This window comes from Oceanicaulis sp. UBA6590, from assembly GCF_002433705.1.
In the GTDB taxonomy this organism is placed as follows: Bacteria; Pseudomonadota; Alphaproteobacteria; order Caulobacterales; family Maricaulaceae; genus Oceanicaulis.
Genome location: NZ_DJIQ01000066.1, coordinates 1 through 46,401 on the forward strand (window position 1 = coordinate 1; position 46,401 = coordinate 46,401).

General features: G+C 62.5%; 48 protein-coding genes. 8 read left to right on the forward strand and 40 right to left on the reverse strand.

Translation table 11 applies throughout. From position 1 onward, the window contains the following. Positions 1 to 376 precede the first annotated feature (376 nt). Positions 377 to 613, reverse strand: coding sequence for a hypothetical protein (locus tag B2Z70_RS13815; RefSeq protein ID WP_009573741.1), 237 nt, complete (start codon positions 611 to 613; stop codon positions 377 to 379). 36 nt (positions 614 to 649) lie between these two features. Here B2Z70_RS13815 and B2Z70_RS13820 point away from each other — a divergent pair, with 36 nt between their 5' ends. The 6 genes from B2Z70_RS13820 to B2Z70_RS13845 all read left to right on the forward strand — a co-directional run bounded on the left by B2Z70_RS13820 (position 650) and on the right by B2Z70_RS13845 (position 6,598). Then, positions 650 to 2,395: a recombinase family protein gene (locus B2Z70_RS13820; protein WP_292984011.1), complete on the forward strand. Its 1,746-nt coding sequence runs from the start codon at positions 650 to 652 to the stop codon at positions 2,393 to 2,395. Positions 2,396 to 2,570: 175 nt separating this feature from the next. Continuing rightward, a complete protein-coding gene (locus tag B2Z70_RS13825; RefSeq protein ID WP_292984013.1) occupies positions 2,571 to 3,779 on the forward strand; it encodes a tyrosine-type recombinase/integrase in 1,209 nt (402 codons plus the stop codon). A 47-nt stretch (positions 3,780 to 3,826) separates the two neighbouring features. Further along, positions 3,827 to 4,549, forward strand: coding sequence for a hypothetical protein (locus B2Z70_RS13830; RefSeq protein WP_292984015.1), 723 nt, complete (start codon positions 3,827 to 3,829; stop codon positions 4,547 to 4,549). 92 nt (positions 4,550 to 4,641) lie between these two features. Then, positions 4,642 to 4,866: a helix-turn-helix transcriptional regulator gene (locus B2Z70_RS13835; RefSeq protein ID WP_292984017.1), complete on the forward strand. Its 225-nt coding sequence runs from the start codon at positions 4,642 to 4,644 to the stop codon at positions 4,864 to 4,866. A 176-nt stretch (positions 4,867 to 5,042) separates the two neighbouring features. Then, a complete protein-coding gene (locus B2Z70_RS13840) occupies positions 5,043 to 5,399 on the forward strand; it encodes a DUF736 domain-containing protein (RefSeq protein WP_292984019.1) in 357 nt (118 codons plus the stop codon). 62 nt (positions 5,400 to 5,461) lie between these two features. Continuing rightward, the gene (locus tag B2Z70_RS13845) at positions 5,462 to 6,598 is read left to right on the forward strand and encodes a hypothetical protein (RefSeq protein ID WP_292984021.1); all 1,137 of its coding nucleotides are present in this window, start codon (positions 5,462 to 5,464) and stop codon (positions 6,596 to 6,598) included. Here the strand turns inward: B2Z70_RS13845 and relB are convergent. Further along, positions 6,595 to 6,798 (reverse strand): type II toxin-antitoxin system RelB family anti-toxin, encoded by a 204-nt coding sequence (gene relB, locus B2Z70_RS13850; protein ID WP_292984023.1) that lies wholly within the window; start codon positions 6,796 to 6,798, stop codon positions 6,595 to 6,597. The genes B2Z70_RS13845 and relB overlap by 4 nt on opposite strands. An 85-nt stretch (positions 6,799 to 6,883) precedes the next feature. Here relB and B2Z70_RS13855 point away from each other — a divergent pair, with 85 nt between their 5' ends. Continuing rightward, a complete protein-coding gene (locus B2Z70_RS13855) occupies positions 6,884 to 7,387 on the forward strand; it encodes a hypothetical protein (RefSeq protein WP_292984025.1) in 504 nt (167 codons plus the stop codon). 138 nt (positions 7,388 to 7,525) lie between these two features. Here the strand turns inward: B2Z70_RS13855 and B2Z70_RS13860 are convergent, their stop codons facing one another. The 8 genes from B2Z70_RS13860 to B2Z70_RS13895 all read right to left on the reverse strand — a co-directional run bounded on the left by B2Z70_RS13860 (position 7,526) and on the right by B2Z70_RS13895 (position 13,431). After that, the gene (locus B2Z70_RS13860; RefSeq protein ID WP_292984027.1) at positions 7,526 to 9,016 is read right to left on the reverse strand and encodes an ATP-binding protein; all 1,491 of its coding nucleotides are present in this window, start codon (positions 9,014 to 9,016) and stop codon (positions 7,526 to 7,528) included. Positions 9,017 to 9,292: 276 nt separating this feature from the next. Then, on the reverse strand, positions 9,293 to 10,528 hold the full coding sequence (locus B2Z70_RS13865) for an SIR2 family protein (protein WP_292984029.1): 1,236 nt from the start codon (positions 10,526 to 10,528) through the stop codon (positions 9,293 to 9,295). Positions 10,529 to 10,926: 398 nt separating this feature from the next. After that, positions 10,927 to 11,292: a hypothetical protein gene (locus B2Z70_RS13870; protein WP_292984031.1), complete on the reverse strand. Its 366-nt coding sequence runs from the start codon at positions 11,290 to 11,292 to the stop codon at positions 10,927 to 10,929. Between the two features lie 65 nt (positions 11,293 to 11,357). After that, a complete protein-coding gene (locus B2Z70_RS13875; RefSeq protein ID WP_292984032.1) occupies positions 11,358 to 11,618 on the reverse strand; it encodes a hypothetical protein in 261 nt (86 codons plus the stop codon). Further along, the gene (locus B2Z70_RS13880; RefSeq protein ID WP_292984034.1) at positions 11,584 to 11,976 is read right to left on the reverse strand and encodes a hypothetical protein; all 393 of its coding nucleotides are present in this window, start codon (positions 11,974 to 11,976) and stop codon (positions 11,584 to 11,586) included. The genes B2Z70_RS13875 and B2Z70_RS13880 overlap by 35 nt, the downstream gene beginning before the upstream one ends. Beyond that, complete coding sequence (locus B2Z70_RS13885) at positions 11,973 to 12,161, reverse strand: hypothetical protein (protein ID WP_292984036.1); 189 nt, start codon at positions 12,159 to 12,161, stop codon at positions 11,973 to 11,975. The genes B2Z70_RS13880 and B2Z70_RS13885 overlap by 4 nt, the downstream gene beginning before the upstream one ends. Before the next feature lie 53 nt (positions 12,162 to 12,214). Next, positions 12,215 to 12,829: a TIGR02594 family protein gene (locus B2Z70_RS13890; protein ID WP_292984038.1), complete on the reverse strand. Its 615-nt coding sequence runs from the start codon at positions 12,827 to 12,829 to the stop codon at positions 12,215 to 12,217. Positions 12,830 to 12,831: 2 nt separating this feature from the next. Next, a complete protein-coding gene (locus tag B2Z70_RS13895; RefSeq protein WP_292984040.1) occupies positions 12,832 to 13,431 on the reverse strand; it encodes a hypothetical protein in 600 nt (199 codons plus the stop codon). Positions 13,432 to 13,543: 112 nt separating this feature from the next. On the opposite strand from B2Z70_RS13895, the gene B2Z70_RS13900 reads away from it, so the two are divergent. Then, positions 13,544 to 13,813 carry a hypothetical protein gene (locus B2Z70_RS13900; protein WP_292984042.1) on the forward strand — a complete coding sequence of 90 codons (270 nt, stop codon included), beginning with the start codon at positions 13,544 to 13,546 and terminating at the stop codon, positions 13,811 to 13,813. Here B2Z70_RS13900 and B2Z70_RS13905 read toward each other — a convergent pair. The 30 genes from B2Z70_RS13905 to B2Z70_RS14050 form a co-directional block, all read right to left on the reverse strand. After that, complete coding sequence (locus B2Z70_RS13905; RefSeq protein WP_292984044.1) at positions 13,810 to 14,100, reverse strand: hypothetical protein; 291 nt, start codon at positions 14,098 to 14,100, stop codon at positions 13,810 to 13,812. The two genes, B2Z70_RS13900 and B2Z70_RS13905, sit on opposite strands and share 4 nt — an antisense overlap. Beyond that, a complete protein-coding gene (locus B2Z70_RS13910; RefSeq protein WP_292984046.1) occupies positions 14,084 to 14,473 on the reverse strand; it encodes a hypothetical protein in 390 nt (129 codons plus the stop codon). Before B2Z70_RS13910 ends, B2Z70_RS13905 begins: the two co-directional genes overlap by 17 nt. Before the next feature lie 9 nt (positions 14,474 to 14,482). Then, positions 14,483 to 15,616, reverse strand: coding sequence for a hypothetical protein (locus tag B2Z70_RS13915; protein WP_292984048.1), 1,134 nt, complete (start codon positions 15,614 to 15,616; stop codon positions 14,483 to 14,485). Next, on the reverse strand, positions 15,613 to 17,940 hold the full coding sequence (locus B2Z70_RS13920) for a phage tail protein (RefSeq protein ID WP_292984050.1): 2,328 nt from the start codon (positions 17,938 to 17,940) through the stop codon (positions 15,613 to 15,615). Before B2Z70_RS13920 ends, B2Z70_RS13915 begins: the two co-directional genes overlap by 4 nt. Beyond that, a complete protein-coding gene (locus B2Z70_RS13925; protein WP_292984052.1) occupies positions 17,940 to 18,245 on the reverse strand; it encodes a hypothetical protein in 306 nt (101 codons plus the stop codon). Before B2Z70_RS13925 ends, B2Z70_RS13920 begins: the two co-directional genes overlap by 1 nt. A gap of 41 nt (positions 18,246 to 18,286) precedes the next feature. Then, complete coding sequence (locus B2Z70_RS13930; protein WP_292984054.1) at positions 18,287 to 22,486, reverse strand: phage tail protein; 4,200 nt, start codon at positions 22,484 to 22,486, stop codon at positions 18,287 to 18,289. Beyond that, on the reverse strand, positions 22,479 to 22,895 hold the full coding sequence (locus B2Z70_RS13935) for a DUF6950 family protein (RefSeq protein ID WP_292984056.1): 417 nt from the start codon (positions 22,893 to 22,895) through the stop codon (positions 22,479 to 22,481). Before B2Z70_RS13935 ends, B2Z70_RS13930 begins: the two co-directional genes overlap by 8 nt. Then, positions 22,880 to 23,491, reverse strand: coding sequence for a hypothetical protein (locus tag B2Z70_RS13940; protein ID WP_292984058.1), 612 nt, complete (start codon positions 23,489 to 23,491; stop codon positions 22,880 to 22,882). The genes B2Z70_RS13935 and B2Z70_RS13940 overlap by 16 nt, the downstream gene beginning before the upstream one ends. Beyond that, positions 23,478 to 24,110 (reverse strand): hypothetical protein, encoded by a 633-nt coding sequence (locus B2Z70_RS13945; RefSeq protein WP_292984060.1) that lies wholly within the window; start codon positions 24,108 to 24,110, stop codon positions 23,478 to 23,480. Before B2Z70_RS13945 ends, B2Z70_RS13940 begins: the two co-directional genes overlap by 14 nt. 8 nt (positions 24,111 to 24,118) lie before the next feature. Continuing rightward, positions 24,119 to 26,362, reverse strand: coding sequence for a coiled-coil domain-containing protein (locus tag B2Z70_RS13950; protein WP_292984062.1), 2,244 nt, complete (start codon positions 26,360 to 26,362; stop codon positions 24,119 to 24,121). Further along, positions 26,352 to 26,654 (reverse strand): hypothetical protein, encoded by a 303-nt coding sequence (locus B2Z70_RS13955; RefSeq protein WP_292984064.1) that lies wholly within the window; start codon positions 26,652 to 26,654, stop codon positions 26,352 to 26,354. Before B2Z70_RS13955 ends, B2Z70_RS13950 begins: the two co-directional genes overlap by 11 nt. A gap of 89 nt (positions 26,655 to 26,743) precedes the next feature. Next, entirely contained in the window at positions 26,744 to 27,229 is a 486-nt protein-coding gene (locus tag B2Z70_RS13960; RefSeq protein WP_292984066.1) for a hypothetical protein, read from the reverse strand. Further along, complete coding sequence (locus B2Z70_RS13965; protein ID WP_292984068.1) at positions 27,229 to 28,200, reverse strand: phage tail tube protein; 972 nt, start codon at positions 28,198 to 28,200, stop codon at positions 27,229 to 27,231. The genes B2Z70_RS13960 and B2Z70_RS13965 overlap by 1 nt, the downstream gene beginning before the upstream one ends. A gap of 231 nt (positions 28,201 to 28,431) precedes the next feature. Next, positions 28,432 to 28,857: a hypothetical protein gene (locus B2Z70_RS13970; protein ID WP_292984070.1), complete on the reverse strand. Its 426-nt coding sequence runs from the start codon at positions 28,855 to 28,857 to the stop codon at positions 28,432 to 28,434. 109 nt (positions 28,858 to 28,966) lie between these two features. After that, positions 28,967 to 29,428: a hypothetical protein gene (locus B2Z70_RS13975; RefSeq protein WP_292984072.1), complete on the reverse strand. Its 462-nt coding sequence runs from the start codon at positions 29,426 to 29,428 to the stop codon at positions 28,967 to 28,969. Positions 29,429 to 29,632: 204 nt separating this feature from the next. Further along, positions 29,633 to 30,340 (reverse strand): DUF6441 family protein, encoded by a 708-nt coding sequence (locus B2Z70_RS13980; RefSeq protein ID WP_292984074.1) that lies wholly within the window; start codon positions 30,338 to 30,340, stop codon positions 29,633 to 29,635. Between the two features lie 91 nt (positions 30,341 to 30,431). Further along, a complete protein-coding gene (locus B2Z70_RS13985; protein ID WP_292984076.1) occupies positions 30,432 to 30,902 on the reverse strand; it encodes a hypothetical protein in 471 nt (156 codons plus the stop codon). A 145-nt stretch (positions 30,903 to 31,047) separates the two neighbouring features. After that, a complete protein-coding gene (locus B2Z70_RS13990; protein ID WP_292984078.1) occupies positions 31,048 to 31,320 on the reverse strand; it encodes a hypothetical protein in 273 nt (90 codons plus the stop codon). A gap of 311 nt (positions 31,321 to 31,631) precedes the next feature. Continuing rightward, the gene (locus B2Z70_RS13995) at positions 31,632 to 32,711 is read right to left on the reverse strand and encodes a major capsid protein (RefSeq protein ID WP_292984080.1); all 1,080 of its coding nucleotides are present in this window, start codon (positions 32,709 to 32,711) and stop codon (positions 31,632 to 31,634) included. A 113-nt stretch (positions 32,712 to 32,824) separates the two neighbouring features. Beyond that, positions 32,825 to 33,511: a head decoration protein gene (locus B2Z70_RS14000; protein ID WP_292984082.1), complete on the reverse strand. Its 687-nt coding sequence runs from the start codon at positions 33,509 to 33,511 to the stop codon at positions 32,825 to 32,827. Positions 33,512 to 33,592: 81 nt separating this feature from the next. Beyond that, a complete protein-coding gene (locus B2Z70_RS14005) occupies positions 33,593 to 35,260 on the reverse strand; it encodes a S49 family peptidase (protein ID WP_292984084.1) in 1,668 nt (555 codons plus the stop codon). A 197-nt stretch (positions 35,261 to 35,457) separates the two neighbouring features. Further along, on the reverse strand, positions 35,458 to 37,164 hold the full coding sequence (locus B2Z70_RS14010) for a phage portal protein (protein WP_292984085.1): 1,707 nt from the start codon (positions 37,162 to 37,164) through the stop codon (positions 35,458 to 35,460). A gap of 2 nt (positions 37,165 to 37,166) precedes the next feature. After that, positions 37,167 to 37,397, reverse strand: coding sequence for a hypothetical protein (locus B2Z70_RS14015; RefSeq protein WP_292984086.1), 231 nt, complete (start codon positions 37,395 to 37,397; stop codon positions 37,167 to 37,169). A gap of 215 nt (positions 37,398 to 37,612) precedes the next feature. Further along, a complete protein-coding gene (locus tag B2Z70_RS14020; RefSeq protein WP_292984088.1) occupies positions 37,613 to 39,778 on the reverse strand; it encodes a terminase gpA endonuclease subunit in 2,166 nt (721 codons plus the stop codon). After that, the gene (locus tag B2Z70_RS14025) at positions 39,759 to 40,532 is read right to left on the reverse strand and encodes a hypothetical protein (protein ID WP_292984090.1); all 774 of its coding nucleotides are present in this window, start codon (positions 40,530 to 40,532) and stop codon (positions 39,759 to 39,761) included. Before B2Z70_RS14025 ends, B2Z70_RS14020 begins: the two co-directional genes overlap by 20 nt. A 12-nt stretch (positions 40,533 to 40,544) precedes the next feature. Beyond that, positions 40,545 to 42,104, reverse strand: a complete 1,560-nt coding sequence (locus tag B2Z70_RS14030; RefSeq protein ID WP_292984092.1) for a site-specific DNA-methyltransferase — start codon at positions 42,102 to 42,104, stop codon at positions 40,545 to 40,547. Positions 42,105 to 42,323: 219 nt separating this feature from the next. After that, complete coding sequence (locus B2Z70_RS14035) at positions 42,324 to 43,139, reverse strand: hypothetical protein (protein ID WP_292984094.1); 816 nt, start codon at positions 43,137 to 43,139, stop codon at positions 42,324 to 42,326. Further along, positions 43,136 to 44,284, reverse strand: a complete 1,149-nt coding sequence (locus B2Z70_RS14040) for a helix-turn-helix domain-containing protein (protein ID WP_292984096.1) — start codon at positions 44,282 to 44,284, stop codon at positions 43,136 to 43,138. The genes B2Z70_RS14035 and B2Z70_RS14040 overlap by 4 nt, the downstream gene beginning before the upstream one ends. Further along, on the reverse strand, positions 44,281 to 45,153 hold the full coding sequence (locus tag B2Z70_RS14045; RefSeq protein WP_292984098.1) for a DNA adenine methylase: 873 nt from the start codon (positions 45,151 to 45,153) through the stop codon (positions 44,281 to 44,283). The genes B2Z70_RS14040 and B2Z70_RS14045 overlap by 4 nt, the downstream gene beginning before the upstream one ends. Then, positions 45,150 to 46,401 (reverse strand): SNF2-related protein (locus tag B2Z70_RS14050; RefSeq protein WP_292984100.1); only part of this gene is annotated, 1,252 nt, incomplete at its 5' end. The genes B2Z70_RS14050 and B2Z70_RS14045, both read right to left, overlap by 4 nt.

Below are 46,401 nucleotides of genomic sequence, written 5' to 3' on the forward strand. Positions count from 1 at the left end.
ACCATGACTTCGAAACGTTTGAAGCCGCGCTGTGTCAGGCGCGCGCGGTAATTCTTGATCGCTCGTTTCTGTGCAGCGTTGCTCATCGCCGATCTCCATGCTATATCAGGATATATATACCAAGAAACATTGGCTTTTCAACTGCCGTGCCGAAGAGCAAGCAGTCACGCCAAGATGGACGCGAGCCCGGAATGTGCCACAGGGTCCGACGTCAAGGCAGCATGGGTTAGATGTACATCGCGATCAAACAGACAATAGCGATTTTGCCCGCCGTTATTCACGACGAGGCTATATCCGTTTCTACGATCCGGCACGACGTAATGCGCCAGAAAAACCGACAACACGCTGTTTTTACATACTATTTTTCCTTGAGCGATCACTTCGAGATGTCATTCTTTGTCTTGCGCACCTCAACGCGCGAGAAACGGATGGCGACCTCTTGGCACGACAGCGACAAACCAAAGCGGAGACACTGCATCTCTCCGTCGAAGCGGCGGACACCGACGCCGCGTGTCTCGCGGGCGCCGAGCCTGATGCCCGCCTCCGCGATCTGGTCCGCCTCTTGGCCCGTCAGGCCGCCCGCGACTTTGTCAACGCCGAGACGGCCCATCATGAACAGGACCGCCTCCCCAAGTAAGGAGGCCGCCGTATGAAGGTCGCGCTCTACGCTCGCTATTCGTCCGACAATCAGCGCGATGCCTCGATCGCAGATCAGTTCCGGATGTGTCGGCTCTACGCCGAGAAGCAGGGCTGGCAGATCGTCGAGGAATACTCGGACCATGCAATCTCGGGCGCCTCACTGCTCCGTCCAGGCATTCAGGCCCTAATCTCCGATGCCACACACGGCCGCTTCAATGTGATCCTCGCAGAGGCGATGGACCGACTCTCCCGGGACCAAGAAGATATCGCCGGTATCTTCAAGCGCATGTCCTATGCTGATGTGAAGCTCGTTACCCTTTCCGAAGGCGAGGTCACGCATCTGCATGTCGGCCTTAAGGGTACAATGAACGCGCTGTTCCTCAAGGATCTCGCCGACAAGACTCGCCGTGGCCTGCGCGGCCGGGTTGAGAGCGGAAAATCCGGAGGCGGTCTCTGCTACGGATATAACGTCGTACGCACCGCCGATCCGGACGAGCGCGGTCACCGGGAGATCAACACCGCCGAGGCAAGCATCATCCAGCGCATCTTCAAGGATTATCTTGAAGGCAAGTCCTCCCGCACCATTGCCATGACGCTGAATCGTGAGGGCGTCCCTGGGCCGCAAGGCAAAGAATGGGGGCCCTCCACAATCCACGGAAACCCCAAGCGTGGCACAGGTATCCTGAACAATGAGCTCTATATCGGCAAGCTGGTCTGGAATCGCCTGCGCTACATGAAGGATCCGGATACCGGCAAGCGCGTCTCGCGCCCAAACCCGGAGAGCGAATGGGTCGTTCAAGAGGTGCCGGAGCTCTCAGTCATTGACCGGTCCCTATGGGATGCCGTGAAGGCGCGGCAAGCCAGCCTTGCCTTTGACAAATCCGAGAAGAGTTCAAACCCTATGAACAACCGGCGTCGCCCAAAGCACCTGTTCGGGGGGCTGATAAAGTGCGGCTGCTGCGGAGGGGGGTACTCGATGATCTCAAAAGACCTCATGGGGTGCTCAACAGCCCGCAACAAGGGCACTTGTGACAACCGAGTGAACATCCGACGCGATGCACTGGAGGCTTCCATACTGAACGGCCTCAGGAAGCATCTGATGGGACCTGAACTGTTCAAGGAATTCTGTGCCGAGTTCACAAAGGAGGTAAACCGCCTTCGCATGGAACGCGGAGCTGATCTGGAAGTATGGAAGAGTGAGCTGGAGCGCACCGATCGGGAGCTGGACAAAATGGTAGATGCCATTTTGCAGGGATTTCCGCCAGCCAAGCTGAAGGACAAGGCCGAGAAGCTTGAGGCGCGCAAAGCCGAACTAACCGAACTCTTGGCCAATGCCGACGAGCCACCGCCCTTTCTGCACCCGAACATGGCGCAGATCTACCAGGACCGAATTAGACAGCTCTATGAGAATCTCCAGCGCGAAGAAGAGCGAGCACAAGCTGCCGAGGTGTTTCGTTCCCTTGTGGATCAGGTGACCCTTATCCCGGAGGACGGCGAACTTGCCATTGTACTGCGTGGAGATCTGGGTGCCATCCTGCGCTTTGCTGCAGGAAAGAAAAACCCCGACTTCCTTTCGGAGGCCGAGGCTTTTGACAACCTGCTATCGCAGGGATCGTTGGTTGCGGGAGGGCGCAACCAACGATCTCTGCGGAATGGGTCCTGGAATGCAAAAACCTCCGCGGCGGGAGCCTTGGAGGTTTCGCAAGTATCGTTGGTTGCGGGGGTAGGATTTGAACCTACGACCTTCAGGTTATGAGAGACAGTCCAGCCATTTCCCGCGTCGTACCGCGTTGACGCCATAGCGCCAAAAACCATCTATTTTCAACAAATTGCCTTGACCCAAACGACTCCCGTCGTCACCAATGATACCCGCTGAAACGCTGCACGCTGCTTCCTATATGCTTCCAAATTTTTTGGGCGGGAAAATCACCATGTCAAAGATCACGAAACGTTCCGTCGAGGCGTTGCCCCCAAAAGAGACCGATTACTTCGTCTGGGACGCGCTCATTCCGGGCTTTGGCGTGCGCGTCTCACCGAAGGGCCGAAAGACCTATACCGTCCAATATCGATCCGGCGGGCGCACCAAACGAGTGAGCCTGGGCGTTCATGGCGCGGTCACCGCCGAGCAGGCCCGCGACCTCGCCCGGCAAACCCTGGGACACGTGGCCAGCGGCGGCGATCCGTCCGGCGACCGGCGGCGAGAGCGGCGCGCGCCGGACATGGCCGCACTCTGTGACCGCTTCCTAGACGAGTATGTTCCGGTTCATCTGAAGCCTTCAACGCAGCGCGAGTATCACCGCTGCTGTGAGATTTTCATCAAGCCCAAGCTGGGCGCGATGAAGGTCCAGGATATCAAACGCCCTGACATCGCGGCGCTACATCATGGATTGCGGGACAAGCCTTATCAGGCCAACCGCGTTTTGGGCGTGCTCTCAAAGCTGTTCAATCTCGCCGAGGTTTGGGGGTTGCGAGAGGACGGCACCAATCCGACCCGCCATGTTCAAAAATACAAAGAGCACAAGCGCGAACGATATCTGGACCCTGACGAAATCGAGCGCCTTTTCGCCGTTCTCGATGCATGTGTGGCGAACGGAGAAGAGACGCTTCACGTCGCAGCCGCCTTCAAGCTGCTGCTTCTGACAGGGTGCCGCCTTAGCGAAATCCAGAAAGCGAAATGGTCCTGGGTGCGCGGGAATGTGCTTGTCCTGCCCGACGCCAAAACCGGGCCCCGCCGCGTGCTGCTCAGCCGTTCCACTGTGGAGCTTCTAAGCGCCCTGCCCCGCTTGCCGGACAATCCTTACATCATCATCGGACATATCGAAGGCCAGCACGTCACGGACCTTCAAAAGCCCTGGCGGCGCATCCGTAAACTCGCAGGCATAGAAGACGTGCGCATTCACGACTTGCGCCACACCTACGCCTCGATAGCCGCCGCAGCCGGTCACTCCCTGCCCATCATCGGCAAACTGCTTGGCCACACCCAGGCGCAAACCACCGCGCGCTACGCCCACCTAGCAGAAGCGGTGACGCGTAACGCGGCGGATGATGTGGACGATATGATTGGCGGTTTTGTTGGCCAACCTCAAACCTTGGCAAACCAAGAAAACGTCGTCCCGCTTTCTCCCCAAACACGCAAATAACAGCGGCTCTTTTGAGTAAGGCTGAATAGGCGAAGTAAGGACTTGAAATGGTCAATCGTGAAAACCCCCACATGGGGCCATTTAGCAGCCCCGGCCCTGTAACGATTGAACTTAACGAAGCCCAGGATGTTGCTCAGAAATGTAAGCTTTCTGATGCTGGAGCGCTTCACCAGGCGCTGCAAATGTGGGCGGACGTGTATTACTGGACGAATGAATCTCAAAATTTCGAACCAATAAAAACCTATCTAGAAGACCATCAAAAAGTGTCCGGGACCATAAAGAAGCTTATCGCATATTTATCCGATGAAAAAAGCAAAGCTGCCCAATCTATTTCAAGGCACTTCGGTCAAATTCAACTTTACAAATCCCTCAATGACCTAAGCAACACGCCCGGCACCGATGCCACCCCGATATATGACTTGGAATACTTTTTGGAGGCCCTAGGACGTGCGAATGAATTGACTATATCCGACAGTCAAAGACACCAACAATATAGGCGCGAAAACAAACGTTTTCTTCAATCCCTTCCCCACAACCCCGGCTTAAAGCTATCTATCCAGAACATGCATTGGTTCTGGGATGCTCAGGGTCATACGGAGCCGGATAAAAACTTCTCAGACTATGTGCCCGAAACGACCGGAGAGCCCGGAAATCTAGCTACGCTTTTTGTCGTGGAATGCGCCCAGTTGATCGACCAGGATTTGCCAGAAGGGACGATCATCTCACACATGAAAAAGCACTGCATCGAACATCGTAAACGCAGTTCATAGGTCGGGATTTTCTTCTCCCGGCTTGAACCGTGATCGCTCCCTTTGCGTCCCTCTAATGTCATCACACGCCTTCGATGACATGGAGAAACACAATGAAGACGCAAACAGCCGACCCCGACCGACTCCTTACTGAAGATCAAGCCGCTAAGCGGCTCTCAGTTTCCCCCCGCACCTTGCGGAACTGGCGCACCCGTGGAAACGGGCCGAAGTTCATCAAGGTGTCTGGCCGGTGCATCCGGTATCGCATCAAAGACCTGGACGAATGGACCGACCGGCGCACCCGCCGCTCGACGTCTGACCTGGGCATTTTCCGCTAACGAGTTTTTGCCCCGGCGGGGCTGACCCCACCGTCGGGGATTTTTGGAGAGCACCGCTCCCGAAAAGGGGCTGGGCCTTGGCTCAGCCCCACTCGGGAAACTGTGTTTGCTCTCCAAAAACAGAAGGGGTCTCAGCGCGAAGCGCGCCTTCAAACCAATCCTGAAAGGAAAGCGACATGGCCAACATAGGCACCCTGAAACCCGTCGGCCCGAATGACTTCTGGTCTGACCTACGCGGCGACATCCGCACCTTGAACTTCAAGGCGAGCGTCATGATCACCGCAACGCCCAACCCGTCAGCGAACCCTGACGCGCCGACACACCGCGTCCAGGTGCGCGATGCGGACGGCGATATGATGGAAGTGGGAAGCGGCTGGAAGCGAGACATCTCGCGCGGCCCGAACATGGGCGAGAGCTTTCTCTCCATCACGCTGGACGATCCCAGCTTCCCCCACCCGCTGAATTTCGCAGTCTTTCGCGATGGCGAAGTGGCGAACGCGACCTGGCGTCGCCGTCAGGAACAATCTGCATAGGACGGAAGTCTGTGAGGGGGTCTCTGTAACACCCCCTCACAGAAATACATGAGAGGGACGCCATGACCGAACCCATCTTGCTTCATCAAGGTTTCGACAATCTGGACATGGCCTATCGTGTCCAGCTTCCCGCCGATCTGCGCAACAAGCTCGCAGCGGCGAAGGCGTCCGCCATTGAAGAGCGCCGGGCGGTGCCGCTGACGTACGCTGGGCGCACCTTCCTGGTTGAAGGGCACGGCGGCAAGGGCGGCTATCTCTATTCAGTCGATACCGGCGTGATGGGCGCGGTCTGGTGGTTCAAGGAACCCAATGGGAATCGAGACCCCTGGGGCGCGCGCGTTTCATCGCGCGCCCTGCCCCTGGCCACAAAAGGGATTGAAGCGGTCAAAGCCGAACATGATCAATTCCTGATCGATTTAGGAATGCCCTTTACGGAAATAGATCGCCGTATTTCCCGATTGGATTACGCAATTGATTTCTATTTCCCAGATTTCGGAATCAATCCGGCTCATTTCGTTTGCCATTCGCGAAAATCGAAAACCGTAGATGGCCATTACGCAGCCAATTATCGCGGTGATCGCATTACCGGCATTCGAATTGGAACAATGCCGAATTCGCAAATCGCGATTTACGACAAACGCCGCGAGGCGATCGATAAGAAGAAATTCTATTGGTGGGAAATCTGGAAAGAGCGCGCGGATAAGGCGGGAATTCAATTATCGAACAAATCCCCTATTTGGCGTTTCGAGTTTCGCGCTGGAAAAGATGCAATTCAAAAAGCCTATCAGCACAAACTCTGGAGCATATTTGCTAACTATCCATCGTTATTGTTTCAACGAATTATCAAAGAAACCCGATTGTGTACGCCGCACTCCGATACCAATCGATCTCGTTGGCCCAATGCTGCGATATGGAACAAAACTGAGCTATGCCTTTCGCAAATATCAATCAACTCAGATTGTTCGATTGATCAAGATGCCATCCTTCAGGCGCTCAAGTCCGAATACCTTCAAACAATATCGGTCCAGAACGCTGGCCTGTTCGTTTCACAAATGGCTGCCTACGGTCTCCAAAAGGGAGATTTACCTTGCATGCTTTCTCAGTTGGGTTTGGACGTTGAGGATATTCTCGAAAGAGATGAAGACGGGACACTCTTGGCAAACCGTCACGCGGCGATCATTTCGCGATATGGGCGCTAAAGAATTAAATCGCAAATATCTACGCCGAGCGCCTGTGCAAGCTCGTTCAGCGTAACAATCGTCGGGTTTCGTTTTCCCGTTTCCAGCCCGCTCAGATATTGCTGGCTGAATCCTGAAATCTCTTCCACCTGCTCTTGTGTCAGGCCCTTTTCTCGCCTGATCCGGGCGAAATTCTCTCCAACGGTCTTTCGAACATCCATGCTCTAGGCATGGCTGTTATCTCCCATTCATGTTATCAACTATAGTATGTATTTGATCTTCAAATGCAGGATTGAGAGCAAACACATGTCATTCTGGGAATGGGCAAATCGCAAGTCGGAAAGCGTGATCGAAATGGCCCTGAAGCTCATGCTGGCCATTATTCTTTTAGCCGGGTTCAGCTTCGCATCCATGTTTGTCATAGGTCGCGTGAACCTTGATGGGCTACTAAGACCACAATTGACCACTGACAGCTGCGCAAACCCGGCCGTCGCGGAGAGTGTTCAGGGCTTGTTCGTAGACGCCTATAACCAGCAAGCGTGGTTCGGTCATTTTCTGCCGCAGGATGTCTCACTTGATCGACAGGTTGCGACCGAGGTCCGTGTAGATGTCGGACGGGTCAAATGTATGGGATGGATTACTATCGGTATGCAGCACCCTGAAGAGCGTCGCGTAAGCTTGCCGGTTAGCTACTCAGTTCAGCAACAATCAGGCTCTTCAGACTTGTATGTTCAATATGCTTTCCGTGCTCCCGATTTCATGGGCAAAGGCCTCGGTAGCCTTTCTCGGGAAGGTTCAGTTCGGGAGTAATCCTTATACCTTTGCAACACATCTCGGAAGTTGACATTTCGAGGCGGGAATTCAGGGGGCTGGTTCAGAGTTTGCCGACGCAGCAGAGACCCGGTTCGCGATAATTCTGGATTTATTTTAGAGCTTCTAGGTTTCGGGCTAAGGCGCACTCCATTCTTCTTTGAAGGGTGGATCGAGAGAATCCGGCTGGCGATCCTCAGCGAGCGGAATTCTTTGAAGCCGTATTGGTAGCGGCAGTGCAGACCCAAATAACATCGCCTCACCACGGGCCAATCCCGAGATTTGCGATGTAACACTCTCAGCTGCTCCCTCGGCAGCACTCGCAACAGCTCTCTTATCGGCTTCATTGGTAAGTCTGAAGACAGACCATGTACCGCACTGAGCCAAAACCGTCGGTGAAACCTCGGATGGGCGTTGAGTGCTCACTAGCAATGACAATCCGAACTTCCTGCCTTCTTTTGCTAAACGTTCATATGCAAGCGCATGCTGCCCGCTTTCTGCGTCACCCTGAAGCTGCCTGAGATAATGATGCGCTTCTTCAAGCACCAATAGGGTCGGATGCGTGTTCCTGGGCCCCCTTAAGAAAATTTGTTCAGCAAGCATTTCAAGCAAAGAGCCGAGCACAAACGGCATAAGATCTTGTGTTAGCTGACTGAGATCTATGACCGTAATCGAAGGGTCGTTCTCCTCATGGGAATAATTACCGAAAATCTTGCCGACCAGAGCGCTGGTCTCCACCGCCATATCCAGCGCGCCACCACCAGCAGGCGCTCCACCTTCTATATCGATTACATCTTGAAATCGGGTATCACTTATGTAGCCGTGAATACGATTGATAAGTGCGCTGACATTCGAATACAGAAAAGCGCTACGCCTATAGTCATTCCCTCTATTTTCTAGCGAATGGAACTCAGCGGCAAGACAACTCAACGCTCGAAAGTGTGGCCAACGGTCAGCTCTGCGAACACGGCTCTGTATGGCATCGAGGGAGGTTTTAGCTGAACTAGCATCACCAGGGCGACAGTCATCAAACAGAGTAAAATTCAACTGACCGACTGGTTTAGCGGCTTCACCGTTAGATTCCACATAGTCAAGATGATTGATTGCAAACCTTAGCGCTGGCGCCTGTGTTTTCTCACTTGGGAGAAGCAACCTGAAGAGTCCGTGTCTTCCCAAAGCGTAATATGGGAGTTTTAGTACTTCAGCCCCATGAGGAGCATTTCTTCCTGGCCGCGCACCTACCGCGATATATTTCACCTTATCTTCGAGATACCGGAACGCAGGATAATACTCTCCATTCACATCGAAAATAACGACGCGAGCTCGCGGATAATTTTCAGCTATTTGCTGAATAATATCAGCGACATAATGCGTTTTCCCTTGTCCCGTGGCCCCTAGTACCGCCATGTGCCGAGACAATAGTGCATTCAAGGACGTCGAAACTCGAAGAGACGGATTTCGCGCCTCCATCCCGAAAACGATACGGCCAGCATCACCTTCAAACTGCCCAACTACTGCTCGAAGTTCCTCGCCTGAAAGGGGAAACGCCTCTGCACCTAATGCGGGCAAGCGAGAATCCCGTGGCGTGAATTCAAGCACTTGATCATCGCGGCTGATTACACCTATCACGGTCGCTCGCAATTGGCGTAGGGGTGGGCTACCTACATTAGACCGAAAACGGTGGGTTTCTCGTGGTTCAGCAAAGCAGAGACTCTGAACACGAGCTACTATCGTATCCGCGCCTGCGGTGACCGCTACCAAGTCACCAGGCTGCTCAAAACTCGATATGCCGCCCTGGTGACCCGATACATGACTTCGAACTGAATCATTTAGGTTCACAACTACTGCTGAGCCGTTCACCTCGACGACATAGCCAATTGGTAGCCTAAGGGCTTGCATCAACGGTCAGCCCTCTGCTTTCGGCTCTGGCTCTCCACCAGTAAAGCCACGAGCGAGTTGTGATAGCAGCTTCTTAGCTTCCGACGACAATCCATCGGTCATCGCAGGGTCTGGGAGATCACGTGTCATTGGTTCGAAGTATGCAGCCTCGCCGCCACCACGGATCAATACGCGAGGCAATGCAAGAGACACTAAGCGCTTAACGAAAGGGTGGCCGATTTCCTCGCCTTCGGCCCACTCCGGATGATAAATGACTAGTTGTAGCGTCGGATTCCAGAGCCCTGAAAGCAGGAGTCGATTGATGTGTTTGTCACCGAAACCATAACCACAAACGATCAAAGTTGTATTGGGGCGGGACAAGAACTCGGTAAACCGTCTCGCAAGCTCGCCGTAAATAAACCCTACTGAATCAACGTACTTTGCGGTACGGGGCTGTATCAGCAAAGGCTCGAACTCACTAGAACTCCCATCTACGAAATTCCTGAGGCCTTCGTAGATAGAAGATGCAGCGCTTTCTATGGGCTCGTCATCGTGATCAAGCTGCCAACTAATAGAGCCGTGTAGCTTCACTAGATTAAGGTTATAGCTCCCAAATCGCGCTTCTCCCGAAGCATGTGAATTCTGTAAGCTAAGATCAAATGCGTTGGGCTGAAATCGTCTTTGGTGGAGCCCCGAAAACCCATTCACAATATGAATACCGAGCAACTCGGCTGCCCACTCAATTGATAAATCGTAGTTGGTAGTGAACACCCATGGAGCGGACTGCCCCGGCTGCCTACTGCCCTGAAGGCGCGCTAGAAGCCGATTATAGGGGGTCAGGATTGCTTCGCGGGAACCATCAGAGTAGTCCCATAATTCATTTGAAAGCATAACAGCTTCAACGATTGCCCTCCGAATTTGATTCAGGCGAGCGTCTATCTCACGATAGCGATCCGTTTCCATATCAGAACGAGAAAGGTCAGCTTTTGAGAGTTCAAGCTTCGCAATCAAAGCTTCAAGGTCAGGGGTTCCATCCTCATTAGATATGTAGCTCTCATCTACGAGCTTAGGCTTCAGCTCAGGATCAGCTTTAATAACGTTATCCCAAATGCCAGCCATACTTTTGCCACCAGCATCGATAGATGCTCCAGCACCAAAAAGCACCCCAACATTTTCCATCCTAAGCGCAAGAGCCAAATGGCTTCGAAGCTCTTGTTCAGTGATACTCTCGCCACCTCGCAGCATGTTGACGCTCAAATGCATTCCCTCCAACTCAGCATTGCGTCCTTGTATATCACCCTACGTCAGGGCGGCACATACTTCCCAGGAAAACTCGACGGATCACATTTTTGGGGAAGGGGAAAATGTATTGATGCACTCTAGAAGCTGTCGCCGATATCACGCATTAAGAGTTTCGCTGTCGTGCTTCCAATATGCTTCCAAATTTGAAATGTGCGCCTGGCCCCAAAAACGAAAAAACCGCTAAGCCATTGGCCTAGCGGTTTAATTTTGGGTGCGGGGGCTCGCACCTTGAGAATGCGGACATCAATGCCGGTGCGTTACGCCGCCTGATCCTATGCCCCCGCCTTTTTAGAAGAGGCTGACAAACATAAAGGCCGCCCCGATAAGGAGTGGCCACTCGCTCATCATGATCACGAGGATCAGCCCGCGACGCCCATCGCTTCAACTTCAGAGCGACAGTTCGCCGTCACAGCGCGCTCTAGGGCGTTCACTTCGCCCTTGGCCTGGGCAAGCTCGCCGGACACATCGCCGCCGAAAACAGACCCGAGCGGCAGCAGCACCAGGAACACGCCCGCCGCATCAGCCGTCGCGGCATTGTTCTGACGCCGGGCCAGAGCGTTCTCGCGCTGACGCGCCGCATCAAGCTCGCCCCGGGTGTCTTCACACGTCCAGCCTGCATACTCGGTCGATGAAACGGCGACAGGCGCGACAGAATTCGCGCGTCCGGCGCATGCGGTCAGAAGGGCGCAAGCCCCAATCATTGCAGCATATTTAAGTGCTTTCATCACAGTCCCCCTGTTCATTTAAAGCGCGATCTAGCTCGCACTTTTTCTCGCATCGCGCAAGTCGCTTATGACGCGTTTATGTCCGCGCAGCTCGCCTTGCGGGCGGCGGCGGCGACGGCCCAGCCTTCCTGCCCCCAGGCGCGGTGACGCGCGAGAAAGGCGGTGAGCCGCGCCTCGGCGCGGATCTCCGCCGGCGTTACCGGCTCGGGATAGGCTGCGCCCTCGGGCGGGACGGGCTCAGGCGGTTCCTCTGCGCACACCTCGGGCGGCGGCGCGATCGGGGCGACGGCTTCAACCGTCCGCCAGCCCGGGCGGGCGGGGCTCATACAGCCTGCGCACAGGGACAAGGCGGCGATCGACAGGGCAAGCGGTCTCAGTCCCGGCATAACGGGCCTCCATCTGGTCCAGAGCGGATTCATAGGCGCGCGCCTGTGCGTCGAGCCGGTCGGCGCACGCCGTGCGCTGACCCGTCACCGAGGCGGCGGCCTGTATCTGTTCAGCCTTGCGGTTCTCAGTCTCACCCTCGGCGCGACCGGCCTGCGCCTCGGCGAGCCGGGACTCGTCATAGAGCTTGGCATGCATGTTGAGGTAGGACGGGGCGAAGGGCGGCGCGCCGATAAACAGGAGCACCGCCGCGCCGCCAACAAAGCCAGCGACGCCGGCTGCGCCGAGCGCCCAGCTCATCCGAACACCCACTCTATCAGCACCTCGAGGCGCGCCCAGAGATAGGGGCGCAGGAACCAGAGCACGGCGGCGAGGAACGCCGTCAGGGCGATCGCCCAGCCGCCCCAGCCCAGAAGCGGGAGCAGACAGGCGACGAGGATCAGAACGAGCAGGCTCTCGCCAACCCGGAAAGCATGGGCAAGCATGGTCAGTCTCCTTTGGTTGTGAAGGGGGCAGGCGGACGGGCGCGATGCGCGGCCTACGCCTCGTTCTCGGTATCGTCAGCGGCGCTCTCGGTGAGCATCATGGGACGCCCCCAGCCGGGGTGCCCGCCCGCCACGGGCAGCGGCCGGCGCACGCCGTCATAGAGCAGACGCGCGCGGCGGATCCGCATGATCGAGACCGCATCGGACTGGTTGCCGCCTAGGACGTGATAATGGGTCGCGTCCTCGCCCACATAGAAGCCCACATGCCCCGCCGTGCCGTTCGGGGATCCACGCCAGAACACCAGCATGTCGCCGACCACGGGCTGGCCCGACGCCACGCCCGTGCCGAACCGGCGCCAGGCGCGGGCCGACAGGAAGCTCGGCGCGATCTCGCGATGACCGGCGCGATGGGCGCAGATCGCCGTGAACAGGCCGCACCAGGGCACGCCGTCATCGGTGTAGACGTCGCGCACCCAATCAAGATCGGGACGCGCCGCAATCAGCTCATCACGCCATTTGAGGATCTCGGGATTGCTCGCCGCCCCGCTGACCTCTTGCACGCCATAAAGCGCCAGCGCCTCGCGCAATATGGGCGGGCCGGGCACGGTCGCGAGCCAGCGATAATCAAGTGGCAGGCGCTCGGCGAGCGCGTGATCGTGGACCGGCATGATCAGCCCTCCCCGTTGGGATCAGATGGCGGGGTCCGGGGCGCAGAGGGCGGCGCCGACGCCGGCGGCCGGGATCCCTGACCCGCGCCGGCGCGGCGCTGCGCCCAGCCGATCACCAGCCCGGCGAAAGCCTCCTGGGCGCTGGCGCCCGAGAGGATCCTGAACACGCCGCGCAGGCCATCGATCACCGGCACAGCGACCAGGACCAGCAGGAAGTTGGCGAGCGGGCCGAGGGCGTGCCCCAGATCCCCCCATTGCTCGAGGAGCACATGGAGCGGGAGCGAAGCATAGACGCCGCCAGCAAGGCCGATCGCGGCGAGCCCGAGGCGCGATTTCCATTCGCGCAAGCGCGAGGCCCGGCGATCGGGCGGGAGCTTGGCGTAGGCGCGGCCGCGAAAGTGCAGATCGCCCAGCGTGCCGCAGGCGTAAGCGGTCAGCTCTAACACCCACCACAGATCAAGCGTCTGCGCGATCGCGCCGACAGATTGCGCCGTGGCGATCGCGCCGGCCGCCATGACGGCGACATAGAAAATGACCGGCTCATAAAGCGCCACGATGAAGCGCCATGCGCTCTCGGCCGCATGGATGAAACGATGGGGCATCTAGGTTTCCTTCTGGTGTGACGCAGACACAGAAAAGCCCGCCTGACCGGGCGGGCTGGACAAAGGATGTTCTCACGATGTTCACTCCCCGCCCCCAGCAAAGGAGGCGGCGATGAACTGGAAAGTCAGGGTTCAGCTCAAGGATCTAGATCAGGCCAAGCCGCTCGAGCTCAATTGCGTTCCGGGCGGGTGCGGTCGCACCTTCCGGCCGACCCCGGCCGAGGTGATCGAGCGCCTCACGATCATGGGGCGCGAGCGTCCCGATCTCATGTATCTGGACGAGCTCGAGACGCGGCTCAAATGCCGGGGATGCGGTCGCCGCATGGTGTTGCTGCAGGCCGAGGAGCAGGCGCCCGAGGCCTTCCAGGGCGGAATGCCTTAGCGGTCCCATCTATGCCGGCGGCGCCACATCCAGGCGCCAATCGTGCTGATGCCGATGAAACCGATCACCGCAAGCCCGATCGCCACAGGCTGCCAGAACCAGTTGGACCGGTGGCGCCAGATAATTCGGCCAGCCCACTGGAGATCTGCTTTGATTTTGTCGAGGAGCGTCCGGCGTGACCAATAGGCCCTGTCGTGCTCATCGCAGATGTCCCGATGGCTCACTCGCCCCAGCTTGTCCGGGGCGAGCGTGCAGCCGTCAAGATAGGCGTCAGGCGGGTTGCTCATTAGCCAACACCTCCGCCTTACGCTCAGGGGCGAGGAGCCCCCACGCGATGTAGAAGTCGAGCGCCGCGCTGACTGCTGGATCCCCAAGGTCGATGTACGCGGCCTGATCGAAGTCCGCGCGCATCGTCAGGTAGAGCCGAGCCGAAAGCCACGCATTCAGCGCTTCCGTCTCTTCCGGCGTCGGCGCTAGAGGATCGACCGGCTCGGGGATCGCCCCCTTCACCGTCTCTTGCGCCTTCTGGCGGAAGACCTCTTCAGCCTGCCGCTCAGCGAACGTGAACAGGAGCCGGAACTGGCCTTGATCAATGCCCGGCTTTTCAAGGTTAGCGATCCGGGTTTCGAGAGCGGCGATTTTGTCTTCGAGAGTGCTCATGGTCGCTCCTTATGCCGGGGCCTGAAGTTCATTAGGCGGGATTTCCAGCATCCTTGCCTCGCCAAAGCTGGCAATTCCGAACAGCTGACTGGAAGGGTCTGAACTGTCTGGACAGAACGGAATGCCGTTTTCTGTGAGGGTGAGCTCATGGCCTAGTTTCGTGAGGCTGTTGAACGAGAATGCCGGGCTAACGGTGTGCCGTTCAAGGTAGCTGGGGTTGCCACCCCTGATCGAAAGGAGGCTTAGACCGTTGTCGATCCAGACAAAAGCGCGTGCAGTAACCGCGTTAGCAGTCGAGGAAATAAAACCGGACCAAGTAGAGCCAACTACATCCCAAGCAATATCCAGACTTGCGCCCACACAGCCACCGTTGTGGCTATAGAAGAATTTAAGGCCATCAGGGGAAAACTGTATGGAACGCGGCACATTGCTTAGACCCTTGTTTCCATCCAAGGTGGCAGTGGAAAGGTCGAAAGGCGTCGAGAGGCTGTATTGCCAGACCCTATCGATCGAGTTTCCGCAGAAATAGAGTTTGGTTCCGTCCGGCTTCATCGTAAGCCCGTCCGGCGAGTTCTCGGAATGCAGGCTTGAGGTGTTCAAAGTATCTGGCCGAGGGGCGATGGTGCTTAGGTCATAAGCGGTCGCCATTAGGCCGGTTCGGATGTTGTTTGAGCTATCGATCCAAGCGAAGTTCAACCCGTCTGGGCTCATCCATGCACCTTTTGACGCCGGGGCAGTCCCGTCGCCCGGCGCGAACTCATTGCCCACGTCATATTGGACATTCACCCAGTCATAACCGCCGTAATACCCGTACAACTCCTCGCTCGCCCGACCCAAACCATCGAGGTAAGTGCTGTTGTTGAGGATATCGCGGAAGACTGGGGACGACGCCAGCGCCAGCGCATCCGCCGCATTGTCGAACGCCTCACTGATCTTCGCAGAACTGACAGAAAGGGTCGGGTCGAGCAAAGGCGCGAGTTCCGCGAAGACGCCCTGCTGCTCTGCGATCTTGTAGCCGCCCTCGATCGAGGCGGTGCTGATGGCCTGCATGATCATCGAGTATGCGGTCGCGGCTGAGGCGGTTTTTGCCGAGACGTTACCGCCGCCAGCACTTGCGTTCATCGCTGCATTGAGAAGGCTCATACCCAGATCTCCACTTCATCCGCCGTGCGCGAGACCAGTTCCAGGTACGCGGGGCCTTCGATTTGATTGTTGGGGGCGGTTAGGTCAAAGGCGTTGCCATCGCTGTCCCTGACCGTGGTTTCATCCGCCTCGCCAACCCGGAAGTCGAACGTCGCCGTAATGCCGCGACCCACGAAAACAGGCTGAGACCATCTAGCAACAGGCGCGGGAACCGTCACTGTCACCGCCGAGGCGACATAGATCGGGTTCGCCCTGATCGCCTCGGACGTGTCAAGGCTTGTGTTGGCGGTGAGGATGCTCAGGGCGCCAGACTGTTTAGCGTTGACCGCCGCCTGAGCCGTGCTGACCGGCTTGTCAGCGTCGGACGTGTTATCAACATTACCCAGCCCGATATCACCTTTGGTCAGCACGACAACGCCGGTCTGACCGTTGACGGACTGGACGGGCGCGGCGGCGTTGATTTCGAGCCAGTCCGAGCCGTCATAGATGTAGGATTTGCTCTCACTGGCGACGACCGCAACGTCGCCTTCCTGCACGGTCAGCGCGTCTCTCGCCGCCGTGTCTGCGACCGCATGGACTTCGGTCAGGCTGACCGCCGGGATTTGCGCGGTCGGGATTTTCCCGCCCACCAGATCGGCCTTGTTCGACAGGGTCGAAACCAGCCCGGCGACTGCGCTCTGCGGAATGGTCAGCGTGTATTCAATCCCGCCGCCTGTCTTCACCCGCAGGAAGGCACCCTCGTCCGCGTAATCGTTCGGCGTGTCGGTCAGCTCCCGAAAGCGCTGAGCCGCCAGTGCTGCGCTCTTGCCGCCCTTACGTTCGACCAGGAGTGAGCTTTGGCCGGCGATCAGATACAGCTCATCGCCGCCCGACAGGCGTTGGGTGGTGACCGTCACCACATCGCCCGGTTCGAGGTCGAGCGGTTCGGTGATGATGACCTGGCCCTCATTGGCGCCGTCAGTGTTCACGACCGGTGACCCCACGCCCTGACGCCCGACCGAAACGCCGTTCAGCAGGACGGTCGCGCCCAGCGTGTTATTGACGTCCACGCCTTCGGTTGACGTGTCCGCATAGACCAGGCGCGCCGTGATGACGTAACGACCCGCCTCGGCGACGGTCAGTTCGGTATTGTTCGCCCCGCCAATGCTGATGCCGCTGTCAGCCATCAGGGTGGAGTTCCACTGCACGGTCGCACCCGCCGCCATGTTGGTGACGTCATCAGTCGAGCTGAAATGAGCGAGGCTGGCGAAGGGCAGTTCAGAGCGCAGAAGACGGTCAGCCAGGTCTTGTTCGAGGTTGTCGACCGTGTTTTGTGCTTGCGTGCCCGTGTGTGTGGAGCGATCCCGCAAGGCGGCGTCCGTGGCGTTCTTTGTCGCCTGCGCCTCGATCCCACCGAGCTTGGACTTTTCAGCGTCGGTGAAGGCGTTCGTGTCCGCCTCGCCCTCATAAGCCGCCTTGATCTCATCGCCGGTCATGTCGGCGGTTGCGCCCGCTTCGATCCCGTCGAGCTTGGCCTTGTCCTCTTTGGACATATACCCATCGACCGCCGCCGTTGCGGCCTGCCAGAGTGAGGCATCAAGTTTGGTGGCGACCGTATTGGTCAGCGCGGTGATCGCGTTCGGGTCATCGCCGAGCGCCGCCGCCAGTTCGTTCAGCGTATCAAGCGCACCGGGCGCGCCGCCGACCAGGGCATCAATCGCAGCCTGGATTTGTTGGCCGACCTCGGTGGCGGTCAGGGCGTCCGTGATCCCGTACCCTGCAAGTGTGTCGGGCCGGGTCGCTTCAATGATCTTGGACCAGTCCAGGTCGGGGATGCGCGCCGTGTCGAACACGCCAGATCCGGTCTGTGATGCGCTCAGCGTCGGGATTTGTGCGATCGGTACGGTGGTGTTTGCGTCAAGCGTTGCGATCCCATTGGCGGCGCCCTTTTCAGAAGTCGAAACAAGCGCATCTAGCGCCGCTTGCAGCCCGGCAATCTGGGCAATGGTGAGCGCAAGCGCCGCTTGGTGCTGGGTGACACTCCCTTCGCTGATCCGGGCGTTGGCGAACTGCCCACTGACGACCTCCGCCGCCGTGTGCGTATGGGCCGAAGGCGTAAAGCTCGAAGGCTTGCCCGTTATGTTTGACCACGGCGCAACTACCTGAGCAGAGACCAAAGCGGAAACGTTAAAACCCGCTCCCGCTGAAATCGCTCGGTTCACAAGGGCGAGCGTATCAGAGTCACTGACGTCGAACAGGGGTAGTCCCGGCTTGAACGTGTCGCCCGTAACCGGGTCCGTCCAGGGGCCGACTTCAGGCGGGATGTAGAGAAAGACGTTCGACATCAATTTTGCTCCAAAGTCTGGGCCATAGCGTCAAGGAAGGGGCGGAATGCTTCTGGGGCATTGGGGTCCGCTGCCAGACCTTCATGAAGGCTGGTCAGAAGCGCGGGGAGATTTTGGGAAACCCGGTGCTGGTCGAGTTCTGGCGAACGCGGGCGCGGGCGAAGTTCTAGCCCCGATGCCGTCATGAAGGCTTCGGTCTCGACGGGGTTCATGCTGTCGAGGCGATGATAGTCGGGCGCATAGAGCGGGCGCGCGCCCTCGGGCAAAGGCGCATCCTTCGCCTGAACGAAGCCCCAGCCCGTCACCAAGCCGTCTTCATCGCGCGTATGCCAATACCGTGTCTTCATCATTTCACGATCTGCAGAAAGGCCAGCTCTTTGAGGAAAGTGCTGGTGGGTGAGGTGATGCGGTAGCGGAGGGCCTGCCCGGCCGCGCCGGGTTGATCGACCGTGGCGAGGCAGAGCGAGTTGCCCGGGTTGCCTGTGATGGATTTGATCGTGGTCCAGCTACCCGCGCCGATCTGTCTCTGGATGGCGTGCTCTTGGCCCGCCGTGGCGAGCGTCTGGAAATAGAGAGAGGCAATCACCAGCACGGACCCGCCGCTTGACGTGACGCTGGTCTGTGGTGTGCCGGAGGTCGCCGCCGCCGAAGCCGTTTGGCTGATCGCGTTGTCTTTGATCTGCAACGTGTCGACGGTCAGGTCTTTGATGTAGCCGCCGTCGAAGACGAAGTTCTGCCCCTCAAGCACGCCGTTTGCGAAGGTGAAGGGTTGGACATCTGCTGAGCCCGTGTAGATCTTGAAAGCGTCGAAATTGAACGCGATCTCAGACGTCGTCCCATCGTTCAACGCCTGCATGTCGGCGATCTTGCCGTTCACATCGAGACGGAAGCCGTAGGTGGCGAGCAGTCGTCCTTCGATGTCTTGGAACGCTTCGAGCCAACTGGTAGCGCCCGCCGGGATGCCGCCGAAGAACGTCAACGCGCTGAAGTTCACGCTCGCAAGCGCGCTCTGCAAACTGGTCTCTGTGAGGTAATTCGCTCCGGCGAAGGCCGTCGTGACGAGACCCTCGTCACGCGCCAACACCCATTGAGAGCCGTCGTGGACATGCCAGGCTTTGTCGCTGACGCGAACCCAAACGTCGCCCTCTTTGTAATCCCCGACGGCCGGCGTGGTCGCACTCCAGATGACCTTGCTCGTGTTCTCGGTGATCGAGCTGTAGGTGAACAGGTCAATGTTCGACAGTGCGCTTTCGAGGTCAGACTTTGCCAGGAAGGTGAGGTTCGCCCCCGAGACCGTCAAAAGAGTCTCGTTTGGCAGGCCATCGACCTTTTGCTTGACGCTTTGAAAAGCGGAGTTAGCCGTCAGGTCGATCAGGGCGACAGCGCTCTGAAGATCGGCTTTCGCAAGGTAGATCCCACGGGCAGACGCGGCGCTGAGAACATCGTTCGGAAGGCCGTCGACTGTATCCTTGACGCCTTTAAACGTGGCGTTCGCCGTCAGATCGATCAAGGCGACTGCGTTTTGAAGATCAACCGTCGCCAGGAAGCGCTCACGCGTCCAGGCTCTTGCGTCCCGGTTCTCGACAAGCTGGTTCCGCTGAAACTCGGCGGTGCCGCCAAGCAGGCGCTCTAGAGTTTCGATCCGAGCCATCAGCTCGTCGCCGGGGGCGGCGAAGGGATCGACGTCTTGTTGACCGGGGAGCGCATACGCCGCTTGAGGGCGGCGGATATAAAACGCACCACCCGCGGCTTCTTCGACCACTGGTACGCACCGGATTTGAACGGCCGCAGCGCCCGCCGGGGCTGTCGCAATGCCCTCAAGGCGACCTTCGCTGCCTCGGTCGATTTCAGCGGAGCTGATAAGGTCGCCGGCAGCGTCCAACCACAGAGCCTTGAGGATGACTTCTGAGACAGATCCGAGAACCCCAACTTCGCACGCCGCCTGTACATAGCGACTGGCCGCGATGGGTTGATTGACCGGCCAGATCAAAACTCGATCAGACTGCTCGCCCGTGCCGTCGAACGGCCAATAGGCCTGAAGCGCGTTCGGATCGCCCGCGACAATCTGCAGAACACCGCCGGGGGCTTTCCAGCCCTCAAGCCCCGTCAGAAGCGGATCGCGCAGCCAAGTCTTGAGCGACAGCCGGGCGCCCGTGTCGGCTACCGCCGCCAGTTGGCCCGCCGCGTCTTCGAACGCTTCGTTCGCGGCGCCGAGCGCGTCGTTAATGGCATCACGAGCGGCGTCGATGCGCTCTGACGGGATGGTCGCATCCGACGCGACCACCTCTCCCGGGATCTCCACGCCTTCGACCACCGCCCAGTCGGACGGCTCGCGCCATTGCGCCCAGGTTTGCAGACCCACATCCACAGTACGGCCATAGGGGATGGTATAGATGGTCTTGCCGCCCAGGCGCGGCTCGATCGCGTCGATCTGGGCAAAGGCGCTGTCCGGATCCCCGGCGGGTTTGATGGCGATCAGCACCATCTGCGCCTCGGGGCTGGTGATGGGGTCAAAGCTGACAGTCAGCGCCGGGCGTTTCACCCCGCCTTCGCTCTCCTCGAGCGCCGCCGTCGCCGTAACATTGGCTGGCGCAGCCAGAGCCGGGGCGGTTGCGGCGTCCACATCGACCGGCACAGAGTCCGACCAGTCGCCCTGATCATCGCGCGGGCCGACCGCTGCGATCTGGAGATCGAGCGCCGCACGGGGCAGATCCGGCGTGCGCAGGCGCACGGTCCAGCCGCTCACCTCGTCGCCTTCGATCACATCGCCGCTGATCGCGCTTTCCGTCCAACCACCGGAGGGCCGAACCCGCCAGCGCACACGCCAGCCCAGATCCGTGCGCGGCACATCGACCGAGCCCGCGCCGGCAATATCGTATGAGCGAACGGGCGCCGGGAAGGTGAGCACAGCCACCGCCTGACGCTGACCGCCAAAGCGGGATTCGGTGTCCAGCGCGGCGCTGACATCGCCAACATCGATCACGGGCGGGGTGGACAACTCACTTTCAGAGGGCGCGGGCGGTGCGGCGCCCTCCTCTGTATCCGGATCGAACGTGTCCGCATCCGTGTCATAGATCGCCCAGTCGAGAATGACCGCGCCGCCATCGGAGAAATCAATCTCCAGCGCCTCGACCTCGACAATCTTGCCGCGCAGGAACTCCGAATTGGGAAAGTCCATCGGGAATTTCAGCCAGCGCTCACCCATCAGGTCGAGCGCCGGCAGGGACAGGCGCAGGGTTCCGCGCGCCTCGGCATTGCGACGCAGGGCGATGCGTTTGAGCAGGCGCGTCAGCTGGCCATGGGACTGGACCTGAGTCATCGGCACGCGCTCATAACGGCGCTTGCCGGTCAGCGCGATGGACCCCTGATCGTACCAGGGCGCGCCCTCGACCTGACTGAACTTCTTATCGGGGTCGGTGTAGAATCCGACAAAGACATTCTTCAGCTGTTCATCAGGCACGCCGCGATTGATGGCGTGACCGATCACCCAGTCAGAATTGATCTCCACCGCCGAGCCGTCATACGCGCCGACCTTGATCGTCAGGGCGCCATCGCCGGTTTCGGACATCCAGCCATCGCAGGACGCCAGAAAGCGCGCAATTGTGTCTGCCGGGTCTTCGCCGACATAGTATTCAAAATCGCACTGATAGCGCGGCTCGGTCCCGCCGCCCTTTTTCGGCACGAGCTGATCACAAGCATTGGCGGCGGCGATCCAGGCGTCGAGATGGGGCGCGATCTCGGTGTCGAAATCCATGCCCAAACCCAACGCGCGATCCGGCTCTACCGGATCCGGAACCGCCGGATTGCACATATAGGTGACCATCTGCAGGACCGGATTGCGGGACCCCGGCGTCCAGCCGCGCCAGTTCTCAACCGACTGGCCGGACTGGCGGAAGTCGAAACAGTACTGGGCGCGATAGACCACCGAAGGACGCGGCAGGCCCAGCGGGTAGACTTTGGGCAGGCGTTCCTTTTTCGGGCCGAGGCACAGCAGCTCCAGCGCCGCAACGCCGTCCATGCAGTGCTGGGATGACCATTCGCCCGGAACCTTGCTGCGCGCCCGGGTGAAGGCGGACTGGTTCGCCGTCCCCAGGCGGGTGTCGATATAGATCGCCTCGAAATACTGCCCCGTGCGCGAATCCCCCTGCACAAAGCCCGCGCCCAGCGGGCCGGTTCCCAGGGTCACAAGGTCATCATGCAAATAGATCTGGTCGATCCCTGCGATGCGGCCGTCATGGAAGGCCAGCACGTCGATGGAATCCCCGCCCGAGGTGGAATAGAGCGAATACGCCCCCGCCGAACGGACCCGGCCAAAGGCGGCGGCGCGTTCGGGGGTGGGCTGGCGCTGCGCGATGCGACTGTCGGGCGTGCTGACGCGGGGCGCAAAGGCGGCGTTGAGGGCGGCGGAGGCGCCGACTGTCAGGCCGACCTTGGCGGCGAAAACCGCACTTTTCGCCAGGAAGGCCGCAGCCGCCTTGGAGGCGCCCGCCTTGAGCGCGGTGGAGGCGACAACCTTGAAGATATAAGCGGCGGCGGTTTCAGCCATAAACAACCCTCCACACCTTCAGCGCATCCACCGGCGCAATCACCAGACCGTCCCGGCCCGCCCAAAGCGCCCAACCCCCGGCGGGCGCCCGCACGGCGCAGACCCGGTTCCGGCGTCCGTTTGAATCCAGAGTGGTCACCAGCCCCACATCGCCGGGGCGGGCTTTCGAACAGGCCACCGCCCGCGCGCCGCAGCCTTCAGCGACCTCGGCCAGGACGCGCCGCATGCCGCCGCGCTGCGCCAACGCCGCGCGCCAGTCCTGTTCGGAAAGATCGTGCACCCATGGCGCGGGATGTTCGCCGGTCGCCCGCTCCACCCAGTCAGCGGTGAAGGCGGCGCAATTGGCGAAGTCCGCGCCGGCGGCGTGATCGAGCCAGCGCGCGAGATCCGCACTCACGCCTTGGGCCATTTCTTCTCAACGCCTTCAGACAGCGCCGCCACATTGTCGAAACCGCGATCGCCGGGCGCGTCGAGCGCCTGATCGGTCGGCGTCCAGAAAAACGCCTTGGCCTGACGTCGACCGGTAAAGCTCGACCCAATCGAGATCGAAACGGTCGAGGTCGGGCGCGTTGGATCGGAACCATCCTGATTAACAGAGACTCCGTGAGACACACCGCGTCGGATCCAGCGCACGGCGCCCACGGGCTGCCAGCCTTTGTCCAGCGGCCAGAGCCCGAACACCGCTTGGCGATTGCGTGCCGAGACCGCTTCGGATTCTGCCAGCGCCGCCAGACGCCCGTCTTCATCCGGCGCGCTCAGGGACAGCTCGATGCGGCTGGCCGTGCCATTGAACAGGGATTCCAGCGTCGGTAGATCCGGCAAGGCCCCGAGACCCCGATAAAGCGCACCGTCTGTTTTCTCCACCACCGGATCGGAGGGGACCGGTAGTTCACCCGGGCCTGACCAGATGCGGACCGGATTCGGCGTCGCCAGCCGGAACAGCAGGGCGAAGCGATTGCCCGCCTCTCGCATGGCCGTCCGCTGTTCATCGCTAAACAGCGCCATTGATCCGCTCCATATGCTCGCGCCATTCAACGGTCTTGCTCTGGATGACCGTCTCGCCATCCTCATCCACGGTCGCAGCCTCGGGATTGGCGAGGACCATCACGCAGCGCGGATCCGCGATGTCGAGCGCGGTTCCGGAGGCGGCCGCTTCGCGCAAGGGCGGGCGCACGCTGATCGACCACAGTCCGCCCGATTGCGCCGTCGCGGACTCGATCCGGTAGAAGCGCGGCCCCCAACCGGGATGGTCAATCGTGAAGACATGGCCGCGCTTGAGCGCGCCACCGCCGGTGACCAGCACGCTCAGCACCGTGGCGCGGGCGACCGCATCCGCAGACAGGGCGATCGCGCTGACATCCTCGGGCGTGGTGATGCGCTTTTTCAGGGGCACGATCACAGGCGTCGAGCCGCCATCACAGCCATCAATGAAACCGTTCCAGTCGAGTTTGACAGCATCACTGCGCAGCGAACACTCCTCGCGCGCGGTCCAGAAGCCCCCGCCCGAGAAATTCGCCGTGGCGATGACGCCAGACTTTGAGCGCCCGGCAATAACCGCCGCGCCGACCAGAGTCGCGCCATGGCGCTTGCGGCGCCCGATAAAGGGCCAGACATCCAGAGCCATGATCCCCCCTAGCCCTTCAGGGCAGTCTGTTGGGCGAGCGACTGGCTCAGCCCGCCTTGTGTCTGTTTGGCAGCGGCGGCGGAGACTTCGACAGCGGTGTTGGCCGCCGTCTCGCGCACCAGATCGAGGATGACATCCAGCTCCAGCCCGTTATCGGTCTGGCGTTGCTTGACGCGGGCGCCGCCCGGCGCGCCGATCACATTGACGGTGACGTTCGGCTGGGCGCGCTGGCCCAGGCTGGGCCCGATCATCAGGGATTCACCGTCAGAGACGCGGGCGAAGGGCCGACCATTGAGGGCGAGGACATTGTTGTCGATGCCCGGATTGCCCCTGATCATGCCCTCAAAGCCGCGATCAAAACCGGGCAGCCCCTTGGTCCCGCCCGCGCCTTTGAACCCCTGATTGAACAGACCTTCCAGCGGGCCAAACAGCGCGCCCGCAATCGGGCCCAGGACAAAGCGCTGCATGGCCATTTCAACCATGATGGCGAGCATGCGACGGCCCATATTCTCGAACGCGTCACCAGCGGACTGGGCGTTCTGCGCCACAAGGCCCAGCTCGCCGCTCATGATGCGCAGGGATCCGGTCGCCAGATCATCGATCTGGCCGGCGGTGTCCTGCGCGTCTTCCGCCATGCGGCGCAATCCGCCCAGCGCCCGGCCCGATTGGGCCTGGGCGATCTCATAGGCGCGCTCTTTCGCCTTGTCGGCTTCGGTGTTGATCACCGGATTGTCCGCGCCGCCCGGATCGGACGGATCGCCGGGCGCCTTGCCCGGACGCAGGCGCGGAACCACCCCCGACATATCCAGAAGATCCTGACGCAGGCGCAGTTCGCGCTCCATCGCCGTGACAACGCCCAGCCGGGCGCGTTCCTGCGCCAGAATGGCGGCGATCTGGTCGCCGCTGATCTCCAGCCCCGCCCGGCGCGCGGCGTTGAGATCGCTTTCCAGCTCGGCCAGTTGCTGGACCGGCGTCATCAGTCCGCGAATCCGGGTCTCGACCAGCGCTTCCAGTTCGAGGCGGCGCTCGGCGGAGAGATTGGCGGCATTGTCATTGGATGCGCCGGGCATTTCGGACGGGGCCCGGACATAGCTGGCGGCGAGATCGGACTCGGCGCGGGCCGTTAGCTCCACTATGCGCTGACGTTCGGCCAAGGCCTCGTTTATCCGCCCCAGACGGTCTTCCATGCGTTCGAGCTCAACGACCGCCATGCGTTGTTCGCGCACCAGCTGGGCGCCATCGCCAAGAATGTTGCGATACCGGGTGATCTGCTCTTGCAGCACGTCCGCCTGCAGCTCGAGCTGGGACAGGGTGCGGTCTTCCAGTGCTACCCGGGACAGCAGAAGCGCCGCTTTCTGCTCTTCAAACCGGGCCAGCGCGTTCTGGCGGGCCTCTTCGGCGCCCAGCAGCGCTTGGGACTGGATCTGGCGGGCGCGTTCCTGTCGCAGTTCCGCCGCCGCAATCCGGTCTGCCGCTTCGGCAAAGCGCGAGAGCGCGCCATCGGTCAGCGCCTGATTGGCCAGCTCCGCCTGTTCACGGATCCGGCTGATCTCATCGCCCGTGCGCTGCAGCAAGGGCGCGGCGTCGCGCAGGCCCAGCTTGTCCGCGAGCGCCAGACGGCGGGCCGGATCCTCGATCTCGGCCAGACGCTCCAGCACGCGATCGAGCGCCTGCTCGACGGGCAGATCATTGGCGCCCAGCGCCTCCAGACCCAGTGCGGACAGACCCTCGCGCGCTTCGCCCGTGCCGAGCGTGCGAAACTCGCCCAGTCGCTTGGCGAACTCTTCCAGCGCTCGATCCGCCTGTCCGGCATCGCCGCGCACCAGACGCAGGGAATCGCGGAACACCAGCACGCTCTCGGCGCTGACGCCCGCCACCCGGGACACATTGGTGATGGATGCGGCGAAGTCCGTGGTCTGGTTGGCGCGCTCCATCAGGACCAGCGCTTCGCGAATCGCCACAGCCACCACGCCAAGGCCTGCCGCAGCCGCCAGACCATAGGGTCCGAGCGAACTGAGGATTCGGCCAAAAGGCCCGGCCTCAGACGCAGCATCCTTCACCGCGTCACCCAGCTCGACAATGGTCGCCTTGGCGAGCTTGCCCTCGCGCTTGATGGGCTGCATCGCGCGGGACAGATCCCGCCCGACACGCTCGCCCGCCGGGCCCAGCGCATTGAGGCGGCGCATCAGATCTTCCTGACCGCGCAGATCCAGCCGGATAACGACAGACCCGGCCTTGCGATTATTGGCCATCCGCGCCTCCTTCCCCCGCCTTGCGGGACTGACGCAGGGCGAGGCCTGCGAACAGGCCCGCCTCGGCGGCGTCGATCAGGTCATTGAGTTCGTGATCGGGCACGTCAGGCATACGCCGCCGGGCCTCTTCCATGTCGATCCCGTCCACCCCGGCGAAGCCGCGGCGAAGGATGGTTCCGCGCTTGATCAGGTCGAGCAGGCGTTGCCCCGCCCAGGAGTGCGGGGCGTGTTCAACCTGCGGGCAGAGATAGCCGGGCGGATCATCCGGGCCGTCACAGCGCGGATCGCGCACCCGCCCGCCGCTGGCGCAAGCCTCGCCCATCGCGGCGCAGTCGCGGCAATTCTCATCGCCCCCTGCAAACAGGTATTTGCAAAGGGCGCTTAGCCGTTTCCCTCTTGCGATATCCCGGCCAGCTTGCGCATCAGCCAGTTCTCGAAGCGGTTGGCGATATAGGGCAGACGCATGGCGGCGCAGATCGAGACGGCATCAGGCTCGATGGCCTCGCCCTCGGCATTGCCGAAGCCCTCCCAGTCGAGGATCAGCGCCTCGGCATGGGCGGACAGGGCCACGGCCTGAATGGCGCCCTCGACGCGGGCGGTGATGTCGAGCCGACCCTCGGGCAGGATCGCGCCATGGGCGGCGAGATGCTCACGCAGGCGGTCGATATAGGCGCTCTCGCCCTCCCCCTCATCCCGCCCGGGCGTGGCGCGACGCGCGAGGGACCAGGCGGCGCGCTCGCTGGCGACGCTGGGCAGGGCCAGACGCCAGCTGGGGGTGACGCGGCTTTCCCCCTCGCCGTCGGCCAGAGCCGGAAAGGTCAGGGTTTCAAAACGGCCCGTTTTGGGCGGTGTCAGATCAAGCCGCATCACGCCCCCGCCGGATAGCTGGCGACGCTGTTGGTCAGCGTCGCGGTGAGAACCGGGGCCGAATCCGTCTGCTCGCCCCGGAAGGCGTAGGATTCAGTGCGCAGGCCCTCGCCCTCGACCGCGCGCTCGGTGGGCTCGAACCGCATGGCGGGACAGGCCAGCACCAGCTTGGAGTTCGCGCCGAGCTCATACTCGATGGACAGCGCCGCCGCCGTCTTGGCCCGGGCGATCTCATAGAAGGCGTTGTCCTTCACCCGCAGATCAAGCGTTCCGGTGAAATTGCCGCCAACCTCGGGCGTGAACTCGGCGACCGTGCGGTCGGCGCGGCCCGCCGGACGGAAGGGGTCGAGCGGGCGCTCATAACGCACCGTGCCGCGCGGGACATTGGCCATGACCGTGCCGCCATAGCGCAGCACCGCGCCCGGCCCCGCCGGCATGATGGCGCGCGTCAGCGCATCCAGCGCCGTGCCGAGCGGACTCGAATCGAGATTCTCGATATCCGAACACGGGCCGGAGAAGGTCACCTGACGGCGCCCGGATTCAGGCGCGACGCCGATCTCCATGCGCTGCAGCGCCCAGGTGTGCGCGCGGCGCCATTTCGCGCCCTCGGCCCAGACCATGCTGGCGCCCGGCACCTCACGCTGACCGGACGTGAAGACATGGTCATACGGCCCAGAACCCGAGGGGGCGGCAGCGCTGAGCAGATGCGGCAGATAGAGGCCGAGCTGGGCCATGCACAGCGGTACGGTCAGATCGAGCGAGGCCTCGACCAGACCGTCCGCCGGAGCCTGCGCATCCATCACATTGTGAAGGTCCGAGCCGATGATGGGATCATCCACCAACGGATCATTGCGCCGCGGCGTCAGCCGGTAATAATCCACGGGCTGGTGATTGCCGTCAGCGGGCGTGCCCGCCACCGCCTGGGCCAGAATATGGGCGAGCGACAGCCGCCCAACGAGTTGAGCCGTCATGGTGTGTGTCCTTTTTTGTTTGAAGCTTCGCTTTGCTCGACCCGTCCGGGCCTGCGCTTCCTCGCTAAAGCTGCGGGCGCGCGGGCGCGCTTGCGGCGGGGCTTCGCCCGCCGGGGCGGTTGAGTATTAAGACCGGGGCGCGATAGCGACCCGCAAGGGCGAACGCCCGCCCGGCCCGTTGGCCGGAACCTGCAGGCCCGGACGGGCCGAAGGAGTCAGGGAAAGATAAGATTATCCGCCAATGGCGAGTTCGAGAGCCGTTGGCGTGCGGAAGTCTTCGCCGTGTTTCAGGCCAAGATCTGCGATCTTGCGATGGGTCAGGCGCACGACCTTGCCGACGGGGCCCAGCTTTGACTGCTTGAGCAGGTAGATCTGGCGCACGCCGGTCGCCGCCGGGACCGTCTCAGAAGCGGTTTTGTCCGCGTCTTGTTCCGGTTCTGCGCCGCCAGAAGCTGAAACGGCTTCAGTTTCACTGGACGTTTCCGGCTCTGACGCGCCGGTTTCGGGCGCTTCAGACGCGGTCGGCTCGGCTGAAGTTGAACCGGTTTCAGCTTCAGAGGCCGTGCTGTCGAGATCCAGCGCCGGATCTGCGTCAGGCCTGGCGGTGGATTTGGCCGGAGCCTTGGCTTTCGGGCTGGTGCTGGCTTTCGTCGGCATGGTGATGTCCTTTCGGTTTTGTGTTTCTCGGGGCGTCCGCCCCTGCGGTTCCGGCCATCAGGCCGGGCGGGCGGTCGCCCTTGCGGGGCGCCTATGCGCCCCGGTTTCCTCAACCAACGGGCGAGAGGCTGTCGAACTCGACCTCTATACCGATGTCGAACAGGTTCTCAGGCGCGTAGCCCTTCTCTTTGGACGTATCGGGATCCAGCTCGATCAGGCGGGCAAAGCTGGCGACGCCGCCGAGCGACCAGTCCGTCGCAAGGGCCGTGGCGATGGCGCCCGTCATCTGAGACATCAGCGCCTGACGGGCGTCGTCATCCGCCCCCACACCATGAAGGCCGAGCTTAAAGAGGGCCGTCACCATCCAGAGATCAGACCCGGCCAGCTGGTCAGTATCCGGCGCGCGGCGTCCCGGGATCAGGCTCACCCGGAAGCGGTTCACGCCGGTCTCTTGCGGATCCGCGAGACGCGGCTCGTCATATTCGAGCGCAGGCGCGCCCTCGACGGTCGCCAGGGCGGTGGAGATCACGGACTTGAGCGCCTCGACAATATCGTCATGCGTGGTGGGCATTGTTTGCTATCCTTCCTCGCGTCCGCTCGGTCGGTTCCGCGCACGAGCGCGGGCGCGCGGTAGCGCTTGCGGCGGGCCAGCCCGCCGAGGCGCTTGATCATTGACACCGGGGCGCGTCAGCGGCCCGCAAGGCCAAAGGCCGCCCGCGCTGATGCGCGGAACCGCAGGCCGGAGGCCGAGGAGCTAAAACAAACCTCTCGTCGATTATCCAAATCGACGCGAGGTGATCTCTTCGAACGCCCGGGCGAAACGGGTGAGGCCTTCGCGCCCGATCGCGTCGGCGACGCTGTCGGGGTCGATCCGTTTAGGGATCCGCACTTGCGGGACCAGCACGAACATGACGACGCCGTTCTCGAAGTCGCCCCGGCGGCGGGCCGCGTCCGTAGCGCTGCGATAGCGCGGTTTCTTGCCCCCGCCCATGCGGACCCGGTCGGCGACCAACAGGGCGAGCTTACGGCCCGGGATCGCCACATAGCGCAGCTTGCCGAAGCGGCGCTCGGCTTCGGTGATGGCGTGCTTGCGCGCCCGGCGCAGTCGCCCGCTGGTCCCAAAGGACCGCCCCGCCTGCGGCGCGTTCTCGGTCGGGATCGCCAGCCAGAAGCCGGACTCCGACCGCAGGGTCACCCCCTCGGAGAAGGCGCGGATGATATGGGGCGCATTGCTCCACCAGCTGATGGTCGGCGTCAGGGATGCGCCCCGCCGGGGGAAGACCCGCGACCGCCACGCCTTGGACACCCGGTCACCCAGAGCCGGTGCAGTGTCGGCCCGTAACTGGGACTTGCCCCAGTCCGCGACCGCGTCCGCCGCCGCCATCGCCGCTTCGGCCAGTTCCTCGACCGTGGCGTCGATATCGGCGGCGAGCGCCTCGGTGACCGAGACGTCGATTCCGAAGGCTGTGGAGTTGAGGTACATGATTCTGGTTCCTCGGCCCGTCCGGGCCTGCGGTTCCGCGCACGAGCGCGGGCGGGCGGTCGCCCTTGCGGCGGATAAATCCGCCGAGGCTCTAATCCTCTCCGCAACCGCGACCGATCGCGCCGGGGTTATCGCTGGCGACAAAGCGTTTCCAGAACACCCAGCCCCTGGGGCAGTAGAAGCCCCACTCGCGGATGCGCGGGCCGGTGATGAACAGGGTCCAGGCCGAACGGTCGTGGATCTCGAGCCGATGCGCAGCGCCCGCCCGGCGGGCGAGAACAGAACCCGGTCTGCGCCATATCCGTCGGAAGGTATCGGGATCCGTTACGCCGCCCGGGCCGGGCAGCACCTCGACATACCCGCCCTTCAGCACGATTGAGACATTCCACCAGGGATGATCGTGCAGCGCCCGGTCATCATCACTGCGCAGGATGTTGTGCAGATAGATATTGAACCAGCGATTGCGGGGCAGGATCCACCAGCGGCGGATATAGGGATCAGCTTTGGTGCCGATGATGAAATCAGGATCGCGCCCGAGACGCGAGAGGAAGCGGCGCAGCATGGTGTGAACCTTTTTCTTGTTCCTCGGCCCGTCCGGGCCTGCGGTTCCGCGAGTCTTGTTTCCTCGGCCTCCGGCCTGCGGTCCTCGCTTCGCTGCGGGCGCGCGGTCGCGCTTGCGAGCCGCTTGCGCGGCCCGGCGTGAGAGATCACGCGCCAAAATCGAAGGTGTACTGGCCGACACTGTCGGGGCCGGTGGGGGCTTCGGACAAGGTCAGGACTGCACCCGAGGACCGGGTGAAGGTTCCGCCCTTCACGGGCTCGACGCCGGCGGCGAGGAAGGCCTTGCGGAAGGCCGTGCCGGTGCGGCGCGCCGCGCGCATCGAGCCGAACTCGCCCGCATTGAGCGGCTCGGTCGTGTCATCGAGGATCACCGGAACCGCCAGCACCACAGGGCTCCCGCCCGGCCCGGCATAGTCCATCGGCTCGCCGAAGGTCGCGCCCGAGGCGTCGCCGAAGGCGGTTTCGAAGGCTTGATCGAAGGAAGTTATGACACCCTCCTCGGCCCGTCCGGGCCTGCGGTTCCGGCCATTGGGCCGGGCGGGCGTTCGCCCTTTCGGGTCGCTGGCGCGCCCCGGTGTGAGTGATCACCCGACGGCGGGCGAAGTCCGCCGCAAGCGCAACCGCGCGCCCGCAGCGAAGCGAGGACCGCAGGCCCGGACGGGCCAAGGAACGGGAAAAGGCGATCAGCCCCCGGGCGCACCCGGGAGCTGATCAGGCTGGGGAGGTCGGGTTAGCCCGGATCGGCGGAGGCGCTGACCTTGACCAGGACCTTGGGCTGTTTGCAGAGCGGCAGGAAGTTGGATTCCGACCACAGCTCCACGCCCTTGCCGTGCTTCATCAGCTCGGCGGACATGAAGATCGGCAAGGCGAAGCGACCCGCATTATCTCCCAGATCCATGTCGATGATCGTCGGCAGATCATTGAGTTCGGACAGGGTGTCCGCCGGGGCGGCAAACGTGGCGAAGGTTTCAGAGGTGCCCACGGGGTAGGCATGGCCCTCGCCCGCAGCAATGAAGCGCTCAGAGCCGGATTTGGTCGGGGCCGAGCCGCGATATTCAACATAGGTGACCGGGCCGAACGGGTTAAACATGCGCCCAGTCGCACCCGCTTCAGTATAGCGAGGCAAGTCCCGCAGCTCACGCTTGTCCTGCGCTTCATAAAGCGCCTTCACTTTCGGATGCTCGACGAACTTGCCGAAGAATTCCGGCGAGACGAGCACTTCGACTTCGGCCAGAGTTTCGCCCAGAAGGTTGTCCTCGATATAGCCCCGCAGCGCTTCATCCGCGCCGCGGATATCGGCCTCTTCATTGTCGAGGTCGAAATAGACGACATGCTGGCTGACGCCGAAATCGGTGTAGAGGTTGGACAAAGTCGTGCCGTCACCATCCTTGATGATGCCCTTGAGCGCCTGAACCCGCAGATACTCCGCCGTGATGGCGTGCTTTCGTGCGATCGTGCGCTGCTTTTTGGCCAGCTCCATGGGCAGGTTCGCGCGGACTTCCCGGCCCTCCACCACAATCATGCGGTCCTGCAGATCACTGGCCAGGATCTGATCCTCGACCGGGAAGTGCGGCACCTGGAAGATCTTCAGATTCTGCCGTCCGTTGTCAGACTTCTGGCCGGGCGCGCCGCGCTCCTTGGCGGCCAGAACCTGCAGGACGCCATTGTCTTCGGTGACCTGCACGAAGGTGGAGTCAATCGGCTCCAGCGGGAAGATGTTCAGTGACGAAACGAGACCATAACGCAAGGGGTGCTTGCGCACCTCCATGGTCATGGAGCGGGCGGAATACGGAAAATTGAACTTAGGCATAGGGGGCTCCCTGACGGCGTCGCGCTGCGGCGCCGTATCCATGTGAAGACAGCGCCGCAGTGGCGCCGTGAGGGATTGAGAAGAGATCAGGGCGGCGCGCCGCCCTGCTCAGATCAGACCGCGTCCACGACCTTGATCTGACGCGCCAGAAGCGCCGCATCGATGGCGGCTTTCTGGGCAGCGCTGGCGCCATCGGGATAGGTCAGGTGCTTGCGCAGCACGAAAGCCGGGCCGTTCACCAGCACCAGCCCGGGCGCATCCGCGCCATCGGGCACGGTCAGATCAGCCAGGGCGATGCCGGCCACCGTCTGGGCGCCATCGACCGCACTGAGATCGAGCGGGACATACTTGCCTGCGTTGGTCTCGGTCACGGTGATCGAAAAGCTGTCGCCGACCACAAAGTCGGTCGCGCCGTCCGCGATGGCGAAGGCGATCTGGCCATTGTCATAGGGCGTGCCCGTGACCGCATCGGCCAGACGATTGCCCGACGGATCAAACACCGCAAAGGTGGCCGTGTTCGTGCCCGCCGAGATTGCTTCAACACTGTAGACGCCCGGCTGGGCCTTGGCTCCCAGAGCGACGCCGGAAATCGCGCCATTTCCGGTAATGCCGTCATCCGCCGCACCAGCGATGGACAGGGCGCCGGACAGGCCGAGGATCAGCCCCAGGGCGATGGACACCGCCGCGCCGGATCCTGCCTTGAACAGGCCGGACGTGCGGGTGAAGGACTGATGGGTTTCATACTTGACCACATCAGAGGGGGCTTTCGGCTCAGCCCCGGTAGACACCATGAGAGACATTGTTCCCTCTTCCTTTCGTGATGGTGGGTGCGAGGGCCTTTATGGCCGCCCCCGCGAGGGCCGAGCAGGCGAAACCGCCCGCTAGTTCCTGAAGGCGGACAGGCTCTTGTGCGCCTGAGACAGCAGCGCATCCGCGCCCGACCCTTTCGGCGCACCGGAGCCTGCACCCGAGCCCGGCTTCGCACCTTTCGGCGTGTAGGCGCTGGCGGATTTGCGGAAGTCGCTCTCGCCCTTGGGCGAGGTTTTCAGCATGTCGAGGGCTTCGGCGGGGGTGAGCTTGCCGCCGGCCACCTTGACGGCGAGCTTGCCGGCCAGGGCTTCACGGCCCTTGGCCTCGGGCGCGTTGAGGATCTTGTCGGCGCGGGCTTCCGCATCGTCATCCTCGCCATCCTCAGCGTCGGCGGCGTCATCGTCTTCGCCTTCGGCGTTGGCGGTATCATCATCCTCGCCGTCAGTCGCTTCGGCGTCGTCTTCGCCCTCGCCTTTACCGTTGGCGGCGTCTTCGTCTTCACCGTCCATGGCGTCGGCGTCGTCTTCGGTTTCGGCGCTGGCAGCGATCAGGCTGCGGATGTCATCGAGTTCGGCCTGGGCGTTGGCGTCGCCGCCCGAGGCCTTGGCCACCAGTGCGGCCATCTTCGCTTTGAGGGACATGGGGGTCTCCATCTGACCAGCCGCGGGAACAGAGCGGCCCTGTTCGGCCTCATCGCAGGACGCCGCGCGGCTGGCCGCGGCGCTGACGGATACGGGATTGGGCGGATTGACCGCAGCGGGCGTTCCCGCGAGGGATTGCGCGATGGCGAAGGCGTCCTGCTCGGCCATGACGCCGTCGATCAGATCGACGGCCAGCGGATCGAGTTCCGCCGGCGGCGGCGGATCGCCTGCCGTGAAGGTGCGCGCCTCCCAGCCGCGAGACTCGCGGACGGCCTCGAGATCCAGCCCGCGACCAAGGGCGAGTTCGACATAGAAGCGATCGGCCAGATGATCGACCTCGGCCTGATAGATCGCGGATTCTTCATCGGTGGGCGCACGCAGGGGCGAGCCCATATCCTTCAGGCGTCCGGATTTATAGAGGTGCGAGCGCTCGCCCCACCGTTCGAGGGCGCCCTCGAAATCGAAAAACCCGATCCGGACGCCGACCGAGCCGACCATCGCGCCGTCGCTGGCGTAAAGCCCGTCACACTGGGCGGCGAGTTTCATGCCCGCCGAGGCGCACAGCTCATCCGCATGACCGATTAACGGCTTGCCGCCATTGGACTGGTTCATGGCACGCAGGGCCTGCGCCGCCTCGGCGCAGCCGGCCACATAGCCGCCGGGCGTATCAAAGCGCAGCAGGATGGCGTCCACGCGCTCATCCTCATTGGCGGCGCGCACCGCCGCTACGTAATCGCGGTAGCCGGGCCAGTAGCAGCCCGAGAACCACCCCTCGAAACCGCGCGACATCAGAACACCGGTGATCTCGATCAGGGCGACATTGTCGATCAGGGTGAAGCCGGACCGGGTGCGCTCTCCACCCTCGGCCCATTCGGGGATCTCCGGCGCCCAGTCATCACGCTCCGCCTGCGGACGGACCGCATCGGTCAGGGCTTCGAGCATGTCCGCCGAGCCCTGCGCCAGACGCGAGATCAGGCCGGGCTCGATATCCGCGCGCCGCGCCTGGGGGGCGAAGTCCGGGTGCATCAGGGCCGTGTCATGGCCGGAGGCCAGCGCAAGGCGCTGCGGCCCGCTCGGCAAGCGGAGAGATTGGGGCATTTTTGTAAGTCCTTCCTCGCGTCCGCTCGGTCGGTTCCGCGCATGGGCGCGGGCGCGCGGTCGCGCTTGCGGCGGGCGATGCCCGCCGAGGCGTTAGATCAGGAAAACCGGGGCGCGATAGCGACCCGCAAGGGCGGACGCCCGCCCGGCCCTATGGCCGGAACCGCAGGGGCGGACGCCCCGAGGATCAGTAAAAACTAGCGGCCCTGCCGCGGCGGCTCTTCCTCATCCCGGCCCGAGGCCGCAGCGGCCATGGTTCCGATATCGCCCAGCTGGAGCCCGGCGCGTTGGATGGCGCGATTGTCGCGGGCGGAGCGGGCGACCACATCGTCGAAGTTCTGGCCGCGGCGGGCGGCGATGTCGGACGGGGCAGCGGAGAGGTTCTCGACTTCCATGCGGTCGCCCGTCGCCTCTTTCACCGGGTCCACATATTCGCGGCCCGGGCCGATATCCTGCCCCGCGATATAGGCGGCGGGGGCGTCCCAGATGGACGGGGCGCCGGGCGGGACCGCCAACTCGCCCCTGTCATAGGCCTCTTGCAGGACGGCGAGGCGGAGCGGACGCACCGCATGCAGGCGGATGACCGAGCGCTCGCGCTTGATGGCGCGAAAGGCGTCATTGATCTCGGTGCGGGCCGAGCTGAAGGTGGTGCGCGAAAAGTCCCGCGTGGCCATGGAATAGCCCAGCCCCAGCGGCATGCCCGCCTGCAACGCCAGGAAGGACATAGCGTCCACCCATTCATTGGCCGAGCGGGTTTCGGAGTTCCATTCAAGCTTGTCGCCCGGATAGGGCTGGATGACGCGCGAGCCCGCCACGGTGCCGACGCCATACTCTTCGTAATACTGGACCCGGTTGGCGAGGACGCCGTCGGCGTTTTCCGTGCCGAGAATCTCGGCCAACGCCTCGGGGTCGGACATGGCGCTGGTGTATTGCGCCACGACCAGGGCGTTGATGATGCGGGCGCGGCGTTCAGCCTCGCCCATATCGCGGAAGGCGGCATAGGCGCCGAGCGCCGCGACAAAGTCGGAAATGCCGCGCGACTGACCGGCCCGGCGTTGCTTCATGACATGCAGGACGCAGGGGCGGGTGTCGGTTTCAAAGCCCGGCGTGCGCACCGGATACCAGCGGCCGGCGAACTGGCCCATGACGCCGGCAAGGCCAATATCATGAGGGTGCGCGTCGAGGATGTGATAGGCGATGGGGCGGCCCCGCTCATCCCGGGCAATGCCCGCCCGGCAATCGGACGCCTGCGCCGTATAGGTTGCGCCGCCCTGCCCCTCGATCTCGATCTCGCCGCCCGCGCCATCGGGCCAGCCCGCAGGCTGGGCCAGACGGTCGGGATCGACCACCTGAAGCCGCGTGCCGAAGGTTTCGGACTCGGCGTCGAACAGGACCAGAGCCAAACCCTCGCCTTCGGCCCCGATATAGTTGCGGGCCAGCAGGTCGAGCTGCAGATCCCAGGGCAGGCGCTCTTCCCAGTCATTGCGGGCCAGCGGATCAGACGCCCAGCGCCGCCACGCCTTTTCAATCGAGCGGGCGAGCGCCTCGTACTCTTCGGATGCGGGATCGAGATCGAACACATCGGCATCGGGGGCGGACTGGAACTGCCAGCCCTCGCCCACCAGCAGGGACAGCTTTTGCTCCACCCCCGAGGCGGCGAGCGGTTCATTGCGGATGACATCGCGGATCCGGGCGATAGCGGTGAGCCGGTCGCCCAGCCAGTCGGCATCGCTGGAGCCGTGCGAATTGAAGGATCCGGCAAACTGGGTGTCGAACGGATCGCCCGCCGCATGGGCGCGGCTCGGCCTGCGATTGACCATCAGGCTGTCGGCTTTGGGCGCCGGGCGCGCGGAGGCGTCAGCGCGGCGCTTGCGCACGCGCTGGCGGGCAATGGCGTTGGACATGATCAGACCCCCACAGGACGGTTCGGACCGCGACGGCCCAGAGCGCGGGCAAGTTCGCGCTCGAGCAGGCTGATCTGGTTGCGGATCGACTGTTCCAGATCCTTGCCGGATCCACGGCCGATCTCGCGGTCGCCATGCTTGAGACGGTCGGCGCGGGCCGGGTCCAGCACCTCATCCAGGCGCGCGCGGTATTTCTGGAGATCAGCCTCGATCTCTGCGACTGTTCGCGCCATAGGCGATTCTCCTCGTCATAGATTCGAGAAATGGAGTTCGACATGGCCAAGTGCGCCAAGTGTTCAAACGTGATCGGTCAGCCTGTTTTCACGCGGTTTCATTCAGCCGGAGGCACGTACATGCTGTTCTCCTGCCCAAGCTGTCAGACTGTCATTTCAGTTGCACCTGATGCCGACACGCTCGTCGATGAGATCCGGCGAGAACTGCAGAGACGCTAGCCCGAGTTCAACCGCCCCAGACGCGCCATGACGGACTCGCGTTTGCTCTCGCTACCGGGCACATCCGCCTTCGGCGCGGGCCCGATGGAGGGGCGGTCGAACAGGTCATCCTGATCCCCGCGCGCAGCCTCGATCAGCGCCTCGATATCGGCCCGGCGATCTTCCCATTGCTGATCGGACCAGGAGCCGCGCCGACCCCGACGCGCGCCGATATGTTCGAGCAGACAGACCGATTGCACATCGGTGTCAAACCAGTGGTTATCGCCGCGCGCCACCCAGATCTGGCGCACATAGCCGGTGGATTTAGAGCGTTCTTCCTTGAGGTATTCAGAGGTGAGCTGCTGGAACAGCGCCTCTTCCGCCTCGCCCGGGAAGAAACAGAAGCCCGGCGGCGGGCCCGCTTCGCCGATCTTGTCGAGCGTGCGGGCGTATCGGGTGACGAGGATCTGTTTCGCCGGCCAGGTGCCGGTGTGCCAGACCTTGAGCCCGTACTTTTTCTTCTTGCCGGTCTTGCCGACCTCTTTCTGTTCGGTGCGGGCGATCAGCGGCTTGGTCCAGCCCGGATCGCCCACCAGCACCTTGGCGCCCAAATGATGATTGCGGGCGACCCATTTATGCACCGCATCGGTGTTATAGCGGCCATCGACGCCGATGCCGTCAAACCGGATCTGGGCGCCGCCGGGCAAGGGCGCGCCCCGCTGGGCGACCACATCGAGCTTGGGCCAGGCGCCCTTGAAGGCTTCCGCCGTTTCACCGGCCAGAAAGCCCCAGTCGAGATACCAGCCGCGCTCTTCCGCGTCGTATCCCTTGATCAGGTAATAGAGCCCGTCGCGCTGCACATCGACCGTCAGCGTGAAGACCAGCGGGCCCCAGGCGCCCTCGCCCTTGGAGAACTCGGTCGTGCGGCGGGCGTAGAGCTTTTCCCAATCGGGGGTGAGGGTTTCGACCTCATACGGGCGGCCCAGATCGAGATTGATGAAGACCATCTCGGCCTTGGGGTCGCCCTTCGCGTCGGCCTGTTTCTGGGCCAGCATCTCCCATGTGAGGAAGGGGTTCATCTCGCCGGTGATCCAGAAGCCCGGACGCATGGCGTAAACGCCCAGATCGCGGGTGAGCCAGCGTTGCGCCTCTTCCTCGGTCGCGATCACACGGGGCGGTTTGACGCCGTCGATCTCGCGGGTGTGGATCCAGATCCCGCGCGCATTCATGGCGCGCTTGTCAGCGTGGGTATGCTCGCACCCGCAGGCCGGACAGTCATAGCGGACATTCCAGGGCGGGCCGTTCTCGGCGATCTGCATGTCCTCGATCCGCAGATCGAAACGCGCCTCGCAATGGACGCAGCCCATATACCAGCGGCCCCTGGAACTGGCCTCATATTTGGCGGTGATCACGCAACCGCGCAGGATCAGCGGTGTGGAAATGTCGAACTTCTTTGCGAGGCCCAGCGCGTAATTCAGATCGACCCGCTTGTCGGAGATGGCGATGGGATGACCCTCGCCGCCGGCGTCTTCCTCCCAGCCCGAAATGTCATCGCGGATCAGGAATCGGACCGTGTGCTGGCGCAGGGTGTTGGGGCTTTCGGCCCCGGCCAGCATCAGATAGGAGCCGTTCATGAAGCGGATCTTGAGCCCGGTCGATCCGCCCTCGGTCCGGGCCGACCGTGGCAGGACCGAGCCGATAATGCCCTGCTCCGCATCCCCGCCCAACGCAGGGCTGGCCTCGATGATGGGCCAGAACTTGTTCTCCGCCCATTGTTTGGCCTGTCCCAGTGTCGGCTGGATCATCATGGCGGGCGCGCGAAGATTGGACAGGACGCCTGCGAGGAACAAATCGGCAGTGACCGTGCCGCCTGACTGGGCGCACTTGATCATCACCACATCCTGACAAGGATCCTCGGGACTCAACCGCGCCAGCGGCTCAACCAGGAACGGCGCAGTCGTATGACGATACGGACCGGGTTTGGGCGAGCCTTCCGGAAAGCGGATATGCGCCTCGGCCCAGCTGCCCGGATCAAAGGGCGGCGGAGGCGCAAGGGCATCAAGCGCCGCAGCCTCGACCGCCAGGGCGTTCATCGTGAACACATAGGCCGGATCAGACGCGAAAGCGGGATCCGGCGTGAACTCAGACTGAGGCGATGACCCGTCAGGCATGAGCGGCGACACGCTCGGCGGCGCGCTCCTCAGCCGCTTGCAGGGCCTGACTGGCAGCTTCGGCTAGTTCGGTCCGCGCTTCGGCAATGTGTTGGTTCAGAACCTGATTAACGCCCGCCATGATCGCCTTGCGCGCCCGGCCCGGATCATCTGGATTCGCCTCTTCCGCAACCAGACTGGCGAGCTGGACCAAGGAGTCCCGCAGAGCGCCCATGCGGGCTGTTTCCCGATAGCGAATTTCAGACACCGGAACGAGCTGGCCGAGCTTCTCCTTGTATGCAAGCTCTTTCAACCGAACATCGATAACGGCGGCGTGCGCCTTCGCACGTCCAACTGTTTCTTGAGTCTGATCACGCCTGGGCCGCGCATCTCCGGAAAAATTGTCATCCGCCGCATCCGACGAGAGGGGCTGTTCCGTCGGCGCAGCGGATGACGCCGCCGCTTCACCCGGGACAGGATCGGTGGAAGCGGCAGATTCTGCGGCGCCTGGCGCAGGGGCGAGGCGCTTTAATGGGTTCTGGTGCTCATCACGTGCGCGGTCAGATGCAGCCGCGTCTAAGAGCTTTTTTCCGTCACGCAAAGGGTCGGGAACAAAAGCGAGGAGCCCCTCCTTATTCCATTTGCTGGCGGCAGCACGAGTAAAAGACTGACCAGTCTCTGGATTTATACGCGCGGCGGCATAAGCCGCACCGCTGCGAAAGTATGCCGGGGAACCATCCGCCAGTTTCGCATCAGGATCGATGCGAGGCGCAGGGGAGTTCGTCACAGGGAAGCCTCCCTAGCTCAGCGCCGCCGCGCCCTCCCCGGCGGCGTGCGGCTGGTCATTATCGTAGCTTTTTATTGCATCCTCGATCGACGCGCCGTCTTCGCGGCGCGGCGTCAGCCCACAAACACGCGCACGCCGCAAGATCACGCTAGCGAATTGCGGGCTCAACTCGGTCATTCGCGCCAAGCGACCACGGTTATGACAAGCCTCGAGAATTGAACCCGAACCGCCAAACAGATCGAGCACGACATCACCTGAGACTGAGGAGTTTCTTAAAGCCCGCTCCAACAAAGCCACCGGCTTCATGGTCGGGTGCGCCTTGGATGCCCTCGGCTTGGGGCATTCCCAAACAGACTCTTCATTGGTTGGGCCGTGCCAGACATGGGCCGCGCCAGGCTTCCATCCGTAATGTAACGCCTCATGGCGATAATTGATGTCAGCGCGTGAAAGGACCATCTGGTTTTTGACCCAGGACAAGCCATGGCGGGTGGGCAATCCAGCGTCCATAAGCCCGAGCATGACAGCGAGTTGACCATCAGAGCCTGGGGCCGAAAACGCCCAGACAGCCCCCCCTTTACGAAGAGCGGTGAATGCATTTGAAAATGCATCAGCCAAGAACGCTCGCAATTGCTCCAGGGGCAAATCATCCGAAGCAATCTCAGTATCATTCCCCTTCAAACCGAGAGCCTTGTTCTGAGCTCGAACTTTCCCGGCATAATCGACGCCGTATGGCGGATCAGTCAGCAGCATCGCGGCCTCGCCGGGCCCGCATACTCGCGTGACAGTTTCCGCTTCCAGACAAGATCCACAGATCAGCTTGTGTGCAGGGCCATCGGGATCCTCGGGGTGCGCCGGAATGATCCAAAGCTCCCCCTGCTTAGCGATGAGCGGACCCAACAGAGGATCAGTTTCGGCATCAGCGATCTTACGCTCGCCCAGCGACTCAGGGTCGGGCAGAACCCAAAGCTCCGCCTGCGGCTGCTTGGGTTTCGTCTTTACCTCAACTGGCCCTGTTGCTGCCTGGCGCGTCGGGTCTTGAGTCCTATCTAATTCAGAAGAGGCCTCATTCCACGGAAGCGGCTCACGCTTCTTGGCTGACCGCGCAACCTCCCGTTTTTCAGACGGCAGATCAAAGTCCTCAATCAGCTTCGATAGCTCATTGGGATTGAACCCTGTGATCTCGAAATCGAAACCGAGATCGTGTAGTTCGCCGAGCTCATCCCTTAGCAGCACATCATCCCATTTCGCCATTTCAGCAATGCGATTGTCGGAAAGAATATGAGCTCGGGCCTGCTCAAGTGTGAGATGCGAACAGTCGAGCCCAGGCACCTCAGTCAGCCCGGCTTTTTTTGCCGCCTCAACACGGCCATGGCCCGCCAGAATCATTCCATCGCGCCAAACAGCAATAGGCGCATTAAAACCATTGACCCTGATCTGCTCGGCCAGAACTTCGATCTGACGCTTAGAATGCTTCCGTGCGTTCCGGTCATAGGGACGCAACTCAGATAATCGATAGATCTGCAGCCGGGATGCGAGCCCTGAACCGTCAACTGCGCCCGAAACGTCAACCATCTCAAAACCTTGTGTGGCTGGTGAAGTCCCGCGCTCAGACGCCCCGTATACGTCGAAAGGGCTCAGGAGGACCCGCGAGGGCGGGTTGGGGACGTGGGTTTTCAAGGGGTTAGTGGTGGCCAGACATGACGACGCCCGGCGCGGTCGTCCGCCCGGGCGTCTGTGTCGGCGCAACTTCGCCTCATGACTGAAACGTATATCCGCCGAACGTTCGAAACGTCAATAGCCAAGTTGACGCGCGACCGTTGACAGGGCGTCTGTCAACAGCAGGAGACGAGCCCCCTGCAGCTGGTCACGCCCGGAAACATTGAGGATTTTGACCAGCGAGTAGTTTTGCAGCGGCTGATCTTTTTCCAGCACGAACACCATCAGCTCGAGCTTGGTCTTGCCGTGCGTCCCGTCCCGCGCCACCACGTCGCGCAGGCGCTGGAGCCGCTTCGCCGCCTCCGCCGCGCGGATCAGGCCCAGCTCGGCGTCGCCGCCGCCGCCGCCATCGACCTTGACGCGCGAGGGATCGACCGCCGCCGCGCCATAGCGGCTCTCCATCCAGAGGTCGTGCCAGGCGCACGCCGCCGCCAGCTGCTTGCGGTTCAAGACGGCAGGGTTCCGCCCCCGTCCCAGCCCCAGCTCGGCGATCTGCTTGGTCGGCGCGAGGGCGCGCAGATGCTTGCCATCGGTGACCAGCCCACGTGCGATCGCCGAGAATACGTCCAGCTCCGCCGTCTGGGTCCGGCGCGACAAGTCCGCCTTAACCTGATGGAACAAACGCTCCCGGTCACGGCGCGCGGCGAACTCATCCGCATCGACCTGATCGCGGATCCGCGCCCGGTCCTCGGGCTTCAGCCGCTCCACCCAGTCGGGCAGCGGCTCGGCCTTCATAGCAACCTGCCGCGCCGAGACCTGTTCGGCCTTGCGCTGCGCCGCCCGGGCGTTCTCGGCCTTCCGCCGCGCGATGGCTGCGCGACGTTCGGCCTCGCGTTCCTTCAGCGCCTTACGAGCCTCATCACTCGCCATCATCCGGCCCTGTCCGCTCATGCTCGCGTCTCCCGCTGTTGGCCTGTCGCCGTCTCGGTCAGGGCATCGGCCCCGACATGTTCATATTCGCTGCGCCATGCGCCCCTATCCCGCAGGCGAGCCTTGGCCCGCTCCCAGAACGCGGGGATGACCAGCGCCGTGTCAGGAAAGCCGAAATGGATCATCGCCCCGGTGAATGTGGACCGGAATGCGACCTGGTCCTCGGCCACCAGATACAGCCCCTTCACCCCGTCCCCGTTGAGCGGATGCCGCACGATCCGAAACCGGAACCCGCCCTCCGGCGTCAGCCAGGGGGCCGCATGCCGGTTGCTGCGTCCCGTCCCGCCCAGCATGGCGTCCAGAAACGCGCCCTCGGCGCAGCCATGATCGTATTCGGGCAGGTCGGGTTCTGGCACAGGCTCACGCTCGGCCAGTCGCTCCGCAGGGCCCGACTTGAACTGACGCAGGCGGCTCTTGCCGCGACCCTTGCCCGAGCCGCCCTCTCGCCGAGTCTTTGACCGGATGGGCTTGGCGCTGTCGGCTGCGGGTTTCGGCTCGACCGCGTCGGTCCGGTCGCCGCCATCCGGCGGCGAAGCGACCGGACCCGGCGCTTTTTGTTTCTTTTTTTCGTTAAAAGGAATCGTTCCTGCTGTCGTCCCAGCGACGACAGGGGGTGTCGTCCCTGGGGCGACAGGGCCTTGTCGCCCACCGGCGACAGGGGGGGTGTCGCCCACGGGCGACAGGGTCGCGCCCTCATCGCCTCCGTTTTCGGCGGGATCTTGAGCCCCGTCCTCAGCCTCAGCGGACGGCTCACCCCGGCGCAATTTTTTGAACTCCGCCAGCGACTGGTCCGGCGCATCTCCCGGCTCTCGCTCATCACCCGGATCCAGATGCACGCGATAAGCCGCAGGCTTGTCCGCGCGCTCGGCGCGCCGCACCTCGACCCAGCCCAGCCATTCCAGAACGGTCAGCGCCTCATTCACCTTCTGGCGCCCGAACCCGCACCGCGCGGCCAGGCGGGACTGACGCGTCGGCGTGGTCCATCCCCGGCGATCCGTGAAGGTGCCCAGGGCGCACAGCACCCGATAATCGCTGTCGCGCATGTGACCGGCGATCACATCCTCGATCGCGCCGGCGGGCGTCACTGACAGGCGTGGCCCGTTCATGCCGCACCCCCAACCATGGGAAGCGGCATCTGCGCACCTGATCCGCCCGCCAGCGCCTCTGTGGCGCGCGGATTGATCCACAGCACCTCGGTGCGCTTGCGCGCACCATCGGCCAGCGCCGCCCGCTCCACGCGGGTCCAGCCCGGCAGGGCGTCGTCATAGAGGGCGCAGGGATAGCCCGACAGCACCACATGGCCCTGACAGCCCTTCAGGCAATCGAGCAGCGCCACATGATCGTCATCGTTCATCTCGACAGCATAGGCCCGGTCATTGGCCGAACCACGCGACGCCGTCCGCGTCTGATGCACATAGGGCGGGTCGCAATAGTGCAGCGTGTCCGGCCCGTCCTGATGCTCGATCACCTGCACGGCGGGGCGATTCTCGATGCACACCCCGCGCAGGCGCTCCACCACCGCCTCCAGCGTGTCCGGATGCGTCGAGAAGTCCTGCGCCCCGGTCTGGTTCTGGCGATAGGCCTTGGCCCGGAAGCCAGTCTGATTGACGCGGCGGGCTGTCGTCCCGTGCGCCATAAAGCATCGCGCCACCAGTCGCCGCGCCCGCTCCACAGGATCCTCCGTGGGCTCATATGCAGCCAGGAACTCATCCCGCGAGAACGGGGTCAGCTTTAACAGTTCGATCAGCCTCGCCGCCTGGGCCTCATCGCGCAGCACACGGAACAGGGTGACGACGTCCCCGTCGAGATCGTTATAGACCTCGGCATAGGCGCGCGGCTTGCGCAACAACACGCTCCCCGCCCCGCCAAAGGGCTCGACATAGATCCGGTGCGGCGGGAAGTGACGGATCACCCAAGGGGCCAACCGCCATTTGCCGCCATGCCATCGCAACACCGGGCGTTTGACGTCCGTCATGCCGCCCTCCCGTCTTGTTTTGTCAGATATCGATTGACCAGCGCCTGCACGCGGCTGCCATCGTCGCGCGTGCTCACATCCAGCGGCGCATCGCCATCCAGCACGCCGTGCTGTTCGCTGGCCTTCAGCCCGGTCATCTCGACCATAGGCGGGTCCGACCCGTCCGCAGCAACCGGGAAGATGGCGTGGACCTCATCGGCCTCCTGCCCTTCCCGGGCGAGGCGTCCGATCACCTGCGTATGGGTGGCGGGCGACCAGTCCAGCTCGCCGATGATCACCGTCTTCGACGCCGCTTGCAGGCCGTCCAGACCCTTGCCGGAGCGCAGCGAGATGATCAGGCACTGGCAGCCGCCGCGCACGAAATCCTCAAAGGCCTCGCGCTTCTGGCGTTGAGATTCCGTGCCCGTGTAGAGCCGGGGCTGGAACTCGGCCAGCTCCTTCAGCCAGATGTCATAGACCTCGCGATGCCAGCCCGCGAGCAGCACCTTTTCACCATCCGACATCGCCATGCGAGCCAGGCGCGCCACACTGCGCGCCTTGGCCACGCCGGTCAGCTGACGCATGCGCAGGTCCAGATCCCGCACCGCCTGCCCGCGCTCGTTAAACGATCCCTCGCGGGCTTTCCGGGCCAGCTCCGCCGCCCAATCTTCAGCGCTGGCCAGTTGCTCCACATCGTGATCGACGTGGACGATGGACTTTTTCACCGGGATGGCGCCCACCGGCTCGGCCCGCACCATGGCGTGGGCATCCACCAGCAGGGCGCGAACGGCCTGCGGGTCTTCCAGTCGCCCGCTGGGCGCAAACTCGCGCAGGAAGTCCCCGCGCTCGCCGAACACTTCGGGGCGCAGATACTTCATCACAGTCCAGATCTCGACGCCCCAGTTGTAAAGCGGCGTCGCATCCAGCCCTAAACGTCGCCGGGCGGCGCGGGCGAAGTTCAGACAGGCCCGCCCCTTCACCGTGTCTTCGCCGTGGCGCAGCTCGCTGATCTCGTCAAACACCACAAGGCCCAGCCCGGCCTGATCGGTGAACTGGCCAAACGCGTCGACCCATTTGCCGATATTGGAATAGCGGAAGACATAGACATCCGCCGGCGGCAGGTCATAGGGCTTGGTCGTCTCCACCTCCCACGCCGTCAGCGTGGTGAAGCGATGCAGCACCTCCACCCACTGGCGCGACAGGTGCGCGGGGGCCACGACCACGGCGGGCAGATTGCCCTCGCGCAGCATGGCCGCACCGGCGGTATAG

Bases quoted from the DNA above. Each gene is read 5' to 3' on its own strand.
- B2Z70_RS13815 (WP_009573741.1), bottom strand. From the start codon at position 613: ATGATGGGCCGTCTCGGCGTTGACAAAGTCGCGGGCGGCCTGACGGGC.
- B2Z70_RS13820 (WP_292984011.1), top strand. From the start codon at position 650: ATGAAGGTCGCGCTCTACGCTCGCTATTCGTCCGACAATCAGCGCGAT.
- B2Z70_RS13825 (WP_292984013.1), top strand. From the start codon at position 2,571: ATGTCAAAGATCACGAAACGTTCCGTCGAGGCGTTGCCCCCAAAAGAG.
- B2Z70_RS13830 (WP_292984015.1), top strand. From the start codon at position 3,827: ATGGTCAATCGTGAAAACCCCCACATGGGGCCATTTAGCAGCCCCGGC.
- B2Z70_RS13835 (WP_292984017.1), top strand. From the start codon at position 4,642: ATGAAGACGCAAACAGCCGACCCCGACCGACTCCTTACTGAAGATCAA.
- B2Z70_RS13840 (WP_292984019.1), top strand. From the start codon at position 5,043: ATGGCCAACATAGGCACCCTGAAACCCGTCGGCCCGAATGACTTCTGG.
- B2Z70_RS13845 (WP_292984021.1), top strand. From the start codon at position 5,462: ATGACCGAACCCATCTTGCTTCATCAAGGTTTCGACAATCTGGACATG.
- relB (WP_292984023.1), bottom strand. From the start codon at position 6,798: ATGGATGTTCGAAAGACCGTTGGAGAGAATTTCGCCCGGATCAGGCGA.
- B2Z70_RS13855 (WP_292984025.1), top strand. From the start codon at position 6,884: ATGTCATTCTGGGAATGGGCAAATCGCAAGTCGGAAAGCGTGATCGAA.
- B2Z70_RS13865 (WP_292984029.1), bottom strand. From the start codon at position 10,528: ATGCATTTGAGCGTCAACATGCTGCGAGGTGGCGAGAGTATCACTGAA.
- B2Z70_RS13870 (WP_292984031.1), bottom strand. From the start codon at position 11,292: ATGAAAGCACTTAAATATGCTGCAATGATTGGGGCTTGCGCCCTTCTG.
- B2Z70_RS13875 (WP_292984032.1), bottom strand. From the start codon at position 11,618: ATGAGCCCCGCCCGCCCGGGCTGGCGGACGGTTGAAGCCGTCGCCCCG.
- B2Z70_RS13880 (WP_292984034.1), bottom strand. From the start codon at position 11,976: ATGAGCTGGGCGCTCGGCGCAGCCGGCGTCGCTGGCTTTGTTGGCGGC.
- B2Z70_RS13885 (WP_292984036.1), bottom strand. From the start codon at position 12,161: ATGCTTGCCCATGCTTTCCGGGTTGGCGAGAGCCTGCTCGTTCTGATC.
- B2Z70_RS13890 (WP_292984038.1), bottom strand. From the start codon at position 12,829: ATGCCGGTCCACGATCACGCGCTCGCCGAGCGCCTGCCACTTGATTAT.
- B2Z70_RS13895 (WP_292984040.1), bottom strand. From the start codon at position 13,431: ATGCCCCATCGTTTCATCCATGCGGCCGAGAGCGCATGGCGCTTCATC.
- B2Z70_RS13900 (WP_292984042.1), top strand. From the start codon at position 13,544: ATGAACTGGAAAGTCAGGGTTCAGCTCAAGGATCTAGATCAGGCCAAG.
- B2Z70_RS13905 (WP_292984044.1), bottom strand. From the start codon at position 14,100: ATGAGCAACCCGCCTGACGCCTATCTTGACGGCTGCACGCTCGCCCCG.
- B2Z70_RS13910 (WP_292984046.1), bottom strand. From the start codon at position 14,473: ATGAGCACTCTCGAAGACAAAATCGCCGCTCTCGAAACCCGGATCGCT.
- B2Z70_RS13915 (WP_292984048.1), bottom strand. From the start codon at position 15,616: ATGAGCCTTCTCAATGCAGCGATGAACGCAAGTGCTGGCGGCGGTAAC.
- B2Z70_RS13920 (WP_292984050.1), bottom strand. From the start codon at position 17,940: ATGTCGAACGTCTTTCTCTACATCCCGCCTGAAGTCGGCCCCTGGACG.
- B2Z70_RS13930 (WP_292984054.1), bottom strand. From the start codon at position 22,486: ATGGCTGAAACCGCCGCCGCTTATATCTTCAAGGTTGTCGCCTCCACC.
- B2Z70_RS13935 (WP_292984056.1), bottom strand. From the start codon at position 22,895: ATGGCCCAAGGCGTGAGTGCGGATCTCGCGCGCTGGCTCGATCACGCC.
- B2Z70_RS13940 (WP_292984058.1), bottom strand. From the start codon at position 23,491: ATGGCGCTGTTTAGCGATGAACAGCGGACGGCCATGCGAGAGGCGGGC.
- B2Z70_RS13945 (WP_292984060.1), bottom strand. From the start codon at position 24,110: ATGGCTCTGGATGTCTGGCCCTTTATCGGGCGCCGCAAGCGCCATGGC.
- B2Z70_RS13950 (WP_292984062.1), bottom strand. From the start codon at position 26,362: ATGGCCAATAATCGCAAGGCCGGGTCTGTCGTTATCCGGCTGGATCTG.
- B2Z70_RS13960 (WP_292984066.1), bottom strand. From the start codon at position 27,229: ATGCGGCTTGATCTGACACCGCCCAAAACGGGCCGTTTTGAAACCCTG.
- B2Z70_RS13965 (WP_292984068.1), bottom strand. From the start codon at position 28,200: ATGACGGCTCAACTCGTTGGGCGGCTGTCGCTCGCCCATATTCTGGCC.
- B2Z70_RS13970 (WP_292984070.1), bottom strand. From the start codon at position 28,857: ATGCCGACGAAAGCCAGCACCAGCCCGAAAGCCAAGGCTCCGGCCAAA.
- B2Z70_RS13975 (WP_292984072.1), bottom strand. From the start codon at position 29,428: ATGCCCACCACGCATGACGATATTGTCGAGGCGCTCAAGTCCGTGATC.
- B2Z70_RS13980 (WP_292984074.1), bottom strand. From the start codon at position 30,340: ATGTACCTCAACTCCACAGCCTTCGGAATCGACGTCTCGGTCACCGAG.
- B2Z70_RS13985 (WP_292984076.1), bottom strand. From the start codon at position 30,902: ATGCTGCGCCGCTTCCTCTCGCGTCTCGGGCGCGATCCTGATTTCATC.
- B2Z70_RS13990 (WP_292984078.1), bottom strand. From the start codon at position 31,320: ATGGACTATGCCGGGCCGGGCGGGAGCCCTGTGGTGCTGGCGGTTCCG.
- B2Z70_RS13995 (WP_292984080.1), bottom strand. From the start codon at position 32,711: ATGCCTAAGTTCAATTTTCCGTATTCCGCCCGCTCCATGACCATGGAG.
- B2Z70_RS14000 (WP_292984082.1), bottom strand. From the start codon at position 33,511: ATGTCTCTCATGGTGTCTACCGGGGCTGAGCCGAAAGCCCCCTCTGAT.
- B2Z70_RS14005 (WP_292984084.1), bottom strand. From the start codon at position 35,260: ATGCCCCAATCTCTCCGCTTGCCGAGCGGGCCGCAGCGCCTTGCGCTG.
- B2Z70_RS14010 (WP_292984085.1), bottom strand. From the start codon at position 37,164: ATGTCCAACGCCATTGCCCGCCAGCGCGTGCGCAAGCGCCGCGCTGAC.
- B2Z70_RS14015 (WP_292984086.1), bottom strand. From the start codon at position 37,397: ATGGCGCGAACAGTCGCAGAGATCGAGGCTGATCTCCAGAAATACCGC.
- B2Z70_RS14030 (WP_292984092.1), bottom strand. From the start codon at position 42,104: ATGGTTGACGTTTCGGGCGCAGTTGACGGTTCAGGGCTCGCATCCCGG.
- B2Z70_RS14035 (WP_292984094.1), bottom strand. From the start codon at position 43,139: ATGAGCGGACAGGGCCGGATGATGGCGAGTGATGAGGCTCGTAAGGCG.
- B2Z70_RS14040 (WP_292984096.1), bottom strand. From the start codon at position 44,284: ATGAACGGGCCACGCCTGTCAGTGACGCCCGCCGGCGCGATCGAGGAT.
- B2Z70_RS14045 (WP_292984098.1), bottom strand. From the start codon at position 45,153: ATGACGGACGTCAAACGCCCGGTGTTGCGATGGCATGGCGGCAAATGG.